Here is a 55,021-nt window from a genome sequence, read left to right on the forward strand (position 1 = left end):
TGTGACGGTGTGCCAGGCCGGTTGGCTGTCGCTGCTCCTGCTGCCCGCCGCGGCCCGGCTGCCGGGCATCGTGGTGATGGTCCTCGCCGAGGTGCTGGTGCCCGTGTGGGCGCAGTCGGCCGGGATGACGCCCTGGCATCCGCGTCACATCGCCGAGCGCTACGAGCTGTTCACCCTCATCGTGCTCGGTGAGACGGTCACCGCGGCCACCGTCGCCGTCCGCGGGGCGTTCGAACGGAGCCACGGCACGGGCGCGCTGTACGCACTGGCCGGCGGCGGCCTGCTGATGGCCTTCGCCATGTGGTGGCTGTACTTCGCCAAGCCGGCGCACACGCTTCTGGCCAGCACGCACCGCGCCCACCGCAGACGGTTCACCTGGGCATACGGCCACTACCTCGTCTTCACGTCGGCCGCGGCGGAAGGAGCGGGCCTTGCCACCTACGCCGACCACCTCACCGGGCGCACCGCCATGTCGTCCGCGGCCGCCGGCCTGGCCGTGACCGTTCCGGCCGCCGTCTTCCTCGTCACCGTCTGGGCCGTGCACCTCCGGCCGCACCAGACGCGCGGGAGTGAGGGCGTGCCGTTCGCCGTCGCTGGCGCCGGCATCCTGTCGGCCGCCTGGTCACCGGCCCCCGCACTGGTCACCGGCCTGCTCCTGGCCGCCCTGGTCGCGGTGGTGACGCTGCGACAGAGCCGGAGTGACGGGCAGGCCGCGCCGGAGTGACGGGCCGGCCACGCCGCGGTGCGCTACGGGTCAACCCCCGGTGCACTGACCGGAAAAGGGCTGCTCCCGTCCCGGCCTAGCGTTCCTGTCGTAACGCCGCACGAGGCCCCCGAGGGCGCTTCACCGGCTTCTCCTCCCGCACTCCGGTGCGGATGTTCTCCCCGGTCGTGGACGGCCGTCCGCGACATTTGTTCCCCTCGAAAGGTAGCGTCATGGTCGACTTCGCTCAGGTCAGTGCTGCTCCGGCTCCGGACCTGCTGACGCCGGACAACTGCGCGGTGCTGTTCGTGGACCACCAGCCGCAGATGTTCTTCGGCACGGGCAGCAGTGACCGTACCGCGATCATCAACGCGACGGTGGGCCTGGCGAAGGCCGCCAAGGTCTTCGACGTTCCGGTCGTGCTGAGCACCGTGGCCGCGGAGTCCTTCTCCGGCCCCCTCATGCCGCAGCTCGCGGACGTCTTCCCGGACCAGAAGATCGTCGACCGCAGCACGATGAACGCCTGGGAGGACACCAACTTCGTCGAGGCCGTCAAGGCCACCGGCCGGACCAAGCTCGTCATCGCCGGACTCTGGACCGAGGTGTGCGTGGTCCTGCCCGCCCTGTCCGCGCTCGCCCAGGGCTACGAGGTCTACGTCGTCACCGACGCCTCCGGCGGAGTCAGCCCGCAGGCCCACGAGCACGCCGTGCAGCGGATGGTCCAGGCCGGGGTGGTGCCGGTCACCTGGGTTCAGGTCCTGCTCGAACTCCAGCGCGACTGGGCGCGCACGGAGACGTACCTGCCGGTCATGGACGTCGTGAAGGAACACGGCGGCACCTACGGACTCGGCGTCGTCTACGCCCAGACCGTCATCGGCGCGCACGCCGCCGGCTGACCCGGGCTCCCACGGCGACGACACACGTCAGGAACAGGCAGAACACGTGATGGACAGCGGACTGTTGGTGCTGCGGCTGGTGGTGGGGCTCCTCATCGCCGGACACGGCGTGCAGAAAGTCAGTTTCCGGCTGGGCGGCGGCGGGCTGGCCGGAGGGACCGAGGAGTTCCGCCGTGACGGTTTCCGCGGGGGGCGGCTCACCGCCGTCGCCGCGGGCGGCAGCCAGATCGGCGCCGGCCTGTTCCTGGCGGCCGGCCTCCTCACTCCCCTCGCGGCGCTGGCCGCGACGGGGGTGATGACGGTGGCCGGCACCGTGAAGCGGCACAAGGGGCTGTGGGTACAGAACGACGGTTACGAGTACCCGCTGGTCCTCGTCACCGTCTCCGCCGCCCTGGCGCTCACCGGGCCGGGCGACTGGTCGCTCGACCACCTGCTCGGGCTCCCCTCCTGGCCCCTGTGGGCAGCGGTGACGGCGATCGTGATCGGCCCGGTCAGCGGGCTGGTCACCCGCACCGTGCTGCACCACCCGCCCGCCGCGGAGGCCCTGACGGACGGGAGGACGCGGCATGCGCGGACTGCTGACTGACGCCGGCCGCACCCTCGTCCCGCCCAGCGGCGACCGGCACGGACCCCTGCCGCCCTTGATGCTGGGCCTGACGGTGGTGACCGGCCTCATCGACGCCGTCACCTATCTGGCGCTCGGGCACGTCTTCGTCGCCAACATGACGGGCAACGTCGTCTTCCTCGGCTTCGCCCTGGCCGGCGCGCCGGGTCTGTCCGCGCCCGCGTCCGTCGTCTCGATGGTGTCGTTCCTCGCCGGAGCCCTGGCGGGGGGACGCTTCGGCACCCGTTACGCCGCGCACCGCGGACGGATGCTGACCGCGGCCACCGCGATCCAGACGCTGCTCGTCGCAGGGACGGTGCTCACCGTCGCGGTCGCACACGGGCAGGTCACCGGCACGGTGAAGTACCTCCTCATCGTGTTGCTGGGGCTCACCATGGGCCTCCAGAACGCCGTCGCCCGCCGCCTCGGCGTCCCGGACCTGACGACGACCGTCCTGACCCTGACCCTGACCGGACTGGCCGCCGACTCCGCCCCGGCCGGCGGGGCGGCACCGCGGCCGGGCCGGCGGATCCTGTCCGTCCTGGCCATGTTCCTCGGGGCCCTGGCGGGAGCCCTCCTGCTGCGGCACGCCGAACTCCTGCCCGTACTCGCCCTGGCGCTGCTGCTGCTCGCGGCGACGCTGATCACCGTGCGCCGCCACTGGACGTCCGACGCCGCCTGGACGCGGCCTCAGTCGTGAACCCGGGCAACGACGGAGGCGGGCCGGGCCGGGCCGGGAGCGCGGCGGAGAGCTGGGCGGGAAGCCCGACGGGGAGCCGGGCGGGAAGCACGACGGCGAGCCGAGCCACCGGGGCCGCGGGGAGCCGGGCCACAGGGGCGGCGGGGATCACGGCAATCCGGGCAGGAACCCGGAACCTAACCCGGCAGCAAGTCCCGCGGCCACGGCCTGGGCACCGCTCGCGGTACGTGTCTTCCGCGCGCTGTGGGTCGCGCAGCTGGTCTCCAACACCGGCACCTGGATGCAGACGGTCGGCGCCCAGTGGCTGCTGGTCGGGCACGATGCCTCCCTGGTGACGCTCGTGCAGACCGCCTCCAGCCTCCCCGTCGTCCTGCTCGCGCTGCCCTCCGGTGTGCTGGCCGACCGCTACGACCGCCGCAAGGTGCTCCTGGCCGCCCAGTTCGCCCTGCTCGCCGTCTCCACCGCACTGACGGTGCTCGCCTTCCAGGACGCTCTGACCCCCGTACCGCTGCTCGGCCTCACCTTCCTCCTGGGCTGCGGTACGGCTCTGATGGGCCCGGCCTGGCAGGCGGTCCAGCCGGAACTGGTGGAGCGTGAGCAGCTCGGGCAGGCGGCGGCGCTGGGCGCGGTGAACATGAATCTGGCGCGCGCCGTGGGTCCCGCCCTGGGCGGAGCGGTGGTCGCCGCGGCGGGCGCGGGCTGGGTCTTCGCCTTCAACTCCCTGTCCTTCCTGGGGATCGCGGGCGTGCTGCTGTGGTGGCGACGGCCGCCGGGACCGCGGCCCGTGGCCCCGGACGAAGGGCTCCTCGCCGCCGTCCAGGCGGGCCGCCGCTACGTCTGGCACGCCCCCGGTGTGCGGCGCGTCCTGCTGCGCACGGCGCTGTTCGTGCCGGGCGGGGCCGCCCTGTGGTCGCTGCTGCCGCTCGTCGCGAGCCGCTCCCTGGGGCTCGGTTCGGGCGGGTACGGCCTGCTGCTCGGCGTCGTCGGCGTCGGCGCGGTCGGCGGTGCCTTCGCCCTGCCCCTGATCCGGCACCGGCTGGATGCCAACGGCATGCTCGCAGCGGGGGCGGTCGTCTTCGCCGCGACGCTGACCGTGCTGGCGACGACCCGGCTGCCCTGGCTCGCGGCCGTCGCCCTGCTGCCCGCGGGCACCGCCTGGATCGCAGTGCTGTCCACCCTCAACTCCGCCGTACAGCAACGTCTGCCCGGCTGGGTGAGGGGCCGAGGACTCGCCGTGTACCTGGTGGTGTTCCAGGGCGGGCAGGCGCTCACCGCGCCGGTGTGGGGGCTGCTGGCCGACGGGCTGGGACTCACCGCGTCCCTGCTGATCGGCGCCGCCGTGCTGGTGGCGGGCGCCCTGAGCGTGCGCCGCCGGCCGCTGCACGCGGCGGACGATGCCGACCCGAGCCCTTCCGATCACTGGCCCGCCCCGCCTCTGGTGTTCGAGCCGGGCCCGGCCGACGGCCCGGTGCTCGTCTCCGTCGTCTACCGCGTCGGCCCCGGGCACAGGGCCGCGTTCGTCGACCGCATGAGACACGTTGCCCGTTCCCGGCGCCGTACGGGAGCGCTGACCTGGGGTCTTTATCAGGACGGCACGAATCCCGACCGGTTCGTCGAGAACTACGTCGTCGCCTCCTGGGCGGAGCACCTGGCCCAGCACCACATCCGGCTCACCGCCCATGACCGCCGTTTCGAGGAACAGGCGCGCGCACTGCTCCTGGACGGCACCACACCTGAGGTCACCCATGCCTTCGACGCCGGCGCCGGCGTCCTGGTGGCCGGCAGACCGACGGTCGAAGGCACCGCACAAGGAGAAAGGACAACGCCATGAGCGACCTGGGACCCGAGCCGGCCCGACGACATCGCGACCTCGCGGAGCACACCGGCACCCCACCGCAGGTCGAGGTCCTGACCGCGCGGGACGTCCCCCTGGGGGGCCCGAGGGCGATGACGGTGCGGCGCACTCTGCCGCAGCGGGCCAGGACGCTCATCGGAGCCTGGTGCTTCGCGGACCACTACGGCCCTGATGACGTGGCCGAAACCGGGGGCATGGATGTCGCTCCGCACCCGCACACCGGCCTTCAGACGGTCAGCTGGCTGTTCAGCGGTGAGATCGAGCACCGGGACAGCCACGGCGTCCACGCCGTCGTGCGGCCCGGCGAACTGAACCTGATGACCGGCGGGCGCGGCGTCAGTCACTCCGAGGTGTCCACCGCCGGCACCCGCGTCCTGCACGGCGTACAGCTGTGGGTGGCCCTGCCCCGGGAGCACCGGCGTGCCGGTCGCGCCTTCCACCACCACGTACCGAGGCCTTTCCGCTACCACGGCTGCGAACTGCGGGTGTTCCTGGGCAGCCTGGCCGGGCGCACCTCTCCGGTGCCGACCTTCACCCCGCTGCTCGGCGCGGAGATACGCCTGGATCCGCACGCGACGACCACCCTTCCGGTCGATCCGGCCTTCGAGCACGGCCTCCTGGTCGACCAGGGGCACATCACCCTGGCCGACACCTCCCTCCGCCCCTCCGACCTCGGTTACCTGCCCCCGGGGCACGCCACATTGACCCTGGCGAACGACACGGGCGCGCCTGCCCGCGCCGTCCTGCTGGGCGGCCCGCCGTTCGGCGAGGAGATCGTCATGTGGTGGAACTTCGTGGGCCGAAGCCATGAGGACATCGCCGAGGCCAGACGGGCGTGGCAGGACGCCTCCGACCGTTTCGGCAGCGTCGAGGGATACGCCGGCGACCGCCTGCCCGCGCCCGCCCTCCCCAACGCCGTCCTCACCCCGCGCAAGAACCCCGACCAGTCCTGAGAGGCTCACCATGACCCGACCCGACAGCACGCCGACCGTCCGGCACGTGGACGACAAGCACCGCTGCTCGCCTGGTTCCCCGTCACCGCCCGGGGGGAGTTGCCGCTGACCTCCGCGCCCGCCGTGCGCGGGGCTCCGGCCTCAGGAAGGACCCGGCTCTCCTGTGATCTCGGCCCGGGGCATCGCAGCCAGTGTCTGCAGAGCGCGCAGGAAGCCGCGCCGGTCCTCCTCCGGAAGTCGCGCCAGCAGGCGCTCCTCCCGTTCCTGGATCGCCGATTGCACCGTGTCACGCACTCGGCGCCCCTCCGCGGTGAGCGAGAGCAGACGCGCGCGCCGGTCGCGCGGATCGGGCTGCCGGTGGATGAGCCCGCGCTCCTCCAGGTCGTCGAGAACACCGATGATCCGTGTCTTGTCCGCGCCGATGTCCCGGGCCAGGGCTGCCTGGGTGTGTACAGGTTCGTCGTCGAGCCCCAGCAGGACCGCGTAGGCCCACATCGCCAGCCCGTGTTCGCGCAGTACCGGCAGCTCCGCGGCCACCAGCGCGCGCCCCAGCGGAACCATCATGGCCGCGAGGTCGGGGCGCCTTTCCGATTCGGTGTTCCCAGCCATGGCAGGACCATACTCGTGGACAGATAATAAGCGGTCGCCTATCGTAGGCGAATGCTTACGATGCCCTCTCTGGACTCCATAAGAGCGTCGGACGCACGCGCCGTACGCGACAGCGTCGCCGTGGTCCGCCGGGTGACCCCGGACGACCTCACGCGCCCTACCCCGTGCGCTGCATGGAATCTGGGCGGCCTGCTCGAACACATGACGGTCCAGCACCGGGGTTTCGCGGCAGCGGCACGAGGGGCGGGCGCCGATATCGCCCTGTGGAAGCCTGAGCAGCCGGGGCCGGGGACCATCCGGCGTTATCTGACCGCTGCGGACGAGGTGATCGAGGCCTTCGCCGAAGTCACAGCGGCCGACCAGGAGTTCACTCTGCCGGAGTTCGGCACGGACGCCGTCTTCCCCGCGGTCCGGGCGATCGGCTTCCACTTCATCGACTACGTGGTCCACGCCTGGGATGTGGCCCGCGCTCTCGGCGACCCCTTCGCTCCGAGTCCGGACCTCCTGGACGCCGCCCTCCCCCTCGCACTCGCCGTCCCGGACGGCACTAACCGCCGACGGCCGAACGCCGCCTTCGCACCGGCCCAGCCCCACTCCACCCTCCGGGACCCTCTGGCCCGCATCCTGCTCCACCTCGGCCGGTCCCCTTCCTGGGCCCCTCCGGCGAAGTACGCGTCCGCCGGTGGGTGAAACAGCCGACTGCTACGCAGCGGCCTGCCAGCGGAATCCGTCCGGGTCGGTGAAGGCACCAGTGGTGCAGCCGAGGACGATGCGGTGCGAGCCGGTGCCGTCGGCGGGGACGCCGAGGTCCTTGGCCAGGGCACGGCGCTTGTACAGCGCGAGCTTGACGGGACTGCACTCGTCGGCGGTGAACTCGGCGTACTTGCCCCCGAAGCTCCTGGCCACGGCAAGACCCCGGCCGACGTAGAACTGCTTGGCGGCCTTCACGTCCTCGACGCCGAGCAGGAGGACGATCTCGTCGATCTCCCGGGTGGCCGGGCCGGTGTCCTTCTTCGCCGAGGTCGCGACCTTAAAGATCGTTCCGTCCGGGGCCTGGACGACGCCGCCGTAGCCCCACAGCGACCTCGCGGCCGCCTTGAGCACCGTGGCACCGGCGTCGACCGCGGTTCGCAGGAAGCCGTCGACACTGGCCGGCCCGGACACCGTCAACGCCAGGGTGAAGCAGCGGAACCCGGTGGAAGGCGCTTCCGAGGCCCGCAGGCCGATACGCGTGTCGACGCCGAACGCGGAGTAGAAGCGCTGGGCACCTGCGACGTCGGCGACGTCGAGGGTGACCGACGTGAGGGACGTGGGGGATGCGGTGGGTGCTGTCGTTGCCATGACCATCACGCTAGAGGCTGGCCGCCGAGTGCTGCTTCTCCATTCCTGACCGGTCTCGGCGCGGTCCTGACGGCCGGAATCCACGAACTCGTCCGCCACGCGGCGGAGGGTCCCGCGACGGTCCTCTCCGGGTTGCAGGGTCACCTGGATCGCTGTGACGGGGCGGGCGTGCGGGCGACGAGGAGGGCGATGTCGTCGGCGCTGCCGGTGGCCATACCGGCGAGAAGTTCGTCGCAGAACGTGTCGAGGTCTTCGCGGGCGAGGGCGGCGGCGTGCTGGCGCAGGCGGGTCATGCCGTGCGTGAGATCCTCTCCGCGGCGTTCGATGAGCCCGTCGGTGTACATGAGCAGGGTGGAGCGGGGCGGCAGGGTTTCGGTGGCGTGGTGGCGCGGGACGGTGGGGTCGACGCCCAGGAGAAGGCCTCGGCCGCCTTTGAGGTAGTGCGTGTCGCCTTCGTGGGTGACCAGCAGGGGCGGTGGGTGCCCGGCACTGAAGTAGGCCAGGGTCCAGCCTCCGTCGTCGTCCTGGTTCAGCAGGGCGTACAGGCAGGTGGCCGTGGCGTGCGGATAGAGCGACTGGTGGGCGAGGTCCAGCCGGCGCAGGATGTGCCCGGGCGGTTCCTGGCGGTCGCAGCCGATGCCGCGCAGCATGTTGCGCAGCTGGCTCATGGTGATCGCCGCGCGCAGGTCGTGGCCGGTCACGTCACCCATGATCATGGTGGTGCTGCCGTTGGGGAGGGCGAAGCTGTCGTACCAGTCGCCGCCGACTTCGGCGGTGGCGGCGGCGGGCGCGTACCGGGCGGCCATGTGCAGCGGGCCGGATCGGGGAAGGGCGGGCAGGAGGGAGCGCTGGAGGCGTTCGGCGATGCGCTGGGTCTCGCGGTACAGCAGAGCGTTGTCCACGCCCAGAGCGATGCGGTGGGTCAGGTCCTCCACCATGGCGAGGTCGTCGTCCGTGAGCGGGGCGCGGTCGGCTGAGCGACCGATCGTCAGGGCGCCGAGGACCTGGCGACGGGCGCGCACCGGGGCGACCACCGCCGTGTGGGTACCGAGCTGGTCGAACAGCTCGAGCTGACGGGCGTGCAACGGGTCGGCAGCCTTGTCCGGGCCGGGGATGTCGGCTGCGGTCACCAACAGGGGGCCGGCGCCGATGAGCACGCGTGACAGCGGCCCGACCGGGACTTCCGGGACGTCGGGCAACAGACCGGTCAGGCCGCCGACCGGCAGTACGCCGGGGTCGCGGTGGACGACGCTGACCCGGCGGAGACGCCCGTCGTCCTGGAACAGGTCCACCGCGCACCAGTCGGACAGCTGGGGCACCAGGATGTGGCACACCCGACGGACCGCGGCATGGGAGTCGAGCGTGCTGGTCATGGCGGTGGTGGTCTCCGCCAGAAGTGTCAGCCGGTCCAGTGCCCGCTGGACCACCTGGTCCACCTCGAAATCGTCCATACCCCCTCCTTCCCGCCAGGCTCGCGAAGAAGTACCGGGTCCGGCCACGCCTTTCCCTCGAACCGTCGCGGGTCAGGCGAGCGACGCCAGGGCGGCGTCCGGCCGGGCCGTGGCGTCGGTGGCGACACGGGGACTCCGAGTAGTGGGGAGCACCCAAGGCGCCAAGCCTTGGAGGGGTCGCCTGTCCGTGGAATACCCCCAGGGGTATAACTGTTAAAGTGGGAGTCGGATACCCCCCGGGGTACATCGCCTGAAAGGAGCCGTGAGCCGTGTTCTTCGTCGACACCCTGGAGTTCGAGGGGCTGGGCAACCGCAGTTACCTGGCCGGCGGGCCCGGTGCCGCGGTGGTCGTGGACCCGCCGCGGGACATCGACCAGGTCATCGCCGCAGCGGCCCGTCGCGGGGTGCGCATCGCTTTCGTGGCCGAGACCCATGTGCACAACGACTACGTCACCGGCGGTCTGGAGCTGGCCCGCGTCACCGGCGCGCAGTACCTGGTGCCTGCCGGAGCGCACGTGTCGTTCGCCCGCACCCCTGTCGCCGACGGCGACACGGTGACGGTCGACGAGGGGCTGGTGCTGCGCGCGATCGCCACTCCCGGGCACACCCCGCACCACACCTCCTACGCCCTCACCGAGGACGGGCGCGACGTGGCGGTGTTCACCGGCGGATCCCTGCTGATCGGCACCGTCGGCCGCCCCGACCTGGTCGAGCCGCGGCTGACCGAGCAGCTGGCCCGCGCGCAGCACGCCTCCGCCCACCGGCTCGCCGACGAGCTGGACGACGAGGTGCCGGTGCTGCCGACCCACGGCTTCGGCAGCTTCTGCTCCTCGTCCCAGGCCGAGGGCGACGCGACCACCATCGGCAAGGAGCGCCAGACCAACGACGCACTGACCCTGGACGTGGACACCTTCGTCGCCCGGATGCTGGCCGGGCTGGACGACGTACCCGCGTACTACGCGCACATGGGCCCGGCCAACGCCGCGGGCCCCGCGCCGGTCGACCTCACGCCGCCGAGGCGTGCGGACGCCGAGGAGATTGCCTCCCGGCTGGCCGCGGGTGAGTGGGTGGTGGACCTGCGCAGCCGTATGGCGTTCGCCGAGGGACATGTGGCCGGCTCGTTCAACTTCGAGGGCGAGGGCAAACTCGCCACCTACCTGGCCTGGCTGATCCCGTGGGGCAAGCCCGTCACCCTGCTCGCCGACACCCCGGAGCAGATCGCCGACGCACAGCGCGAGCTGGCTCGGGTGGGCATCGACCGCCCGGCCGCCGCCGCCACCGGCGACCCGGCCCACTGGATCCGCGAGGGCGAGAAGCTCGCCGCCTTCCGCCGCGCCCGCTTCGCCGACCTCGCCGACATCCGTGAGCGCGGCGACGACGTGGTCGTCCTGGACGTGCGCCGGCAGTCCGAGCGCGCGGGCGGCCACATCGACGGGTCCGTCCACATCCCGGTCCACGAACTGCACGGCCGCATCGGTGACGTACCGGACGGAGTGGTGTGGGTGCACTGCGCCGGAGGAATGCGCGCGGCGATCGCCGCCTCCCTCCTCGACGCGGCCGGCCGCAAGGTGGTCGCCGTAGACGACGGCTTCGACGCCGCCTCCGAGGCGGGACTGCCCCTCACCCTTCCCGGCCGCACCGACTGACCGCGCTGTCGCGCCACCTGCACGAAAGTGATCAAACGATGTTGTCGCCCTTTCGCCGCGGCTCCGGCCGCCTCACCCCCCAGTCGGCCCACCAGCGGACCAGCGACGGCACCGCCGTCCTGCTGGACGTACGCGAAACACCGGAGTGGAACGCCGGACACGCACCCGAGGCGCTGCACCTGCCCCTCTCCCGTCTGGCGGCAGGAGGGTCGCTCCCGGCGGCCGTGCGGGGCAGGCCGGTGATCACGATCTGCCGCTCCGGTCACCGCTCCCGGCAGGCCGTCAGGCTGCTGGCCGCACGCGGCGTACAGGCCACGGACGTCACCGGCGGCATGACCGCCTGGGCGCGTGCGGGGCTGCCGGTCATCGGTCCGGACGGCAGCAACGGTGTCGTGGCGTGAGCGCTCTGGTCCTGGCCCTGATCGCGGGGGCGGTGGTCGGGGTCGCGCTCGGCGCGCTCGGCGGGGGCGGCAGCGTCCTGGCCGTCCCGGCGCTGATCTACCTGCTCGGCTTCACTCCGGCCGCCGCGACCACCGCCAGCCTGATCATCGTCACGGCCACCTCGCTCACCGCCCTGTACGCCCACGCGCGCACCGGCAACGTCCGCTGGAAAGCCGGCGCCCTGTTCGCCGCGGCCGGACTGCTGCCCGCGGCCGCAGCGGGAAGCGCCGCATCCCGCCTGCCCCAGCCGGTGCTGACCGCCGCCTTCGCGGCCGTCGCCGCTCTCGCCGCCGTCACGATGCTGCGCTCCGGCCGTGCCGCCATCCGCCCGGCGGTCGGTGAGGCACGGCCCGCCAAGGCCGCCGGAACCGGCGCCGGGCTGGGTGCGCTGACCGGACTGCTCGGGGTCGGCGGAGGTTTCCTCGCCGTCCCGGCCCTGGTCACCGTGCTGGCATTCGAGATGCAGGCCGCCGTCGGCACCAGCCTGCTGGTCATCTCGGCGAACGCGCTGGCTTCCCTGGCCACCCGCGGCGCCACCACCGCCGGCGTCGACTGGGCGGTGATCGGCCCCTTCACCGGGGCGGCCATCCTGGGGGCCTGGGACGGCAAACGCCTGGCCGCGAAGGTCAGCGGCACCCTGCTGCAACGCGCCTTCGCCGTCGCACTGTTGGCCGTGGCCGCCTTCATGCTCGTCGACGCCCTCACCTGAGGAGTCGGACGGATGACCGGCGCACGGCACCCCGGCTCAGGCCAGGGACAGGAACAGCTTCTCCAGCCGGGTGCGCATCTGCTCCCGGTCACCGGAGGCGGCCATGTCCGCGTCGGTCAGGCAGTGCTGCAGACCGGTGGCGATGATCGCGAACCCCGCCTTGTCCAGAGCGCGGGAAGCCGCGGCGAGCTGGGTGACGACATCCTCGCAGTCCCGCCCCTCCTCAATCATCTTGATCACACCTGCGATCTGGCCCTGCGCCCGGCGCAGCCGGTTGACCACCGTCTTCAGTTCCTCAGCCGCCATCGCCAGTTCCACAAGCCACCCTCCTTCGAGATACCCCCTTGGGTATCTTACCGAAGGGGTGAACCCAACCGAGCAAAGGAAAAGTCCCGTGGCACCCACCCCCGCCCTCACCGCCGACCAGGCCAACGCCCGCCTGCATGAACTGACCGTCATCGACGTGCGCACCCCCGGCGAATACGCCTCCGGCCACCTGCCCGGCGCCCACAACATCCCCCTCGACCACCTCGACGCGGCCCTGCCCGCCCTGAAGACCGCCGCGGACCGTGGTGACCTCCTCATCGTGTGCGCCTCCGGCGCCCGCTCCGCCCAGGCCTGCCGGCGCCTGGCCGACCAGGGCATCGTCGCCGCCACTCTCACCGGTGGCACCATCGCCTGGACACAGCTCGGCCACGACACCCACCGTCCGGCCGGCACCCGCACCCCGTGGGCCATGGACCGCCAGGTCCGCCTCGCCGCCGGATCCCTGGTCCTCGCCGGCCTGACCGCCGGACGACGCCGGCCCGCGGCGCGCTGGCTCTCCGCGGGCGTCGCGGGCGGCCTGGTCCTCTCCGCCCTCACCAACACCTGCGGCATGGCCAAGATCCTGGCCAAGCTCCCCCACAACCAGCCCAGGGCCACCGACCTGGACGACACCCTCGCGCACCTGACCGGCTGACCCGCCGACCGGAAGGCAGAGCGGGTGGCCGTCTCCGACGGAACCACGTGGCTCCGTCGCCGACGCGCCAGACGCGGGCAAGGACGCGCACCCCCGGACCGGGGCAGCGAAATCCGCGAGCCACATTCACGGCCGTCCCGGATTGTGTCCGCGCCCAGGCGGACGCGCGCCGCTCAGCAACACCGTGGCCGACTCACCAGCCGCGGGTGCGCCGAACGACGGTGGCCCGACCAGTCGGGGCAGGCCGGCCGTGACGTGGCGGCATCCCGCGGATAGGGCGAGTCTGGAAGGACAGCGCGCAGACGGGCGGCAGGGCGGTTCTCTGGAGGTGCCATGACTGGTGCGGACGGGCGTCGGCCGATCGTGGTGGGGGTCGATCCGGATCCCTCGAAACGGATGGCTCTCGCGTGGGCCGCCGACGAGGCGGACCGATGACACCTGCCCCTGCGGCTCGTTCACGCCCAGGGCGTGCCGACCGGCGGATACCGGTGGAGGGAGGCGCGGCCGAGCTGGGAGGAGTGGAACCGCGCGCTGCACGGACTGGGTGATCAGGTACTCAAGGAGGCGGTGGCCTTCGTCGAGTCCCGGCATCCCGGGGTGGCGGTGTCGAAGCTGCTGGCGGAGGGCGAGCCCGCGTGGGTGCTGCACGACGAGGCGCGGGGCGCCGCACTGGTTGTCGTGGGGTCCTGTCATCTGAGCAGACGGCGCGAGCTGTTCTCCTCCGCCTCCGTGTTGCTCCCGCTCACCGCCCACGCTCCTTGCCCGGTCGCGGTCGTGCCGGAGCCGGAGCATGTCGGCCGGCAGCCCGCGTTCATGGTGGTCGGCGTCGACGGCAGCCCGCATTCGCTGCGGCGGTGGATGTGGCGTTCGAGGAGGCGGCGCTGCGCGGAGCGCTGCTGCGGGCCTTGTACGTGTGGCACCCGCCGCTCCCCGGTGTCCTCGACGAGGACGCCGCGGTGCGGGAGTGCCACCGGGTGCTCGCGGAGACGGTCGCCGGCCCTACCGCCACGCGTCCGGAGGTGGAACTGCACCATGACGTCGTCCGCGGACATCCGGTGCAGGTCCTGACGACCGCGTCGGAACACGCTCTCGGCCCGGTCGTGGGACCAGAGGGCACGGAGGGTTCACCGGGATGCTGCTGGGCTCGGTGAGCCAGGGGGTGCTGCGCCACGCCCACTGCCCCGCAATCGCGGTCCCGGCATGACGCGGCGAACGGCCTCACGCACTCGTCCGGGACGGTCCCGGCGGCACCGGGCCGCCCGCCACACCGGATTTCTTCCCCCGTCGAGTCCGTACCGGGTGACCCGCTCCCCAGCAGCCCGGAATCGAGGTGGCGCACTTGGCGGTGCTCGGTCACCCGCGCGGTGTCCGGTGTGAGCCACTCTCCCCCCGCGGGCCGGAAACGCAGCGGCAGCCAGTCGGGAAGGTTGACCATGTCCTCGTTCTCGACCCGCCGCCCCGCCACGACGGAGGTGAGCCGGTTGTAGCAGCCGGCCGCGTACATGCCCGGTAGTGCACCTCGTCGGCCTCGCACTCGGGCAGCGTCCCACGGGTGGCGAAGCAGCCGTTGCCGAGCGTGCCACAGCGACTCGCGCAGGCGTACGTCCGCGGGCTCGTATCCGTCGGACTTCCAGGTCCAGGCCGCCATGCCGGTTCCCCTTCGCCACTCGGTGGGCTCCGGCCGTGGCCAGGCCGGCCCAGTTCCCGTCAGACCCGCTGGGGGACGATCGCGACGGGGCAGGCCGCTCGGTGCAGCAAGGTGTGCGTCACCCGGCCGAGCTGGAGACCGAAGCGCGCGGACCTGCGGCGTGCGCCGACGATCACCAGGTCCGCGGCGGCGGACCGGTCGACCAGGAGCCTGCCGGCCGGACCCTCGATCACCGTGCGGCGGACCCGCACGGCCGGGTGGTCCGCAGCCGCGTCGGCGGTCAGCGTGTCGATCAGGGCGAGGGCCTGTTCGTCGTGCCGGTGGGCGGGTTCGGGGGACGGCCTCGCGTGCTCGGTGGGGCAGCGCCAGGTGTGCACGACGTCCAGTTCGCAACCGCGGGTCTCCGCCTCGCGGAAGGCGAACCGGACTGCTTCGGCGCTCGTCTCGGCGTCCTTGACGCCGAGCGTGATCCTCTCGTGCGTGGCGGCCAGCGCGGCCTTGTCGCCTCGCACCACGATGACCGGGCAGTAGGCGCGGGCTGCGACTGCCAGGCTGACGGAACCCAGCAGGGCCTCCGCCACCTGTCCACGACCCCAGGCGCCCAGGATGACGGCGGAGGCGTTGTCGCCTTCGCTCATGAGGGCGAACACCGCTTCGGCGGGCACCGTCTCGGTGGTGACCTTCAGATCGGGGTCCGTCCGCCGCACGCGCTCCGCGGCGGAAGCCACGATGTGCTCGGCCAGCACCCGCTCCGAGGTCCGCTCCCGCCTGAGGTTCGGCACCGTCTTCTCGTAGCGCTCCCAGAGGGAGGCGTAGACCAGGCGCAGAGGCAGACCGTGGCGGGACGCCTCGTCCACCGCCCAGTCGACGGCCGCAAGGCTGCCGTCCGATCCGTCGACGCCAACGACGAAGGGCAGTTCCATGACGCCACCGCCTTCTCTCGGGCTGCCTCACGTGCAGCAGGGCTTCACTGTCACGGTCCCACTCCGGCGACGGCCCGAGCATGAGCGGTTCGGCCCTTTCCTGGGACGTTCGGCCCGGCTCCGTGCCCTGTCAGCCCATGAGCCGTGTACGCCGTCCGACGGATGCTGAAGAGCAGAAGACCGGTGGAGGCCCTCATGGACCGATGGTTCCCGCCGTCGGCAGCCCGGCCCCTTTGCGCCACCCGTCTTCGCCGGCACCAGCGCGGCGGCACCCGGCAGCAGAGCCGGTGACCGCCGCCGGATTCCAGAAGGGACCGGTTCGCATGAGCACCAAGACCATCCCCCCGGTGCCGCCGCCCGTCGTGGCCCCGCCGGTGCACCCGGCCCGGCTGACCGCGGTCCTCGACGCACCCCTGTCTCGCTGGCTGTGGCTGGTGAAGTGGCTGCTCGCCCTCCCCCACTACGTCGTCCTGTGCTTCCTCTGGTTGGCGTTCCTGGTCACCAGCGTCGCGGCCTTCTTCGCGATCCTCTTCACCGGCCGCTACCCACGGCCCCTGTTCGACTTCAACACCGGGGTCCTGCGGTGGTCCTGGCGGGTGAGCTACTACACGTACGGCGCCCTGGGCACCGACCGCTATCCGCCGTTCACCCTCGCCGATGTCCCCGACTATCCGACCCACTGGGACCTGGAGTATCCCGAGAAGCTGTCCCGAGGCCTGGTCCTCGTCAAGTGGTGGCTGCTGGCGATCCCGCACTACCTCGTCCTGGGATTCCTCCTCGGAGGCCTCCACGCCGGCTGGGACGCCGGAGGGCTGATCGGCCTGCTGACCCTGATCGCCGCCGTCGCTCTGGGCTTCACCGGTCGTTACCCGCATGGCCTGTTCGACCTGATCATCGGGCTGAACCGGTGGGTCCTGCGCGTGGCGGCCTACGCGGCCCTGCTCACCGACGTCTATCCGCCGTTCCGGCTCGACCAGGGCGGCCACGAGCCGGCGCCGGCGCCGTGACGACGCCCGCCGGCACCTCGGCATGGTGTGCGCGGTCACCGGCCGGATCGGCCGGCACGAGGACCACCGGTCGCCCTGAGCCGCGTCCACCGACGGGCCGGCGAGGACACGACATGCGGACAAGCGCGGCGTGACGGCGCGGCGGTCCGCAGAAGGGAGAGCGTCATGCGACACCGTACGGTCGAAGACCTCATGACCCGCGACGTCGTCCGGGTCGAGCAGGACACGCCGTTCAAGGCCGTCGTCAGACTGCTGTCCGACCACGATGTCACCGCACTGCCGGTGGTCGACGGGCTCGACCGCCCCGTGGGAGTGGTGTCCGAAGCCGATGTGCTCCGCACAGTGGCCGGACGGCCGGACCCGGCGGGCCTGCCGTTCGCTCCTCGAACGAACGGGCGGCGCCCCGCGGGCGACCGCCTCACGGCGGGAGAGCTCATGACCGCACCCGCGGTCTGTGCCCGGCCGGAGTGGACGGTCGTGGAGGCCGCCCGCGTGATGGAGGGCAACGGAGTCAAACGGCTGCCGGTGGTCGACGCGAGGGAGGCGCTGGTCGGCATCGTCAGCCGGGGCGACCTTTTGCGGGTCTTCCTGCGTCACGACGAGGCACTGCGCGACGAGATCGCCGGTGAGGTCCTGGCCAAGACACTGGGCCTCGCTCCCACCGACGTGTCGATCGACGTGCGGGAGGGCCGGGTCGCTCTCAAGGGCCGTGTGCGGACCGAGGCGTTGATACCCGTCATCGAGCGGCTGTGTCTCGGCGTCGACGGTGTGGTGACCGTGACCACGGACTTGAGCAGTGCCTCCGGCGTCCCGCGCACGGCAGGGACCGACGGCTGAGGTCCGCCGGTGCACGATCCGCCCCGTCCCGCGGGCCGTGCGCGCACGGCCCGCGCGGTGACCACCGGCGCCTCGGGCCTCGGGCACTGCCGTTTCGCAGGTGGGCGCACGCGCCGGACCTGCTCCTCGCCTTCCGGCCCCCGCTCGGCCACCAGGGGCCACCAGAACCTCCGAGGGGCCGTTCGGCCCTGTCCGGCACGGCGGTCGATCCGGCACAGTCGGAACCGTGGACAGGCGCCAGCGCATCGCCGTCATCGGCGTCGGCAACGACTTCCGGCGCGACGACGGTGTGGGCTGGGCGGTCGTCGACCGGTTGCGGGAACGGGCCGGCCGGCGGCCGCTCCCACCGGGAACCATGCTGGCCACGTGTGACGGGGAACCCGGACGCCTGATCGGACTGTGGGAGGGCGTCGCGTTCGCCGTGGTCGTGGATGCGGCGCATGCGCATCCCGGCACACCGGGGCGTGTGCACCGGCTCGAACTCGGCGGCGGGACGCTGGGCGGCGGCTCGGCCACCAGCTCCCACGGACTCGGCCTGGGTGAGGCCGTCCAGCTGGCCGCGGCGCTGGACCGGCTGCCGGGGCGGCTGGTGGTGTACGCCGTGGAAGGGGCCGAGGCCTCCTTCGGCAACGCCCTCTCCCCCGCCGTGGCGGAGGCCGCCGACGCACTCGCCGAGACCGTCGAGAAGGAGATCACACGGCACTGGGGCACGTCGGCGGGGAGGCCGTCATGACCGCGCGCCACTTCCACGTCGAAGGCATCGTGCAGGGTGTGGGATTCCGGCCGTTCGTGTACCGCACCGCGGCGGAACTGGGCCTGAGCGGATGGGTGGCCAACGTCGACGGACAGGTGGAGGGCGAGGTCGCGGGAGCCGCCCCGGCGATCGAGGAGTTCGCCGGCCGGCTCCGCGCCGGCGCCCCGGCGCTCGCCCGCGTCCGGCGCGTGTCCCTCACCCGCGTCGCCGGGCCGCCCGCGGACCGCGCCGGATTCGAGGTGCGGCAGAGCGCGCCCCGCGCCGCCGGGGCGCTGGTCCGCGAGGTGCCCCCGGACGCGGCGATCTGTGACGCCTGTCTGCGTGAGCTGCGTGATCCCGCGGATCGGCGCCACCGCTACCCGTTCGTCAACTGCACGGACTGCGGTCCGCGCGCCACGATCATCGAAGACCTCCCCTACGACCGGGTCCGCACCACCATGCGCCGCTTCCCGCTGTGCCCCGCTTGCGCGGCGGAATACGCCGATCCCGGCGACCGGCGCTTCCACGCCGAACCCATCGCCTGCCCGGCGTGCGGGCCGCGGCTGGCCTGGGACGATCTGCGCGGCGAGGAGGCGTTGCGCGCCGCGGTGCGCACGATCGCCGCCGGCGGGATCGTCGCGCTGAAGGGGCTCGGGGGCTACCAGCTGGTCTGCGACGCGACCGACGCACGGGCGGTGGCGGAACTGCGGCGCCGCAAGCGCCGGCCGTCGAAACCGCTGGCCGTGATGGTGGCCGATGTGCCGGCGGCGGCACGGCTGGCGCACATCGGCGTCGCCGAACTGCGGGTGCTCACCGGCCCCGAACGGCCCGTGGTGCTGCTCCCGCGGCGTGCGTGGCGGGGTCCCCCGCCGCTGGCTCCCGCGGTGCACCCGGGGCTGCGTCGGGTCGGGCTGTTCCTGCCCACCACGGGACTGCACCACCTCCTGCTCGACGAGCTCGGCCGGCCCTTGGTGGTCACCAGCGGCAACCTGGGCGGCGCGCCCCTCGCCATCGACGACGCGCAGGCCCGGCGTGACCTGACCGGCGTCGCGGACGGCTTCCTCACCCATGACCGGCCGATCCGTTCCCGCTACGACGACTCGGTGGTCGCGTTCAGCGGGCGTACCCGCATCACCGTCCGCCGGGCCCGTGGCCTGGCCCCCGCTCCCCTTGCGCTGCCGGTGAGTGAGCCGGTCGCCGGAGTGGGCGCCCAGCTCAAGCACACCTTCACGCTGGCCGCCGACGGACGCGCGCATCTCGGACCGCACACCGGTGATCTGGCCGACCTGGCGACCCACGAGGCGTTCCTGGCGTCGTACGGGCGGCTGAAGCACCTCACCGGCATCGAGCCGCGTGTCCTGGCGCACGACCTGCACCCGGGGTATCTGTCCACGCAGTGGGCCGAGGCCCAGGACCTGCCGCGCGTCGCCGTGCAGCACCACCACGCGCACGTGGCCGCGTGCGCGGCGGAGCACCAGGTGCGCGGGCCCTTCGTCGGCGTCGCCTACGACGGGCTCGGGCTCGGTGACGACGGCACGCTGTGGGGCGGGGAGATCCTCCTCGCCGACCTGACCGGTTACCGCCGCGCCGGCAGGTTCGCCAGGGCCCCGCTGCCGGGCGGTGAGGCAGCCGTACGGCACCCCTCCCGCACGGCTCTCGGCCACCTGCTCGGCACGGAGCGTCTCGGCGGCCCGGTCCTGGACGGCGGGCTGCTCCGGTCCTTCACCGACCGCCTGGACCCGGCGGAGGTCGCCGCCGTCGGCGCCATGATCACCCGGGACGTCAACTGTCCCCGCGCCTCCAGCGCCGGACGCCTCTTCGACGCGGCGGCATCCCTGCTCGGCATCACGGACGAGGTGGGATACGAAGGGGAAGCGGCCGTACTGCTGGAGGCGGCGGCCGGCCAGGAGCACGCCGAGCCTCTCGCCTGGCGGGTGCTACGGGTCGGCGGACTGTGGGTGTACGACTCGGCGCCCACCTTGACCGACCTGCTGCGCCGCCGCCTCGGCGGTGAGCCCGTCGGACACCTGGCCGCGGCCTTCCACCTCACCCTCGCGCTCGTCACCGCGGAGCTGGTCGCGCGGGTGGTGGCCGACGGTGCGCCCCGCACCGTGTGCCTCGGCGGCGGCTGCTTCGTCAACCGGCGCCTGCTCGTCGAGGTGCGGCGTCGGCTGCGGGCACAGGGGCTGAAGGTCGTGGTGGGCGGCCAGGTACCGGTCGGGGACGGCGGCATCAGCTACGGCCAGGCGGCGGTCGCCGCCGCACGCCTGACCGGAAGGGAGTGAGCGGACATGTGCCTGGGCATCCCCGGACGGATCACCGAAGTGCACGACGACGCCGGACTGCGCATGGGAACGGCCGACTTCGGCGGCGTACGGCGTGAGGTGTGCCTGAGCTGCACGCCCGAGGCGGGCGTCGGGTCGTACGTCATCGTGCACGTCGGCTTCGCCATCACCCTGGTCGATGAGACGGAGGCGGAGCGCACCCTCGACGTGCTGCGGGCGATGGCCGGTGCCGTCGAAGCGGAACTCGGCGAGCCCCTTCCGCGGCGACCGCAGGGGTCCGGTCGGCCCGGCGGACAGGGCCGGTCGACCCCTGCCCTGCGCGCCCCCGGGAGCCCACCCTGACAGTGGAGGGCACCACAGCCACCCGGCGAGGAGGTCCCGCCATGACCACCACGGCACCCGCCGCCGTCCTGGACCGAGCGGGGCTCGACACCCTGGTCACCACCCTGGTGGCACAGGGCAGGACCGTGATCGGTCCGACCGTGCGGGACGGCGCGGTGGTGCTCGCGGAGCTGTCCCGCGGCGATCAGCTGCCCTACGGCTGGGGCGTCGAACTGGACGCCGGCCGCTATCGCCTGGTCCCCCGCGCGGACGGAGCCGCCTTCGCCCACAGCGCGGGGCCGCAGTCCTGGAAGAACTGGCTGCACCCGGCGCACGAGCGGCTGTGGAGCGCCGACCGGGCGCCGGACGGCACCCCGGCGTACACGACCGAGCCGCTCGATCCGCCGCAGTACGCCTTCCTCGGCGTACGGCCCTGCGACCTGCGGGCCATCGCGATCCAGGACCGGGTCCTGACCGGCGGCGCGTACGAGGACTCCCGCTACGGAGCCCGTCGCCGTCGTGCCCTGCTGATCGCCGTCGAGTGCACCGAGCCCGGCGGGACCTGCTTCTGTGTGTCGGCCGGAGGGGGCCCGGCGGCCGGCCCCGGATACGACCTGGCCCTGACCGAGGTGCTGGACGGCGACGGCCACCGGTTCCTGGTCCGCGTCGGCAGCGAGGACGGCGCCCGGCTGCTGGAGCAGGTGCCGCACCGCGCGGCCGACCCGGCCACCGAGGCCACCGCACGCGCGTCCGTGGAGGCCGCCGCCGGCCGCATGGGCCGCGCCCTGCCGGAGGTCGACATCCGCGAGCTGCTGGCCGCGAGCCCGGACGCGGAGCGCTGGAACGACGTCGCCTCGCGCTGCCTGACCTGTGCCAACTGCACGATGGTGTGCCCGACCTGCTTCTGCACCACCACCGAGGAGGTCACCGACCTCACCGGGGACCACACCGAGCGGTGGCAGCGCTGGGACTCCTGCTTCGACCTGGACTTCTCGCACCTGCACGGCGGCGGTCCGGTCCGGGCCTCGGCCCGCAGCCGCTACCGGCAGTGGCTGACCCACAAACTCTCCACCTGGTACGACCAGTTCGGCTCCTCCGGATGCGTCGGCTGCGGCCGCTGCATCGCCTGGTGCCCGGCCGGCATCGACATCACCGAGGAGGTCAGGGCCATGGACGCGGAGCGTCCTGTGTCCCACGCCGGCGGAACGGGTGAGCAGTGATGACCGCCGTGCCTCTCCCCTACCGTGTGACCGCCCACCGGCGGGAGACCGCCGACACGGCGACCCTGTACCTCACGCCGGTGCGTGAGGCGTTGCCCGACTTCGCTCCCGGCCAGTTCGCGATGGTGCACTGCTTCGGACGCGGCGAGATACCCGTCTCCGTCAGCTCGGTGCAGGCCACCGGTGGTCTCGCGCACACGGTGCGGGCCGTCGGTGCCGTCTCCGCCGGGCTCTGCGCGGCGCGCGCCGGGGACGTGGTGGGGCTGCGCGGGCCGTACGGCACGGCCTGGGGGCTGGAGGCGGCCCGCGGCCGGGACGTGATCGTGGTCGCGGGCGGCATCGGGCTGGCGCCGTTGCGCCCACTGATCCTCCAGACGGTCGCCGCTCCGGAAGCGTACGGCCGTGTCAGCGTCCTGGTCGGGGCCCGCACGCCGGCCGACCTGGTCGGCCGGGAGGAGATCCCGCGATGGCCCACGGCCTTCACCGGTGTCACCGTGGACCGGCCGGACCCGGGCTGGCACGGCGATGTCGGCCTGGTCACCGCGCTGCTGGACCGGGCACCGTTCGAGGCCGCCCGCACCTCGGCGTTCGTGTGCGGCCCCGAGCCGATGATCCGCGCCACGGCACGTGATCTGACCGGCCGCGGTGTGGCACCCGAGCGCGTCCGGGTGTCGCTGGAGCGGAACATGCGGTGCGCGACCGGACACTGCGGGCACTGCCAGCTCGGCCCGCTGCTGCTGTGCCGCGACGGCCCCGTCGTGGGCTGGGACGTCGTCGAGGACCTGCTGTCGGTCAGGGAGTTGTGATGGCCCCGAAACTCGCCGTGTTCAAACTGGCCTCCTGCGACGGCTGCCAGCTGACCCTGCTGGACTGCGAGGACGAACTCCTCGCGCTCGCGGGGCAGGTGGAGATCGCGCACTTCCTCGAAGCCTCCAGCGACGTCCGGCCGGGTCCGTACGACCTTGCCCTGGTGGAGGGCTCCGTCACCACCGCCGAGGACGCCGAGCGGGTGCGGGCCATCCGCGCCGCCTCCCGCCACCTGGTGACGATCGGCGCCTGCGCGACCGCCGGAGGCATCCAGGCCCTGCGCAACTTCGCGGACGTCGACGAGTACCGCCGCACCGTCTACGCCCGCCCGGAGTACGTCTCCACCCTCGCCACGTCCACACCGGTCTCCGACCACGTGCACGTCGACTTCGAGCTGCGGGGCTGCCCCGTCGACCGGCGGCAGCTGCTCGAAGTGATCACCGCGTTCCTGGCGGGACGCAAGCCCGACGTGCCGGACCACAGCGTGTGCTTCGAGTGCAAGCGGCGCGGCACGGTGTGCGTCACCGTCGCGCACGGCACGCCTTGCCTGGGCCCGGTGACACAGGCCGGCTGTGGTGCCCTGTGCCCGGCCTTCCGGCGCGGCTGCTTCGGCTGCTTCGGACCGTCCGGGTCGGTGAACCTGCCCGCCCAGATCCGGCTGCTGCGCCGCGACGGACTCGACGAGGACGCCGTACAGCGCTTCCTGCACACCTTCAACGCCGCCGCCTTCGACGAGGAGTTGAGGACATGACCCACCGTGGTTCCCGGGTCCTGCACGTCGGCTCGCTCTCCCGGGTCGAGGGCGAAGGCGCGCTGCGCCTGTACGTCGACGACGGCACGGTCACCGGAGCGCGGCTGGAGATCTACGAACCGCCGCGCTTCTTCGAGGCGTTCCTGCGCGGCCGGTCCTACACGGAGCCGCCGGACATCACCGCCCGGGTGTGCGGCATCTGCCCCGTCGCCTACCAGATGAGCGCCTGCGCCGCGATCGAGGACGCCTGCGGAGTCGAGGTGGACCCGGCGATCCGGGACCTGCGGCGGCTGCTGTACTGCGGCGAGTGGATCGAGAGCCAGGCGCTGCACATCCATCTGCTGCACGCGCCCGACTTTCTTGGCGCCGCAAGCGCGATCGAGCTGGCGCGCACCCACCGGGCGGAGGTGGAGCGCGGTCTGCGGCTGAAGAAGGCCGGCAACACGCTGATGGAGGTGCTCGGCGGGCGGGCCGTGCACCCGGTCAACGTGCGGCTCGGCGGCTTCCACCGGGCGCCTGAGCGGGCGGAACTGCGGCCCCTGCGTGAGCAGTTGAAGCAGGCGCTGGACGACGCCTGGGAAGTCGTGCGGTGGGTCGCGACGTTCGACTTCCCCGACGCGCGGACCGACGCCGACCTGCTGGCGCTGGCCGCCGTGGACGAGTACGCCATCGACAGCGGCACACCCACCGTGCTGCGCGCCGACGGCGGCACGTTCGCCTTCCCGGTGCGGGAGTTCCCCGACCACGTGCGGGAGAAGCACCAGCCGCACTCCACCGCGCTGCACTCCCGGCTCGACGGGCGGCTGCACCTGACCGGCGCGCTCGCCCGGTTCGCCATCGGCGGGCGACGGCTGTCCGCCGTGGCCCGGCAGGCCGCCGTCGAGGCGGGACTCGGCGATCCTAACGAGGGCGCGGTGTGCCGCAACCCCTATCGCTCGATCCTGGTGCGGGCCGTGGAAACCCTGTACGCCGTCGAGGAGGCCCTGCGGATCATCGACGGCTACGAGCCGCCGGCCCGCCCGTACACCGACGTGCCGCCGGTGGCCGGCACGGGACACGGGGCCACCGAGGCGCCGCGGGGGCTCCTCTACCACCGCTACACCGTCGATGCCGCGGGCCTGGTCACCGACGCCGTCCTGGTGCCGCCCACCGCGCAGAACCAGGGCGCCGTCGAGGACGACCTCCGGCGCCTGGCTCAGCAGGCCCTCACCGAACTCGACGTGGACGACGACGAGCTGACGTCCCTGTGCGAGCGGGTCATCCGCAACCACGACCCCTGCATCTCCTGTTCCACCCACTTCCTCGATCTGACGGTCGTCCGCACCCAGGGAGGTCACCATGCCTGAGACCCCGTACAAGGTGAGCGATGTGATGACGCACACCGTCGTCGCCGTGGGCAGCGAGGCGCCGTTCAAGGACGTCGTGGAGCTGCTCGACCAGTGGAGGGTCAGCGCCGTGCCGGTGCTGGCCGGAGAGGGCCGGGTCGTCGGCGTCGTCTCCGAGGCGGATCTGCTGGCCAAGGAGGAGTTCCGCGACACCGACGAGGGCGGCCTCGCCGAGCGGATCAAGGCGAGCGCGCTGACCGCGGGCGAGCTGATGAGTGCACCGGCCGTCACCGTGCACGCCGACGCCACCGTCGCCGAGGCCGCCCGCATCATGGCCCGCCGGCACGTCAAGCGCCTGCCCGTGGTGGACGGCGTCGGCCTGCTGCAAGGCGTGGTCAGCCGCAGCGACCTGCTCAAGGTGTTCCTGCGCTCCGACGAGGACATCGCCGAGGAGATCCGGCACAGTGTGCTGAACCTGCTGCCCGTCGGCGACGCGGTCACGGCGTCGGTGACCGACGGAGTGGTCACCCTCGGCGGGGCGCTTCCCGAGCGCGGTCTCGAGCCCGTGATCGCGCGGGCGGTCCGCGCGGTCGAGGGCGTCGTGGACGTCCGGCTGGATCTGACCCACCGATGAAGTACCTCGACGAGTACCGCGACCCCGTGCTCGCCCGGCGCCTGCTGGACGAGCTGCGGGCCACCGCGACCCGGCCCTGGCGGATCATGGAGGTGTGCGGCGGGCAGACGCACACCCTCGTCCGGCAGGGCATCGACGAACTGCTGCCCGCCGGGATGCGGATGATCCACGGTCCCGGCTGCCCGGTCTGCGTCACTCCGCTGGAGACCCTGGACCGCGCCGTGGTCATCGCCGCCCGCCCCGGCGTGATCCTCACCAGCTTCGGCGACATGCTGCGCGTCCCCGGCACCCGCACCGATCTGCTGTCACTGCGGGCGCGGGGCGCGGACGTGCGCGTCGTGTACGCGCCCATGGACGCCGTCCGGCTGGCCTCCGCCCACCCCGACCGGCAGGTGGTGTTCCTCGCCGTCGGGTTCGAGACGACGGCACCCGCCAACGCCATGGCCGTACTGCACGCGGCGCGGCTCGGCCTGCCCAACTTCACGATGCTCGTCAGCCATGTCCTCGTCCCGCCCGCCATGACCGCGCTGCTCCAGGACCCTGCCTGCGAGGTCCAGGCGTTCCTGGCGGCCGGGCACGTGTGCGCGGTGATGGGCTGGCGCGAGTACGAACCGATCGCCGCGCACTACCGGGTGCCGATCGTGGTGACCGGGTTCGAGCCGCTGGACCTGCTGGAGGGCATCCTCATGGCCGTCGCCCAGCTGGAGGCCGGCCGGTACGAGGTGGAGAACCAGTACGCGCGGGCCGTGCGGCGGACGGGCAACACCGCCGCGCAGGACGCCGTACGCCGGGTCTTCCGGGTCACCGACCGGTCCTGGCGCGGCATCGGGCACCTGCCCTCCAGCGGCCTCGAACTCGCCCAGGAGTACAGCCGCTTCGACGCGGCCCGCCGCTTCCGGGTGGACGGTCTGCGGCCCGCCGAGGACGCCGAGTGCATCGCCGGTGCCGTCCTCACCGGCGCGAAGCTGCCCACCGACTGTCCCGCCTACGGCACCCGCTGCACCCCGCGGCATCCCCTCGGCGCGCCCATGGTGTCGTCCGAGGGCACCTGTGCCGCCTTCCACGCGGCCGGCCGCACCCGCACAAGGAGTACGACATGAGCGCCCTCTGCCCCGCCCCTCTGCACGAGGACGAGGTCGTCCTGCTCGGCCACGGGGCCGGCGGCCGCCTCTCCGCCGAACTGCTCGACCGGCTGATCCTGCCCGCCCTGGACGGTGGCCCCGGCCCCATGGAGGACGCGGCGCTGCTGCCGGGCTACCGGGAGCTGGTGATGAGCACCGACAGCTTCGTCGTCAGCCCGCTGTTCTTCCCCGGCGGTGACATCGGCTCGCTCGCCGTCCACGGCACCGTCAACGACCTCGCCATGCGGGGCGCATGGCCCCTGGCGCTGTCGGTCTCCTTCATCGCCGAAGAGGGGCTGCCGCTGACCGAGCTGCGCTCCGTCGCCGTGTCGCTGGGCAAGGCCGCGCAACAGGTGGGGGTGCCCGTGATCACCGGGGACACCAAGGTGGTGGGGCGGGGGGCGGCCGACAGGCTGTTCGTCAACACGACCGGGATCGGGCGGCGGCACGGTTCCCTGCACCCCTCCGCCGCGCTCGCGCGCCCCGGCGACGCGGTACTGCTCTCCGGGCCGATAGGACTGCACGGCATTACGGTGCTCAGCACGCGTGAGGGCCTGGGGTTCGAGGCCGACATCGCCTCGGACACACGTCCGTTGCACCGGCTGGTGGCGGCGCTCGCGCCGCTCGGCGCGGCCGTCCACGTCCTGCGCGATCCGACCCGGGGCGGGCTCGCCGCCGCTCTGAACGAGATCGCCCGCGACTCGCGCGTCGCGGTGGAGATCGAGGAGCCGGCCGTACCGGTGCCGCAGGCGGTCGCCTCCGCCTGCGACATGCTGGGCCTGGATCCCCTCGTCGTGGCGAACGAGGGCTGCCTGGTCGCGTTCGTCACCGCGGACGCCGCCGAGGAGGCGCTGACGGCACTGCGCTCCCTGCCGGAGGGGGCGCGGGCGGTGCGCATCGGCGAGGTGCTCCCGGAGGGCCCGGCGGCCCGTGTGACGCTGCGGACGCTGGTGGGCGCCCGCCGCATCGTGGACATGCCGCTGGGAGAACAACTGCCCCGCATCTGCTGAGGGTGTGCCGGCGTACAGGGCGCCGCCGGCCAGGACGGCGTCGTCGGTGCCCTTCTCCTCACCTCAGCCGCCGCAGGTACGGATCGCGCGGCCGACGGGGCGCGCAGGCGCACCTGGGTGTCAAGCATGCGACGGTGGTGCTGTCCGTCAGCAGGGCGTGCGCCGGCGGGCGTGCACCGGTGTGTGGCTGACCATGTCGTCCTTCATCGCGGGCCGCCTGGTAAGCCTTCCCTCCGCTCCGAGCGTCCCGCACAGCGGGGAGCCCGCCCCATGGGCCCCGCAGCGGCAAGGGGGCGGCTCCTGCGGAGCAGGGCCTCGGGTCAGCGGTGGGGCACGACGGCCACCGGGCAAGCGGCCCGGTGCAGCACCGCGTGGGCCGTCCGTCCCAGCTGCGGCGTGTAGTGGTCGGCCCTGCGCCGCACGCCGACGACCAGCAGGTCGGCCTCGTGCGAAGCCTCGACGAGCACCCGGCGGGCATGCCCCTCGGCGGTACGGCGGTACACCGTCGGCTCCGGCGAGGCGGCCGCGAGCGCGGCCTCCAGCGCGTCGGCAGCCCGCTGCTCGTACACCCGGGCGGGCTCCCCGACGAGGAGCGGATGGTCGACGGGCTCGTGCGCCGGGCACTTCCAGGCCCGTACGGCGTGCAAGGGCACACCCCGCAGCCGGGCCTCCGCGGCGGCGAAGGCCACCACGGCCCTCACCTCGGCGCCGTCCCCGACGCCCACCACGACGCGACCGCGGGCCGCCGTGGCCGCCTGGTCGTCATGGCTTCCGCGCAGCACGACGACCGGGCAGTCGGCACGGGCGGCGACAGCCATGCTGACCGATCCCAGCAGCGTCTCGGCGACGCCGCTCCGCCCGCGGCTGCCGACGACGAGGAGCGTCGCGTCGGCGCTCTCGCGCACCAGCGCGTACTCCGCTTCGTCGGGCACCAGGTCGGCGATCACCTTCAGATCGGGCTGCCGCCGCCGCGCCCGCCGGGCGGCAGTGCCGATGATGTCCTCGGCCAGGACTTCCTCGGCGGGCCTGCCCGGATCCACGGCCGGCAAGGAGCCTTCGTAACGCTCCCAGAGCGAGGCGTAGACCACGCGCAGCGTCAGCCCCCTCAGGGCGGCTTCGTCGGCCGCCCAGCTCGTGGCCCTCAGGCTCGCCTCGGAACCGTCCACTCCGACGACGACGGGGAGTTCCATCCTCGTCACCCTCTCTCTGCCAAGGGACGCAAAGCCCGGATCACTCATGTGCCACGACGGCCACGGGAGCGGTGGCGTGGTGCAGGACGGCGTGGGTGACGGAGCCGATGTGCAGGCCGACGGGGTTGTGCCGGGCTCGACGGCCGACCACGACCAGCGACGCGTTGCGCGCGGCGTCGACCAGCCGGTCGGCGGCGCTGCCGGTCCGGGACTCCTCGCTCACCTCCACGGACGGGTACTTCTGCCGCCACGGCCGCAGCACCTCGGCCAGCTCCGCGGCCCTCTCCCGCACGATCTCGTGGTGCAGGGAGGCGTCGTTGGAAAGGCCGTAGACGTAGTACGCCGGCAGGTACCAGGAGTGGACGGCGCGGACGGCGGTGCGGCGTCGTTCGGCCTCCTCGAAGGCGAAGGCGATCACGTCATCGGCGGGCATCTCCGTGTCGATGCCGACGACCACGGGCCGGTAGGCGGTGGCGGCGGACGGAATGCCCGCAGGGTCGCTCTCGTGCTCGTCGGCGGCCTCCTCGTCGGCCCGGACGACCACCACCGGCACGTCGGTGTGCGCGATGACGGCCTGGCCCACGGACCCGACCAGGAAGCCCGCGGCTCCGCTCATGGCGCGCGAACCCAGAACGAGCAGTTCGCCGTGGGCTGCCGCGCCGGCCAGCAGCTCGGCCGGCCTGCCGGACAACCGCACCAGGTCGACGCCGACCCCGGGATGGCGCAGCCGAAGGCCCTTCACGGCCTCCCTCGGGATCCGCTCGGACCACTGCGTCCGCGTTTCCCCGCCCAGCAACGGAGCCTGGGCCCAGCGGTGCGGTACCGGTTCCGAGACCGTCACGACGGTCAGCGGCAGGCCACGCAGTGTCGCCTCGCGGGCCGCCCATTCGGCGGCGGCCCGGCTCTCGCGGGAGTCGTCGAGCCCGACGACAACGGTGGGGACCATGACGGTGCCTCCTCTTCGGCCGCTTCTGTTCTCAGCCTCGCGGCGAACCGGTGACCGCTCCAGGGGCCGCATGTCCTGTACCGGGACCGACCGGCCCAAGGGACCCGGCCGCCGGTGCGCCCGCGAAGAGGCCATGTGGCCCATGGCCCTCCCCGGCACGGGCGGCGACGCTGGGAGTGGGAAAGCCATGAAGCCCTGGAGGCGCGCCATGAACGCTCCTGTCACGACGAGCGTGCCGCGGGCCCTGCCCGCCGAGCACCGGCAGCGGTTGATGGGGACCGCCCGCGAGGTGGCCTTCACCACGGGCACCCGCCTGTTCGAGGAGGGCGGCCACGCCGACCGGTTCTGGATCATCCGGACCGGCACGATCGACCTCGACATGAGGGTGCCCGGCCGCCGGGCCGCCGTCATCGAGTCCCTCGGCCACAACGAACTGGTCGGCTGGTCCTGGCTGTTCACCCCGCATCGGTGGCGCTTGGGCGCGGAGGCGGCAAGCCCGGTCCGCGCCTACGAGTTCGACGCCACCGTCGTGCGCGAGCTGTGCGAGGCCGACCCCGAGTTCGGCAGGAACATCGCGCAGTGGGTGGGCGCCGTCGTCGCCCGGCGGCTGCACGCCGCCCGCACGCGGCTGCTCGACCTGTACGGCCCCTACGGCAGCGGAGGCCTGCGATGACCGGATCCGGAATCGAGAAGGACGGGCGCGCCGGGTCGCAGGGAGCACTCGGCTTCGCCCACATCGTCAGCGATGTCATGACCCGCTCGGTGGCCACCGTCGGGCTGGAGACCCCGTTCAAGGACGTCGTCCGTGCCCTGCAGGACCGTCGGGTGAGCGCGCTGCCGGTGGTGGACGGCTCCGGACACGTGGTCGGCATCGTGTCCGAGGCGGACCTGCTGCCGAAAGAGGAGTTCCGCGACCGGGACCCCGACCGCCGCACCCAGCTGCGCCGGCTGGCCGACCTCGCGAAGGCCGGCTCGGACACCGCGCAGGACCTGATGACGTCCCCCGCGATCACCATCGCTCCCGGTGCCACGCTCGCCCAGGCCGCGCGCGTCATGGCGCGGGCCCGCGTGAAGCGGCTGCCCGTGGTCGACGACACCGGCCGTCTGCTCGGCATCGTCAGCCGCGCCGACCTCCTGAAGGTCTTCCTCCGCGACGACGAGGACATCGCCGAGCAGGTCCGGCGTGAAGTGACCGCCTACCTGTTCCCCGGGTCGGCGCCCGATGTCCGCGTCCATGTCCAGGACGGGGTGGTCCGCCTCGGCGGCCGGATACGAGACCGTTCCCTGGTACCGGTGGCCGCACGACTGGTGCGGGCCGTCGAAGGGGTGGTCGACGTGCGGTTCGAGCTGGACCAGTACGAGCGCGGCGGTGCCGGCCCTCTCACCCAACGGTGACGGGCTCACCGACCGCGAGGTGGGCAAGCGCCTCCACGTGTCCGCGAAGACGGTCGAGAACCGCCACTCCCGGCCACTCGCCGAACCGGGAGCGCGCGGCCGGGCGCAGGCCGCAGTACTCGCCACCCCTCTGTAACAGACCGTGCCGGCCGACCGGAGCCGCCGATGAACGCGGGCAGCGTCAAGGACGTCCTCGTGGCCTACGCGACCGCGTACGGATCCACGCGGGAGATCGCCGAGCGTCTGGCCGCCCACCTGTCCGAAAGGGGCCTGGCGGCGGAGGCGAAAGCCGTGAGGGACGTGCATGACGTCACCGCCTATCGCGCTTTCGTCGTGGGGAGCGCCGTACACCGGCAGGCCTGGCTCCGGCCCGCCAAGGATTTCCTGCGCGACAACGCCGACGCGTTCGCCACCCGCCCGTTGTGGCTCTTCAGTGTCGGGATGCCGGCCGCCCTGCGGGGACCATGGCGGTACCTCGCACCGAAGGAGAGCCGGGTGATCGTCGAAGATCTGCCGGGCACTCTCCCGCACCACGCCCACCGCATGTTCTCCGGCGTGGTCACGCCTGCTCAGCTCCCCCGCCTCGGACGGCTGCTGTTCCGGCTGCTGGGGGGCCGATTCGGCGACTACCGCGACTGGAATGCGATCGATGCGTGGGCCGTGGAGATCGCCGGGACCTTGCTCGGCCGATCGCGTCGGGGCGTCTCACCTGAGCGGTGACCGATCGCACGGGCGCGCCGCACCGTGGGCCGAAAGGCTCTGTCAGGACGGCCCAGGACGGCCCAGGACCGGGGCCGGACGGCTCATCGCCGTGCAGCGGCCCTGCGTCGAGGCTGGGGGGTGAACGCGGTACCGGACGAGTCCGGCGCACGCGGCTCCTCCCGGGAGGCGAGGACCATGAAGCACATCCGCGAGAGCAGGCGTCCCAGGCCGCCCCGGCAGCCCGAGCCGCCGGACCTGCGGACACCGTCCGGGCGTCCGATGCCCTACTGAGCGACGCCCGGCGCTGTCGGCGAGCACGTGGGTCCGCCGGCTTCCAGCGGCCGGCAGGCACATTCCGCCGTGACGGTGACCTTGCCGTTTCTCACGACGTTCGGGCCGAACGGCCCTGGCCGGCGCCGGGCGTGTGTGGTCTGCTTGAGGTAGCGGGAAGGACGAACCGAGACACGGAGAAGCGGCCACCGGCCGTGCACCGCGCAATGAGGACCCGCAAGAAGCGGATGAGCCCTTCCCGCCTTTTGGTGTGGGTATCACCTTCCGCGGACCGGATGGGCGCGGTACGGGCAGCGCAGCGGACAGCCGCCGTCCACCTACGCGAACCGGGTCCGGCGGTCGCTCAGTCGTGCGCGACGACGGCGACGGGCGCAGTGGCATGGTGCAGGACGGCGTGCGTGACCGGGCCGAGATGGACACCGAAGGGGTGGCGCCGGATGCGGCGGCCCACGACGACGAGCGAGGCCGCGCGGGCGGCGTCCACCAGGTGTTCGTCGGCGCTTCCCAGACGGGAATGCGGGATCACGTCCACGGAGGGGTACTTCTGCTGCCAGGGCTTCAGCGCCTCGGTGAGGCGAGCGGCCTCCTGACGCACGAGCTCGGCGTGCCACTCCGGGTCGGCGACGAGTCCGTACACGTAGTACGGCGGGAAACTCCAGCCGTGGACGGCCTCCAAGCCGGTGCCCCGGCGGTTCGCCTCCTCGAAGGCGAAGGCGAGCACGGTGTCCGGCGAGCCGTCGAGGTCGACGCCGACGACGACCGGCCGGAAGCCGGTGGCTGCGGAGGGAACGCCGCCCGGGTCCGGCTCGTGCTCGTCAGTGGCCTGTTCACCGGCCCGGACGAGCACGACGGGCACATCGGTGTGTGCGATCACCGCTTGGCCGACCGCCCCGATGAGGAAGCCGCCGACGCCGCTCATGCCGCGCGAGCCGAGCACCAGCATCTCGGCGCCCTCGGCCGCCTGCGGCAGCACCTCGCCGGCCCGGCCGGAGATCTGCTCCAGGGTGACGTCGAGGCCGGGGTGGTGCAGCTTGATGCTGTCAGCCGCCTCCCGGGGAATGCGCTCCCGCCAGTGCGCCTCCGTCTCCTTGCCCAGCAGATGGGCCTGCGCCAAGGGCTCGGGCATCGGTTCCCAGACGTGCACGATCCTCAGTGGTGCGCCGCGCAGCGTCGCCTCGCGCGCCGCCCACTCGGCCGCTGCACGGCTCTCATGCAAGCCGTCCAGTCCTACGACAACAGTGCGGACCATGATGGGTGCCTCCTGATCGGGTGTGTGCGTCGAGCCTCGTCGCCCGCACCCGGCTTCCGCAGGGGCCGCAGGTCCCCGGCATCGGCCGACCGGCCCTACCCGCCGGGCCGACGCCTGGTCCCACCGATCGAAGGAGCGTCGCCGCCCACCGAGGACGAGGCGACCGGAACGGTCCTGTCGGCGTGCGCCGACCCGGTCACTCCGCCGGCAGCGGGACCCGCCACTCCAGGTGAGTCCCCCGCTCTCGGCCGCCCGCCACTGAAGGCTCCCGCCCAGTTGCTCGGCTCGCTCGGCCATGGTGCGCAGACCGCTGCGCCGGCCCTCGGGCGGGATTTCCACACCGTTGTCGGTGACGGTCAGCCGCACCTCCCGGCCGTCGGTCTCCAGCACCACGTCCGCCCGGTCGGCCTGTGCGTGCCGTCCGACGTTGGTCAGCGCCTCGGACAGCACGGCGACGACCTGCTCGGCGATCTCCCGGGGCACATGGGTGTCCAGGAGCCCTTCCATGCGGATGCTGGGCGCGAAGCCCAGCGCCGACACCGCGGCACCGGCCGTCCGCACCGCAGGTGAGCGCAGACCGGATCCGCTGTCGGACTCCCTGGCCCGCAGGCCGAATCGTGGACCGGATGATCTTGATCGTCTCGTCCAGATCGTCCACGGCCCGCACGACGCGCTCGGCCGCCTCCGGATCCTCGACGAAGCGGCCCGCGCTCTGCAGGGTCATCCGCGTCGCGAACAGCCGCTGGATCGCCAGGTCGTGCAGATCGCGGGCGATCCGGTCCCGGTCCTGCAGAACCGCGATCTCCTCGGCGTCGTGGCGGCGCTCGGCAAGCTCCATGGCGACCGCGGCCTGCGCGGCGAAGCCCTGCAGCGGTTCGATCTCCTTGCTCGAGAAGGGGCAGCGTCCAGCCGGGCCTGCAGCTCGGCCAGCAGCTCGTCCAGCTTGAGTTGCGGCAACCGGACGCGGGCCGCCTTCGCGTCGGAGCCTGCCACGCGTGGTCCTCCGGATCCGCTCGCCGTGCGGGCCGCCGTCCCCGCATGGCCATCACGGCGGCCTGGGTAAGGCGCTCCTCCCGGGCGGCGGCCCCAGGGCGGGTTGGATCCGCCCTCACGCGTGGTCCAGGCCGTACAGGCTGCGGCCACCGACCAGCTCACGCCCGGTCACGAGGTCCGGCGAGACCCGGACGAAGACTTCCTGCCGGGAGGGCGCCCAGGACCGCGGACCGGTGCGCGCCAGGCGCTCCTGTTCGGTGCGATCGGTGACCACCGAGGCGGTTCCGGTGACGACCACGCTCCAGCCGCTCTGCCGTACGACGTCGATCTCGTCGACCTCGAACGCGACCACGGTGCCGTGGACCGCGCGTACGAGTTCCGACGCGGCGGAGGTGCGCAGCACGACCGTCCCGTCGGGTTCGAGGCAGAAGTTGACCGGCAGGACGGCGGGCAGCGCGCCCCGGGTGTGGACGATGCGGCCGACGGGCACCGTGGCCATCAGCCGGAGACATTCCTGCCGGTCCAGTTCGCGAAATCCGTCGTTGCGGTACATGTGGTGTCCGTCCCTGGCCTCACGGCCGTTCCTTCAGACCGTGATCCGGCGCCCGCTGATGCCGGTGGCGTCGATGCGCAGCCACAGGGGACGGCGTCCGCCGGCCCAGGGCTCGCCGTGGGCTCGCTCGGCCAGCCGGCGCACCTCGTCGGGGCTGGTGACCATCCGGCCGGTGCCCCGCACGAGGACGCTCCAGCCGCGGCTGAACGCCTCGTCGATGCGGTCGACCTCGAAGGCGACACGGCGGCCCGCGGCTCGGGCGGGAGTCGCGTGCGGTTCGGTGCGGAAGGCGAGGCAGCCGTCCACGATGCTGTAGTTGACGGGCACGATCGACGGCCCGTCGACCGTGGGCACCGCGATCCGGCCCACCCCGTGGGTGCCGAGCAGCGCCCAGCACTCCTCGGCGTCCAGCCGGTGGAGGCCGGCGCCGCGGACCGCCCGGCCCGGCCCAGGTGGCCGCTCGGCGTTGCCGCCGGTCAGCTCGGTCACCGTGGTCTGAAGCACTCCGGCCAGCCGGAGCACCGCGCCCGCGCTCGGTGCCGCGTCGGGGTGTTCCTCCAGGTGGCGCAGGTAGCTTGTGGCCATGCCGGCACGGGCGGCGGTCTCCTCCCTGGTGAGTCCGAGCTGGGTGCGGCGCAGTGCGAGGCGGCGTCCGAGGTCGCCCACCGGGATCTCGCGCACCGGGCCCGGGACGGTGTGCTGCTCGGCCATGGTGCTCACTTCCTTTCTCAGGCCGCACGGACGGCCAGGTCCTTGTGGGGTTGCGCGCCGAGTGCCACCTTGAGCGCGCCGGTCTCGGCGGCCCGGCCGAAGACGTCGTACGCCTCTTCCATGCGCTCCAGCGGGAAGGTGTGGGTGACCAGTTCCGGTGTGGGCAGCCGGCCCGCCGCCGCCATGCGGAGCAGGGTGGGCGTGGAGTGGGTGTCGACCAGGCCGGTGGTGATGGTCACGTTCTTGATCCAGAGGTCTTCGAGGTGCAGCGTGGCGGGCCTGCCGTGCACGCCCACGTTGGCCACGCATCCGCCCGGCCGGACCATGCGGGTGCACAGTTCGAAGGTCTCCGGGATGCCGACCGCCTCGATGACGACGTCGGCGCCCAGTCCGCCGGTCAGGTCGGCTGTCAGCTCTTCGGGGGTTTCGGCCGGGTCCGCGACCGCGTCGGCGCCCAGACGCCGGGCCGCCTCGCGGCGTGCGGCGGCCAGATCGACGGCGATGATCCGCTCCGGCGAGTAGAGCCGGGCCGTGGCGATCGCGGCGAGCCCGATGGGGCCGGCGCCGACGACGGCGACGGTGTCTCCGGGGCGTACGCGTCCGTTGAGGACGCCCACCTCGTAGGCGGTCGGGAAGATGTCCGCGAGCAGCACCGCGTCCTGGTCCGCGAGGGTCTCGGGCAGCGGGTGCACGGAGAGATCGGCGAACGGCACGCGGACGTACTCCGCCTGGGTCCCGTCGATCAGATGGCCCAGGATCCAGCCGCCTCCGCCCCGGCACTGGCCGTACATCGCCCTGCGGCAGTAGTGGCACCGCCCGCAGGCCGTGATGCAGGAGACGAGGACCCGGTCGCCCGGCCGGACGGTACGCACGTCGGGGCCGGCCTCGACGACCGTCCCGACGGCCTCGTGGCCCAGCACGGTACCAGGGGTCACCTCGGGCACGTCGCCTTTGAGGATGTGCAGATCGGTCCCGCAGATGGTGACGCAGTCCACCCGTACCACCGCGTCCGTCGGCTCTTTGACGACCGGATCCGGCACGTCCTCCCAGGAGGACTGGCCGGGGCCGTGGAAGACGTAACCCTTCATGGCGATCCTTCTCCTCCGTCTGGTGGGATTGGCCCGATGCCTCCAGCGTCGTCGAGGCGCAGAGGTGCCGCATGGGCCGGTCGGCCCCTGGTGCCCGGCCGACGGACCTTGCGTGGCCCGTGCTCCCCGCCAGGACCTGCCACCCCGGTCCGTGGGCCGACCGGCCCTTTCGGCCGCTGACGTGCCAATCCGCTCAGGCGGCACGACGACGTCCTGAAGGCGTGGCTCGTCCTGGCCGTGTGGGCGGTCATCGTCGTGGGAAGAGCCGTGGTGGGCACCCTGACCGCGCGGGCCACCCGCGATGTCCTCGCCCGGTAGCGCGACGAGCGTCGTCCGACCGGCGCCGTTCTGCTCGCCGACGCCCCTCGGGGCACGGCGTCCGTCGAAGGTGACCGTGTGTCGGCGGTGGTCCGCCGGCGCGCCCCGGACGGCACCGCGCACCTCGGACGCACCTTGGTCGACTCCGGCACGAAGGCCGGCACACGCGTCGAGGTGTGGCTGGACGCAGCCGGTCGCGGCGCCGCCGAGCCACCCACCCGGACAGAGGCGGCCCTCGCGGCGGCCCTCTTCGCCACCGGCGCGGGACTTGGCCTCGCGGGTCTGGCGTCGGGCGCGGGAGCGCCGGCCCGAGGCCGGCTGGACCGGCGGCGCATCGCCGCATCGGGACGGGAGTGGGACTCCATGGAACCACGCTGGAGTCGCCGGGCGAAGCAGGCATGCCGACTGCGGCAGGGGCGCCACAAGGTCTGGCCGCACGGGGAGCTGAGATCGTCGAGGACAGCGCTCCCGACAACCGGTGCCGTCGCTTCCCGAGTGGTTTCGTCACGGACTGCCGGACTGCCGGGCTGTCGGGCTGCCTGAGTGCCGGCCTCCGCGGCTGCCGCCCGTGGCCCGCCGGCCAGGGCATAAGGCAAGCTCAGCGCCTCAATCGGTCTGCAACGAAGCGGAGTTCGCGACCGGCCGCACGGCGGACCCTCTCGAAGACCCGACACGTCCGCCGGCCGAAGTCGCCGTGTCGAAAGTCTTGACGTCGTGCAGTAGCGATCTTAACTTTCTGACGCTTGCTGAAAGTTACAGCAATGTTTTGCGGAACGGCAGGGTTGTGTAACGCCGTTGCCGGCCCGCACCCCTCCACGTTGGGAGCACCCGCATGAGCCCGATCGCACCTGCTCGACGACGAATACCCGCCGCCCTGGCGGGCGCCGGCCTGATCCTCGGTCTGGCCACCGCACTCACCGCGCCCGCCCAGCAGGCGGCCGCGGCGCCGACGGCCAACGGTGAGAAGAAGGTCACCGCCGTCCTGTTCGAGTGGAACTTCGACTCGATCGCCCGCGAGTGCACGCGCGCCCTCGGCCCCAAGGGCTATGGATACGTGCAGGTCTCGCCGCCGCAGGAGCGCATCCAGGGCAGTGCGTGGTGGGCCGCGTACCAACCGGTCAGCTACAAGATCCAGGGACCGCTCGGCGACCGCGAATCCTTCCGGAACATGGTCGACACCTGCCACGGCGCCGGCGTGAAGGTCGTCGTGGACGCCGTGCTCAACCACATGACGTCCGGCTCGGGCACCGGCACCGCCGGCACGCAGTACAGCAAGTACAACTACCCCGGCACCTACACGGACGCGGACTTCCACGGCTGCCGCCGACCCATCGGCACCGACTACAAAGACCGCTACAACGTGCAGGAATGCGAGCTCGGCGAGGCGGGACAGCCCTCACTCGCGGACCTCGACACCGGCAGCGAATCCGTCCGCGGGAAGATCGCCGGGTACCTCAACGACCTGCTGTCGCTGGGTGTCGACGGCTTCCGCATGGACGCCGTCAAGCACATCGCCGCCACCGACCTCGCCGCCATCCGCGGCAAGCTCACCAATCCGAACGTCAACTGGATACAGGAGGCCATCTACGGCGCGGGCGAGGCCGTCTCGCCGAACGAGTACCTGGCCACCGGCGACGTCCAGGAGTTCCGCTACACCACCGACCTCAAGCGCACCCTCACCGGCGAGAAGCTGGCCTACCTGAAGAACTTCGGTGAGGGCTGGGGTTACATGCCCTCCGGCCAGAGCGGCGTCATGGTCGCCAACCACGACACCGAGCGCAACGGCTCCAGCCTGAGCTACCGCGACGGAGCGACCTACACGCTGGCCCACGTGTTCATGCTCGCCCACCCGTACGGCACCCCGTCCGTCCACTCCGGGTACGAGTTCAGCAACCGGGACGCCGGCGCCCCCAACGGACATACGGTAACCGCCTGTTACAGCGACGGCTGGAGCTGCCAGCACGCCTGGCGCCAGATCGCCAACATGGTGGCCTTCCGCAACGTCTCCGAGGGCACCGGCCTCACCGACTGGTGGGACAACGGCGACAACGCCGTGGCCTTCGGGCGCGGTAGCAAGGCGTTCGTCGCCATCAACCACCAGGGCGCATCCCTCACCCAGACCTTCCAGACCTCCCTCCCGGCCGGCACCTACTGCGACGTGCAGCACGGAGACCCGACCACGAGCGGCGGCTGCACCGGCACCACGTACACCGTCGGCACGGACGGCAGGTTCACCGCCACCATCGGCAGCAACGACGCCGTGGCGCTGCACATCGGCGCGATGGTCGGGGACAAGCCGGGCGACAACACGGCCACGGTCTACTACAGCACCGACAAGAACTGGTCGGCCTACAACATCCATTACGCCCCGACCGGCGGCACCTGGACCACCTCACCCGGCGCCGCCATGCAGAGCGCGTGCACCGGCTGGGTGAAGAAGAGCATCACCCTCGGCTCCGCCACCGGCCTGAAGGCGGCCTTCAACAACGGCTCCGGCACCTGGGACAACAACAACGGCGCCGACTACGCCCTCGGCACCGGCGATATCACGGTCAGGAACGGCACCATCGGCACCGGCAACCCCTGTGCCGTACAGCCGACCGAGCCCGGCGCGTCCTTCGCGGTCAACGCCACCACCGTCCCCGGCCAGAACATCTACGTCGTCGGCAACCAGGCCGCTCTCGGCAACTGGGCACCGACCGCCGCCCTCAAGCTGGACCCTGCCGCCTACCCGGTGTGGAAGCTCGACGTGAAGCTGCCCGCGGGCACGTCCTTCGAGTACAAGTACATCCGCAAGGACGCCTCCGGCAACGTCACCTGGGAAAGCGGCGCCAACCGCACGGCCACCGTCCCCGCCGACGGCAAGGTGACGCTGAACGACACCTGGCGCAACTGATCCCCTCCCTGCGCCCGGCCCAGCCGGAGCGCGGGCCATACTGGCAAGCGCCGGGGCCGAGGGGTATCTGTCCCATATCCCTCGGCCCCGGTGCCAACGGGCTCAGCGCCAGGTGTCGTTGAGTGTCAGTGTGCCGCTGGGCGGGGTGACGACGGTGCGGTTGTCACCGTTCTCCCAGGTGACGGTGCCGTCGGCGTTCTTCCTGAGGTACTTGTACTGCACGGTGGTGTTGGGCGGCAGCTGGTGGCCGCCGGACCACAGCGGGTAGGTGGTGGTGCCGGTGGTCAGCGGCAGAGCCTTGGCCGGGTCCCAGTTGCCGAGGTCGGGCAGGTTGCCCGTGACGTAGATGTTCTGGCCCCAGCTGGTGGTGGCGGTGGCGTGGAAGGTGGCCGCGACCGGAACGACGTTCCAGCGGTCGTCGTTGACGGGCGTGTCCGGGGACACGGTCAGGGTGCGGTTGGGGGTGCTCTCCCAGGTCACCGTGCCGGCGGGTGAGCGCTTAATGTACTTGTACTGCACCGTCGTGCCGGCCGGCAGCTGAACGCTGCCCGTCCATTGCGGATAGGAGCTGGCCGTGGTGCCCAGGGGAACGGCCTTCGCCGGGTCCCAGGCCCCGAGCTGAGGAGCGCTGCCGGAGACCAGCAGGGTCTCGCCTTCGGTGGTGGCCTGCACTCGGAAGGTGACGGAGGTGTCCTGCGTCGTGGCCGCCCGGGCATGGGGGGTTGCGCCCACGAGCAGTCCGGCGATGAGCACGGCGAGCATGAGGACCGGGCGCCAGGCTGCCGGAACCCGATGACGTATGAGAAGCATGTTCGTTTCCCTTCTGAACGCAAGGCGGCGGGTTCTGCCCGCCGTCAGCGCACATCCCAACACAGCTTGGAGTCGGAGGGTGACGGAAGGTGCTCCGCCTGCCCGGATAGGCACTGATTTCGGCCGCTCGACCCGTGACCCTTCGAGGGCTTCGTTAAGAACTTGAAGACACGACGACGGGCGGCGGAGGGATCATCCAGGCCTGGTCAGTTGGTCAAGGACCTGATCGCGTCCTCCCGGGAGAACACTCCTGCAAGGCCGACACTGTCTTGCGCAAGTTGACGCAAAGACTTTCATGCGGCTTTCGTCGTCGACCGCGGAAGGCGGGCACAGGCCCTACTGTCATGCTCCCGTAAAGTGCTCGCAAGGCCGTTCAGACGAGACGGTCGGGGACGCGAAAGGTGGGGGCGGGCATGGCAGGTATCAGTCGCCGGGGGCTGCTGCGAGGAGGCGTGGTCATCGGTGCCGCGACCGCTCTCGGGAGCGCGGCAGCAGCTACGCCGGCATCGGCGGCCACGACGGGCGTCAATCCGTCCGTCACCGGCGAGGCCGCACACGTCGTCAGCCTGCGCAAGGCGCTGGACGACGCGGCGGCCGGCATCGTCGGGCCGCACGGCGTCGACAGCAAGGGCCGGATCATCGTCAAGGCCTGGTACGAAGGCGTACCGACCTACACCCTGCTGAACACGCTGGTCATCGGCGGCAACACGATCCTCGACGCGACCGGCGCCCGGTTCGTCGCCAAGTTCCCCACCACCAGCAGGGTGTACACGCTGGACCAGACGAACCCGCACTCCCCCACCCCTGCCTACGAGACCAACAATCAGGGCCAGTTCACGGCTCCTGCCGTCAGCGGCGCCAAGGCCGCCACGATGCTGATCAACCACGTCCCCAGCTCCGCCACCACCGGCTACTCCGCGCCCGGCAACATCGCGGTGAAGGGCGGAGAGTGGGACCCCATCTCCGCCTGGGTCTGGCAGGACTCCGGCGACGTCCGCGCCCGTGCCGACAAGGCACCGCCGATGAACGTGCTGACCTTCACGCACACCCAAGACGTCGAGGTCGAAGGCGTAACGGTCTGGAACGTCAAGTGGTGGCACGCCGTGGAGCTCAACGCGGTGCGCCGGGGCGTGGTGCGGGACTGCTTCTTCAAGGGCTGGGTCGAGGATCCGACGCAGGGCCTGTGGCACGGCGAGGCCGTCCAGCTCGACCTGCCGCTGGACAAGAACACCTGGGCCGGCGCCTCCGACGGCACGCCGACCGTGGACGTGCAGGTCCTGCGCAACTACGCAGGCGCGTCCGGTTCCCAGCCGGCCTGGGCGAAGCTGGTCGGCTCGCACACCGCCGGCGACAAGGCCGGTCGGATCCACGCCCGCGTACTGATCGAGGGCAACACCGTGGACGGCGCCAAGTGGGACGCCATCGGCGCGATGAACACCACGGACATCACCGTCCGCGGCAACACGATCAACGACAGCTGCGGCGGTATCTACGTCAGCTCGCTCACTGCCAGAACGACCGACCAGCCGCCGGTCGCCGTGGCGGCGAACCCGATCGCGGGCGTCGACATCGTCGACAACCAGGTGTCGGTGACCATGGGCAGCTCCCAGGTACAGCGCAACGCGGTACGCGTCGTCGCGGACACGTTCGGCTTCGTCTCACCAGTGAGCGATGTCGCCGTCACAGGCAACACCGTCACGGGCGGAGCCTTCTCCTACAGCTCGAACGTGACCTTCCGTCAGGGCACCGTCCCCCAGCGCTGAGCAAGCGCGGGAAGCACGGACACAGTCGTTGCGGGCCCCTTGAGGCCTCACCACCTCAAGGTGCCGGACTGCGTACCGACCGGTGGGTGGTCGAGCGCACCTTCGCCTGGCTCCGGTGCGCGAGGACGTCTGACACCGCCAGCTGCTCCGGAACTCTGCCCTCGCATGGCGCCGGGGGCGCGTACGGCGTCAGCCGACCTGGATGTGCTTGTCCATGCCGAGCGCCTTGTGCCCGGGCACGGGGCAGTACAGGTCGTAGCTGCCCTTCTTGAGGGTCACCGTCAGCGGCGCCATCTCGCCGCCCTGGATGTTCTTGGTCCTGGCGTCCTCCACGCCGGGACCGTCGATCGACAGGGCGTGCGTGATGTGCCCGGCGTTGTCGGCGACGAAGGTGTAGGTGCCGGGGGTGAAGGACGCCCGGGACAGCTTCAGCCCGTACTCGGTCTCGGTGACGGTCACCCGGGTCCCCGAACCCGTGGCCTGCGCGGCGGAACTGCTCGGGCTCTTTGACTGGCCACCACCCCCGCTGGAGCAGGCCGCCAGGACCAGGGCCGCCGTGAAGGCGACCGCCCCGGTGCCGAGCGCCCTGCGGGCCGTGTGTGCAGAGATCGCCATCTGGCTCATCCCTTTCGGTATCGACCTTTATGTCAGATACGTGAGGAATCGCCGGGTCGTTCACGACGCTGCAGGAGGACCCTCAGCGTGCAGTTTGGCTGGACTGCACGCGGTGCGTGTCCGGGCCGAGCGGATGGGCCGTCGGTGTCAGGCGGCGAGGGTCTTGTGCAGGGCGTCGAGGCCGTCGGCGTAGATGCCGGTGAAGAGGTCGACGACCTCCTGCTCGGTGGCGCCCTTGGGGTGGAAGCGGCCGGACCACTGCACCTCGGCGAGGTCGTCGCGGCCGGGGACCGTGTGGACGCGGAGGGTGGAGACGTAGCCGTCGACGGGGAACGGCGCTTCGATGATGGCGTAGCTGTAGTGACGCTCGGCCTCGCTGAAGGCGACGAGGCGCTCGATGATGACGTCGCCGTCGGGGTTGGTCAGGCGGCGGACGCGGCCGCCTTCGAGTGCGGTGCTCTCCGGGATGTACGGGAGCCAGTCCGGGAGGGCGTCGAAGCCGCCGATGAGGTTCCAGACCTTCTGGGGGGAGGCGGGGACGACGCGGGAGACGGACGTGGAAGCCATGGTGGTGCTCCTACTGCTCTGTGCGGGGGGAGATGGAGGGCGGGGGGTCAGGCGTTGTGCGGGAGCGGGGCGGCCGGGCTGACCAGGCCGGCGGCGCGCAGGTCGGTCCAGAAGGCGGCCGGGATCGTCTCGTTCAGGGCGGCGGTGTCCTCGGCGATGCGGCTGGGCCGGGTGGCGCCGGGGATGACGGCGGCGGAGGCCGGGTGGGCGAGGGAGAACTGCAGGGCGGCGGCCTTGATGCTCACGCCGTGCCGCTCGGCCAGCGCCTTCAGCTTCCCAACGCGGTCGATGATCTCGGCGGGGGCCTGCTGGTACTCGAAGTGGCTGCCGCCGGCGAGGATGCCGGAGCTGTAGGGGCCGCCGACGACCATGTCGACGCCCTGTTCCTGGGCCATGGGGAGCAGGCGGGTTATGGCGTGCTCGTGGTCGAGGAGGGTGTAGCGGCCGGCGAGGAGGAAGCCGTCGGGCTGCGGCTCATCGAGGGCGAGGGTCAGCTCGATGGGCTCGGTCCTGTTGACGCCGAGACCCCAGGCCTTGATGACGCCCTCGTCGCGCAGCCGGGACAGGACGCGGAAGGCGCCGGTGCGGGCCTCCTCGAACTTGGCGAGCCAGGCGTCACCGTGGAAGTCCTGGGCGATGTCGTGGACCCAGACGATGTCGAGCCGGTCTGTGCCCAGGCGCTTGAGGCTGCCCTCGATGGAGCGCTCGGTGGCCTCGGCGGTCCACTCGTGGAGGATCTTGTTGGGGTTGCCGTGCTCGAACAGGCCACCCTTCTCCCCGAAGTCCGGGACGTCCGTCTCGTGCTCGTCGAGGATGACGCGGCCGACCTTCGTGGACAGGACGAACGCGTCGCGCGGCTTGCCGGCGAGTACCTCCCCGAGGCGCTCCTCGGCCAGGCCGGCGCCCTAGAAGGGGGCGGTGTCGTAGAAGCGGATGCCGTTGTCCCAGGCGGCCTCGACGGTGGCGCGGGCCTCGTCGTCGGGGATGGCGCGGAACATGTTGCCGAGCGGGGCGGTGCCGAAGCCGAGTCGACCGGGAAGGACGTTCTTGAGCGACATGAGAAGTGCCTTTGCGAAGGTGTGGGGGGCGAGGCCGAAGCAGCCCCGCATGAGCGCCGCGTGCGGATGCGAGCGCGCCTTACAGACGAAGAGAATACTTGCAGACGCCGATTAAATGCAAGCGCTGCATTGGCGCGTCCGCCCGCAAAATGGCTCGTTGACGTCCGGACGCATCCGTCAGGCGGCGCGGCGGAGGGCGGCCGAGGCCACGAGCCGCGGACCGCGTTCCGCTGGCCCCGTCAGCGTCAGAGTGCGGTACAGGACGAACCCGGACGGCTGGTCGAGGAGTTTCGCGCGCTGATCAGGGGGGAACGCGCTCTCGCCTCGTCCCGGCCCATGGGGTTGACTCGTGCCTCCGACCACGGATCGCTGGCCACTAGTCACTGGTCACTGGCCCACCACGACAGGAGCTGAGAAGTTGACGTACGACATTGCCTCCCTGCGCTCCCGATTCCCCGCGCTCGCGGCCGGGACCGTCCATTTCGACGGGCCCGGGGGCACGCAAACGCCGCAGCCGGTCATCGACGCGATCGCCGACGCACTGGCCCGGCCCCTGTCCAACCGGGGGCGGTACTCGCTGGGGGAACGCAACGCCGAGACCATCGTCACCGGTGCGCGCCAGGCCATGGGCGACCTGCTGGGCGCGGACCCGGCGGGCATCGTCTTCGGGCGCAGCGCCACCCAGCTCACCTACGACATCGCGCGCACCCTCGCCTCCTCCTGGGCCCCCGGCGACGAGGTCGTCGTCACCCGCCTCGACCACGACGCCAACATCCGCCCCTGGGTACAGGCCGCGGAGCGGGCCGGCGCCACCGTGCGCTGGGCCGGGTTCGATCCCGCCACCGGGGAACTGACGGCCGACGACATCCGCGCCGTCCTGTCCGACCGCACCCGCCTCGTCGCCGTCACCGCCGCCTCCAACCTGATCGGTACCCGCCCCCCGATCGCCGAGATCTGCCGCCTGGCGCACGACGCCGGGGCCCTCGTCCACGTCGACGGCGTCCACTACACCGCGCACACGCTGGTCGATCTGCCGGCGCTGGGGGCGGACCTCTTCGTCTGCTCGCCGTACAAGTTCCTCGGCCCCCACCAGGGCGTCCTGGCGGCCCCGCCCGCGCTGCTGGAGACCCTGCGCCCCGACAAACTGCTGCCTTCCAGCGACGCGGTACCCGAGCGCTTCGAACTGGGCACCCTGCCCTACGAATTGCTGGCCGGTACCCATGCCGCCGTCGATTTCCTGGCCGGCCTCGATACGAGCGCCGCCGGCACCCGGCGCGAACGCCTGGTCGCCTCCTTCGCCGCACTCGAAGCGCACGAGGCCACCCTGCGCACACGGCTCGAAAAGGAACTGACCGCGCTCCCGGGCGTCACCGTCCACTCCCGGGCGGCCGACCGCACCCCCACCCTCCTGCTGACCTTCGAGCACCGCGACACCACCGACGCCTACCGCTTCCTCGCCGCCCGCGACATCCACGCCCCCGCAGGCCACTTCTACGCCATCGAGGCCTCCCGCCACCTGGGACTCGGCGACACCGGCGGTCTGCGCATCGGACTCGCGCCCTACAACGACCAGGGGGACGTCGACCGGCTGCTGGCGGCGTTGGCGGAGTTCCTGGGCAAGTAAGACGTCGTTTCTTATGGTTCAGGTGAGGGGTTGAGTGGCCTGGGGAAAGCCCAGCTGGTCGAGCAGCGTGCTGAAGAGGTCTTCTGCGAAGGTCGCGTGTGAGCGAAGCAGCTCTTCAATCCTGGCTGTCTTCGGCGTGACGAGGACGCCAGCAGCTGCGGCCCAGGCAACGGCGCCCTCGGCGTCGGTGGGTATCTCGGCGTCGAGTTCGGCGCGCTTATGTCTGACGGCTTCGTGGAACTCTGGCGTGTCCAGCCACAGGAGTTGATCTTCGAGGTCTTCGGGCTCCTCGGCCAGAAGCCTGGCGGCGATGTCCAGGTTGAGCCACGCCTGCCAGCGCTGTCCGGTGGTGTCCAGCCCGGTCACGAGAGCGAGGGAACTGTCCGAGACGTCGGCGACGCAGGCCGGTGCACTGCTCCACTCAACCAGGGCAGGCAGGTCCGCGTCGTCCCATGTCCCGAAATCGATCTGGAGCGTCTGCCAGCCGCCCGATCGCGACTCCCATGTGTGCACGGTTGCCTTCAGCTCTTCGTCGAGGCTGTCGAAGACGGGAGCTTCCAGCAGGGGGCGGTTCCTGCGAGCGAAGACCAGGTGACCCGAGAATCCCATGGCAGTTCCTCCTTCGAGATGGTGAGCGCACCTTACGGGCCGCCGGTGACAACGGGAGCCTGGTCAGCATCTGCGCGGCGGCCAGGCTCACCTGCTGAGACGGCGATACCCGATGAAGGCTGCGGCGATGGCAACGAACGCGAGGAAGTGCTCGGCTTTGGGTTCGTAGCGGCGGTGCAGGCGGCGGCAGCCGGCCAGCCAGGACACGGTTCTCTCGACCACCCAGCGGTGGCGGCCCAGCCGCTGGGAGGACTCGTGCCCCCTGCGAGCGATCCGGTGGCGGATACCGCACCCGCGAAGCCAGCGACGGAGTCGTAGTCATAACGCTTGTCGGCGTGCAGTTTCTTGGGCCGGCGGCGCCGGGGCCCACTGCGGGACCGGACGGGCGGGATGCCGCGCACGAGGGGCTCCAGGCCCTGGCTGTCGTGCATGTTCGCGCCGGAGACACCCAGGGACAGCGGCAGCCCGTTCCCGTCCGTGATCAGGTAGATCTTCGATCCCAACTTGCCGCGATCGGTCGGATTGGTCCCGTCAGTGGCCTCCCTTTGCGGCCCGCAGGCTCAGGGAATGGATCTCGCACCGCGACCAGTCCAGCTCGCCTCGCACTCCGAGTTCGTCGAGGATCACGCGGTGGAGCCTCGCCCAGACCCGGTCGCGGTTCCACTGGGCGAACCTTCGGTAGGTCGTCTGCCAGCTCGAGCCGAACACCGGTGGAAGCGGCCGCCATGTACAGCCCGACGTCGCCACGAAGATGATCGCTGCCAGGGCCTCACGGTCACCTGCCCGGCGCTGGCCCCCACCCTGTGGGCGTATCACTTCGGTCGGCGGCACCACTCGGCGAAACAGCACCACCCACAGGTGGTCCGGCCCCGCACATACGCTCGCCAACGACCGCTTCGGCGTGGGCTCCGAGCAACGGCTCTCTCCTCGCCCACCCGTTCGCCAGTCAACGACACGCGACAGCCAACGATGTGACGATCCCTGGCAAGGGTTCTAAGTCCGTGCACCACCGATCATGTCGGGCATCACGCCGAGGATCAGATTCTCAAGGGCACGCGGCATTGCCCCGAAGCTGGCGACCCAGGTTTCGACAAGGTAGATCTCACTGGTCTCATCGATACCAAGAAAGCATCGGCCGTCATCGAGCTCACCGAGCGGAAAGAGATCTCTTCCCAGGAATTCGCTCCACTCAGAGAAGCGGTCGTCCTCTCCCCACGCCAGCTCCGGCTCCAGTTCGAATGGTTCGCGGGCGCAGCTGATTCCTGGGCCGCTGACACTGACGGTCAACCCGCCGAACTCCTGGAGGAACGTCTCAGCAGCATGGTGCATGCCCATGCCGACGCCTTCGAACATGGACCGCCACCGAGCCGTGTTGACCCGCCTGCCAGCCGTCCAACCCGCAGCCTCAAGGACCTGAAGCACCTCTGGCGACCATTCGCTCACGAAACACCCCCGCTCCCGTCACCTCGAAGTAGGAGGTGATCATCTCAGCAGACGGATCCGAGTGAGTACAGGGTGTCCCCACTTGACGGCCCTTCGGGTCAGTGATCTCGGCATGCGGTCCGAGCGGAGCAGTCGTGTCCGTCGCCGGGCAGGCCCATGACGTTCAGAACGGGTTCCTCGGCCTTGCAGATCTCAAAGGTGAATTGCGCTCCTGACGCGACCGCCGTGAGCGAGCACTGGTTGCCGAAGGTCAGCGGAGCATATGGCTCCCAGGAACAGCCGACCCTGTCCAAGGCGGAAACGACGTCCGTATGCCTGAGCCCTGCCGGGAAGCTGACCGTCCCCCCGCCCACCGACCGCGGAAGGTCGACGACATCACGCCAGGTCTGGACGCAGATGAGGGAGACGTTGCGGCAGCGGCAGACACTCACCTCAAGGTCTCCGTAGGCGAAGAGCCGCGGCCATCTTCTTTTCCGGCTCGTTGTTCCAATGTCCCACGGCTCGCCGAGTGCCGCGGTCACATCGTTCCAGTCGGCTCCGATGAACACCGGGCCCAGCCGACCTGACATCGCCATGCTGGTCAGGACATCGAGAATCTCCACGAGGCGGAGCTTGACAGGTGCCCTGAGCAGCGGTCCATTGGTTTCAGGGGGCCAGCGCGACGCGGGTTGTCCAGGCCCGAAACCAACGCGTACGGGCGGGAGCCGTCCCACACCGCGAAGTCGCCGTGGCCGAGCCGACCTCAGCGTCGCGCTGCAAAAGCCACGCGAACCCACGGGTCACCAGGGCGAGCTGGTACTGCTCGCGGTCATCTCGGCGGAGCACGCCGGAATGCGCCGCGCGCGGCGCGGGAGTAAGAGAATCGCGACACCTGTGCCGCACCGAGGTGCGGCAACCCGCCCTGCGAAACCACCTGGGCGAGCCAGTCGAACCGGTCGGTGGCCGGCACGTCCACCGCCGTCATGCCCTGCCCACCATCCGCTTCCTCCCCGGCCGGGTCCTGCTCCTTCCGGCCGCGTGCAGTGCGGAAAATGGGGTACCTGAACGCGCCGAATCCGACAGAACGACGACTTCCCCAGCCCACCGCCCCGCGCACGCACGGTCAAGGAAGCCCGCACGCACGGCACACCACCCCGCAGTGGCGCCGACCTAGGCTCTGTTGCCCAGAAGGGCCGACCGGCCACCTGATGACAATGACCGAACGGGGGACATTTCCGCATGTCCAAGAACATCGCCGCTCGCACCGCCGTGGCCACCGCCGGCCTCGCCTTGGCCGCCACGGGAGTCCTCGCGAGCCCGGGTACGGCCTCCGCGGGCTCCAACGGCCAGCAGATCTCCTACACGGACCGCGCGACGCCGGGCGTTCGGCACTCGATCGAACTCTACGGATACAACCAGAACGGCGAGGAGAGCCTCGGCTGCTTCAACATCGACTCAGGCGGCACCACCAAGATTTCCGGCTGGTGGTGGCGGGGCGACCTCACGGTCAAGGCGTACAACAGCTACGACTGCCAGAACCGCTACTCCTGGGGAACCCACGTCGCTGTCCCGTACTCCCAGAGCGACGACTGGGTCCCCGTCACCGGCTACTAGGTCGGTGTGGCGTGACTACATGGGGTGCGGGTGATGCCTGTTCCGCGGACAGAGCTTCGCGCGATGGCTCTGCGTACGGCCCTTGCCACGACCGCGTGGTCCCGTCGCCCTCGTCGATGGCCGCCGCCCCGAGTACCCGCGCCGGCTCTCCGTCCTCGGGCCGAGGACGGAGAGCCGGCGTCTGCCGTTGCCGAGCCAGACGTGGCTTCGTCAGGGCAGGGCGCCAGGGCGGCGCGTACACCTGAGCCATCTCTAAGTGCGGCCCGCGCCCGTTGCTCCTCGCTCCTGGTCTTCGCCGACTGTCGGGTCCGGCGGAGGGATTCGGTGTCGATCGGCGACGATCAGCCTACGGAGCTGGGGGCCGCTGTCGCTCCCCTGGTGGAGTCGTTGACGGCCGGCCAGGTCACGCCGGAGCAGCTCGGGCTCGTACGGCGCGCCCTGGAGGCGGCTTTGCCGGACGCGACGCCGCGGGCGCCAAGGTCATCTCCGGCGACAACGCGGTCTCCATCGACGCGGTGCTGTCGTCCTCGCTGTCGCCACGGCGCGCTTGGTGGGTGAGCCGGCTCGCGGACAGCGACGCCGTTGATCAATGAGGGTCTGTGCGCTTCTGCCTCAGCTGGACTGGTCAGTGGAGGAGCACATGGCCCTGTCCGTTGAGTAGTAGCGGCCCTCGTCGCACAGTGCGTCGATCTCGGCGTTTTCTTCCTCGCTCAGTTGCGCATCCAGCGCAACGGTGATGACACGCCGGGCAGCCCTACATCTGGTGGACCTCCACGGAGAATCCGTCTGCGAGGACGGAGTTCAGGTGGTCCGCGTGGGCACCCAGCCATTGACGAGCGTCAGAGGACTGTGACGTCAGTTCGACGAGCACGTAATCCTCGGAACCAGCCGTCGACCCACCACAGACGCAACACCGCAGGCGCTGGCTCACCACGCCTGTCCACTCGGGCTCGTCCTCGGCCTCTACGCCCGTCTGATCATCGACATTCACGGCACCATCCTTCCAAACGCCCTGGATCAGCGGCCCTTGACCGCAGAGATGGTTCGGTCGGAGAGCAGGGATGGCTACGGAGCTGAACAGGACAGGCCAGGGTGAGGGCAAGCCCTTCGGAGAGCCAGAGCGGGTCAGGCGTTGTCCGGCCACGTCAGGCGGCGGGCGCCGTGGGCACCTACCGCGAGGACCGTGAGGGTCGCTGTGAGGCCGCCGAGCGTCATGACCGTAGAGGGCGAGCTGCTGTCGACGACGAGCCCACCGGTCAGAGCGCCCAGGGAAATCGTTACCTGGAACGACGCGGTGAAGATGACGGAAGCGGCTTCGGGGGTGTCAGGGCTCGCCTTGGTGAACCACGTCTGGGAACAGACAGGGACCGCGCCGTATGCCACCCCCCAGACGACGAGGAGGGCGATCGCTCCGGCTGTCTTCTGGCCCAGAACGGGCAGCAGCAACGTGGCGGCGGCGATCATGCCGGCGGCGGCACCGAAGGCGGCCCGAGGGTGCCGTGCGACCAGGAAGCCGCCCAGGAAGTTGCCGAGGATGCCCGCTGCTCCGTAGAGGAGCAGGAAGACGGTGACGAGCCGGGAGCTGACGTCGGTGACCTGCTCCAGGAACGGTGTGACGTAGGTGTAGGTGCCGAAGTGCGCCCACACGATGAGAACCGTCAGAAGCAACGCACTTCGGGTGGCAGCGCTGGTGAGCATGCCGCGCAGTACGCGCAGGCGGGTGGTCCGGCGAGGGGGCAGGGGCGGCGTGACGATCAGCATCATGACCAGTACGGCGACGGTGAAACCGCCCATGGCGATGAACGCGGCGCGCCACCCGGCCAGGTCGCCGATGAGTGTGCCGGCCGGCACGCCCAGGACGGAGCCCAGGGGCACCGCGGAGAAGATCACCGCCGTGGCTCGGCCGACGGATGCGGCGGGTACCAGGCGTTCGGCCAGGGAGGCGCCGATGGACCAGAAGCCGCCGATCACGATGCCGACGACAACGCGGGAGACCAGGACCAGCCAGTAGTCCGGAGCCGCCGCCGCCAGGAAGTTCGCTGCGGCGAGCAGAACCATGAAGGCACACAGCATCAGGCGGCGGTCGATCCGCGCCGTCATGACGGTGACGACCGGGGCGGCGATCGCTGCGAGAAAGCCGGGCATGGTCATCGTCAGTCCGGCCATGCCGTCGGAGATGGTGAATCCGGCGCCGATTTCGGTCAGGAGGCCGATGGGGAGAATCTCTGTGGTGACTATGGAGAAGATGCCCAGCATCACGGCGACGACGGCCAGCCATCCGGTCACCGGGGAGCGGGGCAGTAATTCAGGGCCGCCAGGGTCACGCGTGGTGGCGGTGCTGGCGGTGGTGGCCGTGGTGGATGCAGCCATGGATTCCGTCCTGTGATGTGCGTGCCGTTGCACGTTCAGTTCAGAGGCGGAGTGCGGCAAGGGCTGGCAGGTATGCGACGTCAGCGCAGGGTCGACGGGTGATGTCGTTATTCCGCTCGTGCGCGCCTCACCACAGGTGCAGGAAGCTCCGGGCATCGTCATACCCGTCGAGGGCCCGTCCGTCGACGTCCCTTGCGTCGGCCTCGGCCCGCGCCGCGAGTGACTTCACCAGCGCGAGGGCCTCATCGCTGAGTCGCCCGAAGCGCCGAGCGGTGTGTCCCAGACACAGCCCCGCCAGCCCGAGCAGGGGACTTCCCGGCACCGCCCGGGTCCCGACCTGCATGCACCAGTACTCGACGAACTCGGCGTCGTCGTCGTGCAACGCGGTCCCGACCAGGACGGTCGCCGCCTCACCCTCCGCCGAACGGTCACGAAGAGCTCGCTCCAGCGTCTCGACCACCTCCTCGTGAGGCAGGGCCGGAGGGTTCTCGAAACTCCGATGAGAATGCATCCGACGAGACTACGACGACCGCATCCGGCATCAGCAGCCATGGGGCGGCGACGGACTTCGGTCTGGTGTGGAGTTGTCGGCCCGTCAGAAGTGTCGGCTGAACTGCACCATGACGGCGACCAGGCCTGTGGCGAACCCGCCGAGGAACACCAGGGCGCACCCCGTGCCCGCCATGAGCCTGCCTCTGGCCGGTGCCTGCGCCGTGGCCCGTTCGGGACGGTCAGGGATGTACCAGACGGTGGTGATGTCGCCTTCGAGCACCGTCGCGGGACCGTTCTCCTCCTCGAAGCGGACTGCACGGCCGTCGCGCGTGGTGAACTCGTAGACGTGGTGCAGCGTGGTGGACACCGAGCTGTCGCCACTGCCGCCGCGGGTCGTGGTGAACATCCTCAGGCACCGGCCCTCGGCCATCGCCCCGCTCCACGCCCGATTGATCCACAGTGCCTTGCGCACGACAGCGGTGATGCCCACGAGCGCCACCGAGATCATGATCGACGGCACGATGTAGAAGAAGACCTCCATGCTGCTCCCCCGTGTTCCTTATGGTCCCCGTGCTCCGCGGGGTGGGGGGAACGTACCCGCCCCGGAGGACGGATTCGCTCAAGCAAGGCTCAGAGAACGGGCGCAACCCGGGCGCCCGCCCCAGGGCGGCTTCAGGCATCTGGCGGACCGGTCGGGCTGGGAACCGAGTAGACGTACGTCGGTATCCGGCCGTATCTTCCGGTGTCCGCGCGCGTCTGCGCGCGTGCGTCGGCACGTGTGCACCGCGCCGGTTCGGGGGAGCACCGCGCGCCAGTTCGGATCTCGTCTTCTCGGGGGGGACCTTCTCATGACCACGCCCATGCCCGCACCCATGCCGACGCCGCCGTACTCTGCCCCTCCCGGCGCCTGGCTGCGCTCGCCGGCCGCGCTCGGCCGTGCCACCGTCGTGCTGCTCGGCCTCGTCATCGCCACCGATCTGTTCGCCTGCTACGCGGACTGGCTGGAGATGGACGTCACCGGCGACCTGGCCGATGGCGTCACCGGCACCGACGTGATCGACCGGGCGGACCGCGCGGACGCCCTCTACGGCATCGCCGGCATCGCCCAGGGCGTCGCGCTCGTGGCAACGGCCGTCGTCTACCTCTGCTGGCTGTGGCGGATCCGGGTGAACGCCGAGGTGTTCGACGCCTCCCGGCACCGCATGAAGCGCGGCTGGACCATCGGCGCCTGGTTCTGCCCGGTGGTGAACCTGTGGTTCCCGCGCCGCATCGTCGCCGACAGCTGGGACGCCAGCGCTCCCTGGGGCTCGCGGTCCGGGCACGCGCCGGTCAACGCCTGGTGGACGGTGTGGCTCCTCAGCCTCCTCGGGGACCAGTACGCCGAGCGCAGCTACCGGCAGGCCGAGACCGCGGCAGAACTGCGTGAGGCCACCACGACGATGCTGTTCTCCGACTGCCTCGACATCGTGGCCGCGGTCCTCGCCATCGTGGTGGTCGTCCTCCTGACCCGGATGCAGGAGCGCAAGGTCCGCTCCGGCGAACTGCCGGCTCCCCCGCTCGGCTGAAACCAACGGCCTGGCCCTCCGGTTCCGGCCTCACCGCTACCACTCCCAGACAACCAACGCGCCCCGGTCTTCCCCGGTTCCGCGCGACGCGGCCGTAGCCATGCTGCGCTGTTGGTCGTCGTGGGGGTCCCGCACTCGATCACAAAATGTCATGCGCGCGGTCGTACGCCGTGTCACACTCCGCCGGTGAATCGCGAACAAATGTCCCGGCTCGCCCACGCGGACCACCCCATCGCGGCCCCGCTCGACGACGACGCAGTACAGCGACTGCTCGACCGTGCCGTCCCGCGTGCCGACGCCCGCGTCCTCGACCTCGGCTGCGGCGGCGGAGAGTGGCTGCTGCGCGCCCTCGGCGCACACCCGCGGCTGCGCGCCGAGGGCGTCGACCTCTCCGCACGCGCCCTGGCACACGCCCGTGAACGGGCCAACACCCTCGGCGTGGAGGAGCGTCTCCTCCTCCACCAGACGGACGCTGCGGAGTTCAGCGCGCCCCACCTCTTCGACCTGGTGATCTGCGTCGGTGCCACCCACGCCTTCCGGGGCCTGCTCGCCACCCTGGACGCCGCCCGCAAACACCTGGCCCCCGGCGGGCGCGTCCTCGTCGGCGACGGTTTCTGGGAACGCGAACCGGGGCCTGAGGCAGTGGAGATGCTCGGCGACCTCGCCGATCTGCCGACCACCGTCGAGCA

52 protein-coding genes and 7 pseudogenes (2 of these 59 only partly in view) are annotated in these 55,021 nt (G+C 71.6%); 35 read left to right on the top strand and 24 right to left on the bottom strand.

The features are described from left to right. From IE308_RS00910 to IE308_RS00935, 6 genes are all read left to right on the top strand, one after another. Positions 1-724, top strand: the 3' portion of a protein-coding gene (locus tag IE308_RS00910) for a low temperature requirement protein A (RefSeq protein ID WP_229908643.1). Its footprint begins 467 nt before the window's first position; the window shows 724 of its 1,191 coding nt (coding positions 468-1,191); its start codon lies beyond the left edge, outside the window; its stop codon occupies positions 722-724. Positions 725-936: 212 nt separating this feature from the next. After that, positions 937-1,599 (top strand): hydrolase, encoded by a 663-nt coding sequence (locus IE308_RS00915; RefSeq protein ID WP_190216148.1) that lies wholly within the window; start codon positions 937-939, stop codon positions 1,597-1,599. Between the two features lie 49 nt (positions 1,600-1,648). Beyond that, positions 1,649-2,185 carry a DoxX family protein gene (locus tag IE308_RS00920; RefSeq protein ID WP_190216149.1) on the top strand — a complete coding sequence of 179 codons (537 nt, stop codon included), beginning with the start codon at positions 1,649-1,651 and terminating at the stop codon, positions 2,183-2,185. Continuing rightward, positions 2,166-2,903, top strand: coding sequence for a YoaK family protein (locus tag IE308_RS00925; RefSeq protein ID WP_190216150.1), 738 nt, complete (start codon positions 2,166-2,168; stop codon positions 2,901-2,903). Before IE308_RS00920 ends, IE308_RS00925 begins: the two co-directional genes overlap by 20 nt. Before the next feature lie 256 nt (positions 2,904-3,159). Further along, complete coding sequence (locus IE308_RS00930; RefSeq protein WP_229908742.1) at positions 3,160-4,734, top strand: MFS transporter; 1,575 nt, start codon at positions 3,160-3,162, stop codon at positions 4,732-4,734. Then, positions 4,731-5,711 carry a pirin family protein gene (locus IE308_RS00935; protein WP_190216151.1) on the top strand — a complete coding sequence of 327 codons (981 nt, stop codon included), beginning with the start codon at positions 4,731-4,733 and terminating at the stop codon, positions 5,709-5,711. Before IE308_RS00930 ends, IE308_RS00935 begins: the two co-directional genes overlap by 4 nt. 141 nt (positions 5,712-5,852) lie before the next feature. Here the strand turns inward: IE308_RS00935 and IE308_RS00940 are convergent, their stop codons facing one another. Further along, a complete protein-coding gene (locus IE308_RS00940) occupies positions 5,853-6,320 on the bottom strand; it encodes a MarR family winged helix-turn-helix transcriptional regulator (RefSeq protein WP_190216152.1) in 468 nt (155 codons plus the stop codon). Positions 6,321-6,380: 60 nt separating this feature from the next. Between IE308_RS00940 and IE308_RS00945 the strand changes: the two genes are divergently transcribed. Then, positions 6,381-7,010, top strand: a complete 630-nt coding sequence (locus IE308_RS00945) for a TIGR03086 family metal-binding protein (protein WP_229908743.1) — start codon at positions 6,381-6,383, stop codon at positions 7,008-7,010. Between the two features lie 12 nt (positions 7,011-7,022). On the opposite strand, the gene IE308_RS00950 is transcribed toward IE308_RS00945, so the two are convergent. Next, a complete protein-coding gene (locus tag IE308_RS00950) occupies positions 7,023-7,667 on the bottom strand; it encodes a VOC family protein (protein WP_190216154.1) in 645 nt (214 codons plus the stop codon). A 134-nt stretch (positions 7,668-7,801) separates the two neighbouring features. After that, positions 7,802-9,112, bottom strand: coding sequence for a PP2C family protein-serine/threonine phosphatase (locus tag IE308_RS00955; protein ID WP_190216155.1), 1,311 nt, complete (start codon positions 9,110-9,112; stop codon positions 7,802-7,804). A 269-nt stretch (positions 9,113-9,381) separates the two neighbouring features. Between IE308_RS00955 and IE308_RS00960 the strand changes: the two genes are divergently transcribed. The 3 genes from IE308_RS00960 to IE308_RS00970 are packed head-to-tail and all read left to right on the top strand — an operon-like array spanning position 9,382 to position 11,908. Continuing rightward, positions 9,382-10,758 (top strand): MBL fold metallo-hydrolase, encoded by a 1,377-nt coding sequence (locus tag IE308_RS00960; RefSeq protein WP_190216156.1) that lies wholly within the window; start codon positions 9,382-9,384, stop codon positions 10,756-10,758. Between the two features lie 38 nt (positions 10,759-10,796). Beyond that, the gene (locus IE308_RS00965) at positions 10,797-11,159 is read left to right on the top strand and encodes a rhodanese-like domain-containing protein (protein WP_190216157.1); all 363 of its coding nucleotides are present in this window, start codon (positions 10,797-10,799) and stop codon (positions 11,157-11,159) included. Continuing rightward, complete coding sequence (locus IE308_RS00970; RefSeq protein WP_190216158.1) at positions 11,156-11,908, top strand: sulfite exporter TauE/SafE family protein; 753 nt, start codon at positions 11,156-11,158, stop codon at positions 11,906-11,908. Before IE308_RS00965 ends, IE308_RS00970 begins: the two co-directional genes overlap by 4 nt. Positions 11,909-11,944: 36 nt before the next feature. Here IE308_RS00970 and IE308_RS00975 read toward each other — a convergent pair whose 3' ends face one another. Next, positions 11,945-12,226, bottom strand: a complete 282-nt coding sequence (locus IE308_RS00975; protein WP_010358257.1) for a metal-sensitive transcriptional regulator — start codon at positions 12,224-12,226, stop codon at positions 11,945-11,947. A 76-nt stretch (positions 12,227-12,302) separates the two neighbouring features. Between IE308_RS00975 and IE308_RS00980 the strand changes: the two genes are divergently transcribed. Together IE308_RS00980 and IE308_RS00985 are read left to right on the top strand one after the other, a co-directional pair. Further along, positions 12,303-12,869, top strand: coding sequence for a rhodanese-like domain-containing protein (locus tag IE308_RS00980; RefSeq protein WP_190216159.1), 567 nt, complete (start codon positions 12,303-12,305; stop codon positions 12,867-12,869). A 333-nt stretch (positions 12,870-13,202) separates the two neighbouring features. Beyond that, a pseudogene (locus IE308_RS00985) lies at positions 13,203-14,073 on the top strand (universal stress protein). 70 nt (positions 14,074-14,143) lie between these two features. On the opposite strand, the pseudogene IE308_RS00990 reads toward IE308_RS00985, so the two are convergent. Both IE308_RS00990 and IE308_RS00995 read right to left on the bottom strand, forming a co-directional pair. Further along, positions 14,144-14,517: pseudogene (locus IE308_RS00990) on the bottom strand (glycoside hydrolase family 65 protein); the annotation flags it as partial. 59 nt (positions 14,518-14,576) lie between these two features. Then, a complete protein-coding gene (locus IE308_RS00995; RefSeq protein WP_190216160.1) occupies positions 14,577-15,440 on the bottom strand; it encodes a universal stress protein in 864 nt (287 codons plus the stop codon). A gap of 323 nt (positions 15,441-15,763) precedes the next feature. Here IE308_RS00995 and IE308_RS01000 point away from each other — a divergent pair, with 323 nt between their 5' ends. From IE308_RS01000 to hypE, 12 genes are all read left to right on the top strand, one after another. Beyond that, positions 15,764-16,447, top strand: coding sequence for a DUF4389 domain-containing protein (locus IE308_RS01000; RefSeq protein WP_190216161.1), 684 nt, complete (start codon positions 15,764-15,766; stop codon positions 16,445-16,447). Positions 16,448-16,612: 165 nt separating this feature from the next. Further along, complete coding sequence (locus IE308_RS01005) at positions 16,613-17,284, top strand: CBS domain-containing protein (protein ID WP_190216162.1); 672 nt, start codon at positions 16,613-16,615, stop codon at positions 17,282-17,284. A gap of 226 nt (positions 17,285-17,510) precedes the next feature. Then, positions 17,511-18,017, top strand: coding sequence for a hydrogenase maturation protease (locus IE308_RS01010; RefSeq protein WP_190216163.1), 507 nt, complete (start codon positions 17,511-17,513; stop codon positions 18,015-18,017). Beyond that, entirely contained in the window at positions 18,014-20,302 is a 2,289-nt protein-coding gene (gene hypF, locus IE308_RS01015; RefSeq protein WP_190216164.1) for a carbamoyltransferase HypF, read from the top strand. Before IE308_RS01010 ends, hypF begins: the two co-directional genes overlap by 4 nt. Positions 20,303-20,308: 6 nt before the next feature. After that, positions 20,309-20,644 (top strand): HypC/HybG/HupF family hydrogenase formation chaperone, encoded by a 336-nt coding sequence (locus IE308_RS01020; RefSeq protein WP_190216165.1) that lies wholly within the window; start codon positions 20,309-20,311, stop codon positions 20,642-20,644. A 41-nt stretch (positions 20,645-20,685) separates the two neighbouring features. Further along, positions 20,686-21,843 (top strand): 4Fe-4S dicluster domain-containing protein, encoded by a 1,158-nt coding sequence (locus tag IE308_RS01025; RefSeq protein WP_190216166.1) that lies wholly within the window; start codon positions 20,686-20,688, stop codon positions 21,841-21,843. Further along, positions 21,843-22,649 carry an FAD/NAD(P)-binding protein gene (locus tag IE308_RS01030; RefSeq protein ID WP_190216167.1) on the top strand — a complete coding sequence of 269 codons (807 nt, stop codon included), beginning with the start codon at positions 21,843-21,845 and terminating at the stop codon, positions 22,647-22,649. Before IE308_RS01025 ends, IE308_RS01030 begins: the two co-directional genes overlap by 1 nt. After that, on the top strand, positions 22,649-23,401 hold the full coding sequence (locus IE308_RS01035) for an NADH-quinone oxidoreductase subunit B family protein (protein ID WP_190216168.1): 753 nt from the start codon (positions 22,649-22,651) through the stop codon (positions 23,399-23,401). Before IE308_RS01030 ends, IE308_RS01035 begins: the two co-directional genes overlap by 1 nt. Further along, positions 23,398-24,747 carry a Ni/Fe hydrogenase subunit alpha gene (locus IE308_RS01040; protein ID WP_190216169.1) on the top strand — a complete coding sequence of 450 codons (1,350 nt, stop codon included), beginning with the start codon at positions 23,398-23,400 and terminating at the stop codon, positions 24,745-24,747. The genes IE308_RS01035 and IE308_RS01040 overlap by 4 nt, the downstream gene beginning before the upstream one ends. Then, positions 24,740-25,360: a CBS domain-containing protein gene (locus IE308_RS01045; RefSeq protein WP_190216170.1), complete on the top strand. Its 621-nt coding sequence runs from the start codon at positions 24,740-24,742 to the stop codon at positions 25,358-25,360. Before IE308_RS01040 ends, IE308_RS01045 begins: the two co-directional genes overlap by 8 nt. After that, positions 25,357-26,460 carry a hydrogenase formation protein HypD gene (hypD, locus tag IE308_RS01050; RefSeq protein ID WP_190216171.1) on the top strand — a complete coding sequence of 368 codons (1,104 nt, stop codon included), beginning with the start codon at positions 25,357-25,359 and terminating at the stop codon, positions 26,458-26,460. Before IE308_RS01045 ends, hypD begins: the two co-directional genes overlap by 4 nt. Beyond that, positions 26,457-27,491 (top strand): hydrogenase expression/formation protein HypE, encoded by a 1,035-nt coding sequence (gene hypE / locus IE308_RS01055; RefSeq protein WP_190216172.1) that lies wholly within the window; start codon positions 26,457-26,459, stop codon positions 27,489-27,491. The genes hypD and hypE overlap by 4 nt, the downstream gene beginning before the upstream one ends. Before the next feature lie 320 nt (positions 27,492-27,811). Here the strand turns inward: hypE and IE308_RS01060 are convergent, their stop codons facing one another. Beyond that, on the bottom strand, positions 27,812-28,681 hold the full coding sequence (locus IE308_RS01060) for a universal stress protein (protein WP_190216173.1): 870 nt from the start codon (positions 28,679-28,681) through the stop codon (positions 27,812-27,814). A gap of 40 nt (positions 28,682-28,721) precedes the next feature. After that, positions 28,722-29,627: a universal stress protein gene (locus IE308_RS01065; RefSeq protein WP_190216174.1), complete on the bottom strand. Its 906-nt coding sequence runs from the start codon at positions 29,625-29,627 to the stop codon at positions 28,722-28,724. 208 nt (positions 29,628-29,835) lie between these two features. On the opposite strand from IE308_RS01065, the gene IE308_RS01070 reads away from it, so the two are divergent. From IE308_RS01070 to IE308_RS01080, 4 genes and pseudogenes are all read left to right on the top strand, one after another. Further along, on the top strand, positions 29,836-30,300 hold the full coding sequence (locus tag IE308_RS01070; protein ID WP_190216175.1) for a Crp/Fnr family transcriptional regulator: 465 nt from the start codon (positions 29,836-29,838) through the stop codon (positions 30,298-30,300). After that, positions 30,297-31,022, top strand: coding sequence for a CBS domain-containing protein (locus IE308_RS01075; RefSeq protein WP_373314402.1), 726 nt, complete (start codon positions 30,297-30,299; stop codon positions 31,020-31,022). The genes IE308_RS01070 and IE308_RS01075 overlap by 4 nt, the downstream gene beginning before the upstream one ends. After that, positions 31,018-31,158: pseudogene (locus tag IE308_RS37400) on the top strand (DNA-binding response regulator); the annotation flags it as partial. The gene IE308_RS01075 and the pseudogene IE308_RS37400, both read left to right, overlap by 5 nt. 29 nt (positions 31,159-31,187) lie before the next feature. Further along, entirely contained in the window at positions 31,188-31,742 is a 555-nt protein-coding gene (locus IE308_RS01080) for a flavodoxin domain-containing protein (protein WP_190216176.1), read from the top strand. 616 nt (positions 31,743-32,358) lie between these two features. Here the strand turns inward: IE308_RS01080 and IE308_RS01085 are convergent. The 5 genes and pseudogenes from IE308_RS01085 to IE308_RS01105 form a co-directional block, all read right to left on the bottom strand. Next, positions 32,359-33,264, bottom strand: coding sequence for a universal stress protein (locus IE308_RS01085; protein WP_190216177.1), 906 nt, complete (start codon positions 33,262-33,264; stop codon positions 32,359-32,361). Positions 33,265-33,460: 196 nt separating this feature from the next. Further along, positions 33,461-34,177: pseudogene (locus IE308_RS01090) on the bottom strand (sensor histidine kinase); the annotation flags it as partial. A 195-nt stretch (positions 34,178-34,372) separates the two neighbouring features. Beyond that, complete coding sequence (locus IE308_RS01095; RefSeq protein WP_190216178.1) at positions 34,373-34,810, bottom strand: pyridoxamine 5'-phosphate oxidase family protein; 438 nt, start codon at positions 34,808-34,810, stop codon at positions 34,373-34,375. Positions 34,811-34,843: 33 nt separating this feature from the next. Next, the gene (locus IE308_RS01100) at positions 34,844-35,521 is read right to left on the bottom strand and encodes a helix-turn-helix domain-containing protein (protein WP_190216179.1); all 678 of its coding nucleotides are present in this window, start codon (positions 35,519-35,521) and stop codon (positions 34,844-34,846) included. Positions 35,522-35,538: 17 nt separating this feature from the next. After that, entirely contained in the window at positions 35,539-36,609 is a 1,071-nt protein-coding gene (locus IE308_RS01105) for a zinc-dependent alcohol dehydrogenase family protein (protein ID WP_190216180.1), read from the bottom strand. Positions 36,610-36,939: 330 nt separating this feature from the next. Between IE308_RS01105 and IE308_RS37570 the strand changes: the two are divergent. Next, positions 36,940-37,470, top strand: a pseudogene (locus tag IE308_RS37570) (Rv1733c family protein); the annotation flags it as partial. 289 nt (positions 37,471-37,759) lie between these two features. Beyond that, on the top strand, positions 37,760-39,823 hold the full coding sequence (locus IE308_RS01110; protein ID WP_190216181.1) for a carbohydrate binding domain-containing protein: 2,064 nt from the start codon (positions 37,760-37,762) through the stop codon (positions 39,821-39,823). A 102-nt stretch (positions 39,824-39,925) separates the two neighbouring features. Here the strand turns inward: IE308_RS01110 and IE308_RS01115 are convergent, their stop codons facing one another. Further along, the gene (locus tag IE308_RS01115; RefSeq protein WP_190216182.1) at positions 39,926-40,633 is read right to left on the bottom strand and encodes a CBM20 domain-containing protein; all 708 of its coding nucleotides are present in this window, start codon (positions 40,631-40,633) and stop codon (positions 39,926-39,928) included. A 413-nt stretch (positions 40,634-41,046) separates the two neighbouring features. Here IE308_RS01115 and IE308_RS01120 point away from each other — a divergent pair, with 413 nt between their 5' ends. Continuing rightward, a complete protein-coding gene (locus tag IE308_RS01120; protein WP_190216183.1) occupies positions 41,047-42,396 on the top strand; it encodes a right-handed parallel beta-helix repeat-containing protein in 1,350 nt (449 codons plus the stop codon). A 189-nt stretch (positions 42,397-42,585) separates the two neighbouring features. On the opposite strand, the gene IE308_RS01125 is transcribed toward IE308_RS01120, so the two are convergent. The 3 genes and pseudogenes from IE308_RS01125 to IE308_RS01135 all read right to left on the bottom strand — a co-directional run bounded on the left by IE308_RS01125 (position 42,586) and on the right by IE308_RS01135 (position 44,636). Beyond that, complete coding sequence (locus tag IE308_RS01125) at positions 42,586-43,011, bottom strand: plastocyanin/azurin family copper-binding protein (protein WP_204359486.1); 426 nt, start codon at positions 43,009-43,011, stop codon at positions 42,586-42,588. A gap of 147 nt (positions 43,012-43,158) precedes the next feature. Beyond that, entirely contained in the window at positions 43,159-43,578 is a 420-nt protein-coding gene (locus tag IE308_RS01130; RefSeq protein WP_190216184.1) for an SRPBCC family protein, read from the bottom strand. A 47-nt stretch (positions 43,579-43,625) separates the two neighbouring features. Then, a pseudogene (locus IE308_RS01135) lies at positions 43,626-44,636 on the bottom strand (aldo/keto reductase). 418 nt (positions 44,637-45,054) lie between these two features. On the opposite strand from IE308_RS01135, the gene IE308_RS01140 reads away from it, so the two are divergent. Then, positions 45,055-46,260, top strand: a complete 1,206-nt coding sequence (locus tag IE308_RS01140; RefSeq protein WP_190216185.1) for a cysteine desulfurase-like protein — start codon at positions 45,055-45,057, stop codon at positions 46,258-46,260. Between the two features lie 18 nt (positions 46,261-46,278). Here the strand turns inward: IE308_RS01140 and IE308_RS01145 are convergent, their stop codons facing one another. From IE308_RS01145 to IE308_RS01160, 4 genes and pseudogenes are all read right to left on the bottom strand, one after another. After that, entirely contained in the window at positions 46,279-46,869 is a 591-nt protein-coding gene (locus tag IE308_RS01145; RefSeq protein ID WP_190216186.1) for a hypothetical protein, read from the bottom strand. A gap of 87 nt (positions 46,870-46,956) precedes the next feature. Next, positions 46,957-47,757, bottom strand: a pseudogene (locus IE308_RS01150) (IS5 family transposase). A 105-nt stretch (positions 47,758-47,862) separates the two neighbouring features. Next, on the bottom strand, positions 47,863-48,312 hold the full coding sequence (locus IE308_RS01155) for an SUKH-3 domain-containing protein (RefSeq protein ID WP_190216187.1): 450 nt from the start codon (positions 48,310-48,312) through the stop codon (positions 47,863-47,865). Between the two features lie 98 nt (positions 48,313-48,410). Further along, complete coding sequence (locus tag IE308_RS01160; RefSeq protein ID WP_190216188.1) at positions 48,411-48,914, bottom strand: hypothetical protein; 504 nt, start codon at positions 48,912-48,914, stop codon at positions 48,411-48,413. A gap of 616 nt (positions 48,915-49,530) precedes the next feature. Here IE308_RS01160 and IE308_RS01165 point away from each other — a divergent pair. Continuing rightward, on the top strand, positions 49,531-49,905 hold the full coding sequence (locus tag IE308_RS01165) for a hypothetical protein (RefSeq protein ID WP_190216189.1): 375 nt from the start codon (positions 49,531-49,533) through the stop codon (positions 49,903-49,905). 1,125 nt (positions 49,906-51,030) lie between these two features. Here IE308_RS01165 and IE308_RS01170 read toward each other — a convergent pair. From IE308_RS01170 to IE308_RS01180, 3 genes are all read right to left on the bottom strand, one after another. After that, the gene (locus IE308_RS01170) at positions 51,031-52,161 is read right to left on the bottom strand and encodes an MFS transporter (protein ID WP_229908745.1); all 1,131 of its coding nucleotides are present in this window, start codon (positions 52,159-52,161) and stop codon (positions 51,031-51,033) included. Positions 52,162-52,402: 241 nt separating this feature from the next. After that, positions 52,403-52,735 (bottom strand): hypothetical protein, encoded by a 333-nt coding sequence (locus tag IE308_RS01175; RefSeq protein WP_229908644.1) that lies wholly within the window; start codon positions 52,733-52,735, stop codon positions 52,403-52,405. A gap of 135 nt (positions 52,736-52,870) precedes the next feature. After that, the gene (locus IE308_RS01180) at positions 52,871-53,308 is read right to left on the bottom strand and encodes a DUF3592 domain-containing protein (RefSeq protein ID WP_190216191.1); all 438 of its coding nucleotides are present in this window, start codon (positions 53,306-53,308) and stop codon (positions 52,871-52,873) included. Between the two features lie 307 nt (positions 53,309-53,615). Here IE308_RS01180 and IE308_RS01185 point away from each other — a divergent pair, with 307 nt between their 5' ends. Further along, a complete protein-coding gene (locus tag IE308_RS01185; protein WP_190216192.1) occupies positions 53,616-54,332 on the top strand; it encodes a DUF4328 domain-containing protein in 717 nt (238 codons plus the stop codon). A 186-nt stretch (positions 54,333-54,518) separates the two neighbouring features. Then, on the top strand, positions 54,519-55,021 hold the 5' portion of the coding sequence (locus tag IE308_RS01190) for an SAM-dependent methyltransferase (protein ID WP_190216193.1). 241 nt of this gene lie beyond the right edge of the window; the window shows 503 of its 744 coding nt (coding positions 1-503); its start codon is at positions 54,519-54,521; its stop codon lies beyond the right edge, outside the window.

The sequence above is a fragment of the Streptomyces griseosporeus genome (assembly GCF_014656055.1).
Classification (GTDB): Bacteria; Actinomycetota; Actinomycetes; order Streptomycetales; family Streptomycetaceae; genus Streptomyces; species Streptomyces griseosporeus.

Bases quoted from the DNA above. Each gene is read 5' to 3' on its own strand.
- IE308_RS00915 (WP_190216148.1), top strand. From the start codon at position 937: ATGGTCGACTTCGCTCAGGTCAGTGCTGCTCCGGCTCCGGACCTGCTG.
- IE308_RS00920 (WP_190216149.1), top strand. From the start codon at position 1,649: ATGGACAGCGGACTGTTGGTGCTGCGGCTGGTGGTGGGGCTCCTCATC.
- IE308_RS00925 (WP_190216150.1), top strand. From the start codon at position 2,166: ATGCGCGGACTGCTGACTGACGCCGGCCGCACCCTCGTCCCGCCCAGC.
- IE308_RS00935 (WP_190216151.1), top strand. From the start codon at position 4,731: ATGAGCGACCTGGGACCCGAGCCGGCCCGACGACATCGCGACCTCGCG.
- IE308_RS00940 (WP_190216152.1), bottom strand. From the start codon at position 6,320: ATGGCTGGGAACACCGAATCGGAAAGGCGCCCCGACCTCGCGGCCATG.
- IE308_RS00945 (WP_229908743.1), top strand. From the start codon at position 6,381: ATGCCCTCTCTGGACTCCATAAGAGCGTCGGACGCACGCGCCGTACGC.
- IE308_RS00950 (WP_190216154.1), bottom strand. From the start codon at position 7,667: ATGGTCATGGCAACGACAGCACCCACCGCATCCCCCACGTCCCTCACG.
- IE308_RS00955 (WP_190216155.1), bottom strand. From the start codon at position 9,112: ATGGACGATTTCGAGGTGGACCAGGTGGTCCAGCGGGCACTGGACCGG.
- IE308_RS00965 (WP_190216157.1), top strand. From the start codon at position 10,797: ATGTTGTCGCCCTTTCGCCGCGGCTCCGGCCGCCTCACCCCCCAGTCG.
- IE308_RS00995 (WP_190216160.1), bottom strand. From the start codon at position 15,440: ATGGAACTGCCCTTCGTCGTTGGCGTCGACGGATCGGACGGCAGCCTT.
- IE308_RS01000 (WP_190216161.1), top strand. From the start codon at position 15,764: ATGAGCACCAAGACCATCCCCCCGGTGCCGCCGCCCGTCGTGGCCCCG.
- IE308_RS01005 (WP_190216162.1), top strand. From the start codon at position 16,613: ATGCGACACCGTACGGTCGAAGACCTCATGACCCGCGACGTCGTCCGG.
- hypF (WP_190216164.1), top strand. From the start codon at position 18,014: ATGACCGCGCGCCACTTCCACGTCGAAGGCATCGTGCAGGGTGTGGGA.
- IE308_RS01020 (WP_190216165.1), top strand. From the start codon at position 20,309: ATGTGCCTGGGCATCCCCGGACGGATCACCGAAGTGCACGACGACGCC.
- IE308_RS01025 (WP_190216166.1), top strand. From the start codon at position 20,686: ATGACCACCACGGCACCCGCCGCCGTCCTGGACCGAGCGGGGCTCGAC.
- IE308_RS01030 (WP_190216167.1), top strand. From the start codon at position 21,843: ATGACCGCCGTGCCTCTCCCCTACCGTGTGACCGCCCACCGGCGGGAG.
- IE308_RS01035 (WP_190216168.1), top strand. From the start codon at position 22,649: ATGGCCCCGAAACTCGCCGTGTTCAAACTGGCCTCCTGCGACGGCTGC.
- IE308_RS01040 (WP_190216169.1), top strand. From the start codon at position 23,398: ATGACCCACCGTGGTTCCCGGGTCCTGCACGTCGGCTCGCTCTCCCGG.
- IE308_RS01045 (WP_190216170.1), top strand. From the start codon at position 24,740: ATGCCTGAGACCCCGTACAAGGTGAGCGATGTGATGACGCACACCGTC.
- hypD (WP_190216171.1), top strand. From the start codon at position 25,357: ATGAAGTACCTCGACGAGTACCGCGACCCCGTGCTCGCCCGGCGCCTG.
- hypE (WP_190216172.1), top strand. From the start codon at position 26,457: ATGAGCGCCCTCTGCCCCGCCCCTCTGCACGAGGACGAGGTCGTCCTG.
- IE308_RS01060 (WP_190216173.1), bottom strand. From the start codon at position 28,681: ATGGAACTCCCCGTCGTCGTCGGAGTGGACGGTTCCGAGGCGAGCCTG.
- IE308_RS01065 (WP_190216174.1), bottom strand. From the start codon at position 29,627: ATGGTCCCCACCGTTGTCGTCGGGCTCGACGACTCCCGCGAGAGCCGG.
- IE308_RS01070 (WP_190216175.1), top strand. From the start codon at position 29,836: ATGAACGCTCCTGTCACGACGAGCGTGCCGCGGGCCCTGCCCGCCGAG.
- IE308_RS01075 (WP_373314402.1), top strand. From the start codon at position 30,297: ATGACCGGATCCGGAATCGAGAAGGACGGGCGCGCCGGGTCGCAGGGA.
- IE308_RS01080 (WP_190216176.1), top strand. From the start codon at position 31,188: ATGAACGCGGGCAGCGTCAAGGACGTCCTCGTGGCCTACGCGACCGCG.
- IE308_RS01085 (WP_190216177.1), bottom strand. From the start codon at position 33,264: ATGGTCCGCACTGTTGTCGTAGGACTGGACGGCTTGCATGAGAGCCGT.
- IE308_RS01095 (WP_190216178.1), bottom strand. From the start codon at position 34,810: ATGTACCGCAACGACGGATTTCGCGAACTGGACCGGCAGGAATGTCTC.
- IE308_RS01100 (WP_190216179.1), bottom strand. From the start codon at position 35,521: ATGGCCGAGCAGCACACCGTCCCGGGCCCGGTGCGCGAGATCCCGGTG.
- IE308_RS01105 (WP_190216180.1), bottom strand. From the start codon at position 36,609: ATGAAGGGTTACGTCTTCCACGGCCCCGGCCAGTCCTCCTGGGAGGAC.
- IE308_RS01110 (WP_190216181.1), top strand. From the start codon at position 37,760: ATGAGCCCGATCGCACCTGCTCGACGACGAATACCCGCCGCCCTGGCG.
- IE308_RS01115 (WP_190216182.1), bottom strand. From the start codon at position 40,633: ATGCTTCTCATACGTCATCGGGTTCCGGCAGCCTGGCGCCCGGTCCTC.
- IE308_RS01120 (WP_190216183.1), top strand. From the start codon at position 41,047: ATGGCAGGTATCAGTCGCCGGGGGCTGCTGCGAGGAGGCGTGGTCATC.
- IE308_RS01125 (WP_204359486.1), bottom strand. From the start codon at position 43,011: ATGGCGATCTCTGCACACACGGCCCGCAGGGCGCTCGGCACCGGGGCG.
- IE308_RS01130 (WP_190216184.1), bottom strand. From the start codon at position 43,578: ATGGCTTCCACGTCCGTCTCCCGCGTCGTCCCCGCCTCCCCCCAGAAG.
- IE308_RS01145 (WP_190216186.1), bottom strand. From the start codon at position 46,869: ATGGGATTCTCGGGTCACCTGGTCTTCGCTCGCAGGAACCGCCCCCTG.
- IE308_RS01165 (WP_190216189.1), top strand. From the start codon at position 49,531: ATGTCCAAGAACATCGCCGCTCGCACCGCCGTGGCCACCGCCGGCCTC.
- IE308_RS01170 (WP_229908745.1), bottom strand. From the start codon at position 52,161: ATGCTGGGCATCTTCTCCATAGTCACCACAGAGATTCTCCCCATCGGC.
- IE308_RS01180 (WP_190216191.1), bottom strand. From the start codon at position 53,308: ATGGAGGTCTTCTTCTACATCGTGCCGTCGATCATGATCTCGGTGGCG.
- IE308_RS01185 (WP_190216192.1), top strand. From the start codon at position 53,616: ATGACCACGCCCATGCCCGCACCCATGCCGACGCCGCCGTACTCTGCC.